The organism is Flavobacterium sp. W22_SRS_FK3 (assembly GCF_052113665.1).
Taxonomy (GTDB): domain Bacteria; phylum Bacteroidota; class Bacteroidia; order Flavobacteriales; family Flavobacteriaceae; genus Flavobacterium.
This window is the reverse complement of record NZ_JBGQOF010000026.1, coordinates 1-46193: the sequence shown is the minus strand read 5'-3', so window position 1 is coordinate 46193 and position 46193 is coordinate 1. Positions and strand designations below refer to the sequence as shown.

Below are 46193 nucleotides of genomic sequence, written 5' to 3'. Positions count from 1 at the left end.
AGAGATGCGGCCACCACTTGTGAGAGTGCTTCAAGATTAACGGTAACCATTAGCGTAACGGATCCTGGTAGCCCAACCACTACCGATAGTACACAAGATTTCTGTATTTCTAATTCGCCAACAGTTGCCAACATTCAGGTGAATGAGTCCAATGTAGTTTGGTATAGTTTGAGTGCAGGCGGTACTGGAATTTCACCGACAACAGCTTTGACAAACGGTATTTATTACGGAGCTATTTTAGATCCGCTAACAGGTTGTCAGAGTAGTGTAAGATTAGCTGTTACCATCACAATTAACAACCCAACGGTAACGCCAACTACAAACTCAGCAGTACAGGATTTTTGCTCAATAAATACACCAAAAGTATCTGATATTCAGGTAAATGAAGCAAATGTAGTTTGGTACAACACCCCAATAGGTGGAACGCCATTAGCAGCAACAACAGCTTTAGTGACTGGATTATATTATGGAGCTATTTCAAGTACAATAGGTTGTGAAAACGCAATGAGATTAGTAGTTACAGTAAATGTAAATACTTCTGGTGTAGTTACTACAACAAGCACAACGCAAACATTTTGTTTGTCAAAAGCTCCAACTGTAGCTGATATTCAGGTAAATGAGTCAAATGTTGTTTGGTACAGTACACCAACCGGTGGAACACCCTTAGCGGCAAATACACCTCTTACTGCCACAATTTATTATGCTACATTGTTAAGTAACACAACAAATGGTTGTGCAAATGCGACACGTTTAGCAATAACGGTAGGTTTTGAAAATGATGCATTGTATCCAATTACTTCAACAAATGATACGCCATGTGTCTTCCAGGGAGTCACATATTCTGTAGCAAATGGAAAATCAAATTATGTTTGGTCAGTTACAAATGGAAATATTACTTCAGGTGGAGGAATAGCTGATGGATCTGTAACAATTTCATGGTCTGATGTTGGTCCGGGAACAGTTAGCGTAACATATGTCAATACATGTGATGAGACAACTACAAAAACATTAAATGTAACAGTTGCAACATGTTCAGACCTTACGATAACCAATACTGTTAGTAATCCTACACCTAATTTTGGTGAAGAAGTAGTCTTTACCATAGCAGTAAATAATGTTGGTCAGGGTACTATTCTTAACATACTTGTTAGTGAATTAATTCCAAGCGGATATGAATTAGTTTCTTCTTCTACAAGCACAGGTGTATATGATCCAGCAACTCAGGTTTGGACAATTCCAACTTTAAATGCCGGAGAAAGTGAAACTCTCGAAATTAGGGTTATTGTATTGCCAAATGGTAATTACATAAATATAGCAACGATCGAAATTTCAACTCCCTTAGATGTTGATCCTACAAATAATTCAGCTTCAGCTTCAGTAGAACCAATTTGTTTAACGGTTTATAATGAGTTTACGCCAAATAACGACGGAGCAAATGATCTTTTCAGAATAGATTGTATTGAATCATATCCGAATAATGAATTAAAAGTTTTTAACAGATATGGCTCATTAGTTTACAGTAAAAAGCATTATGAAAATGATTGGGACGGTACGGCTAATGTATCGGGAACTATAAATAGAGGAGATATGCTGCCAACCGGTACTTATTTTTATGTGATAGACATTGGAGACGGAAAAATTAAAAAAGGATGGTTATCTATAATGAGATAAGCACTATTTAATCGTCAATTAATTAAACTAAATAAGTATCGTTATGAAACTATATATAAAATCATTAGAAGCGTATTTAATCTTAATATGTTCTATTATAACATTTAGTGCAAAAGCACAACAAGATCCGGAGTACACACAATATATGTACAACACTATGGCTGTAAATCCCGCTTATGCAGGTTCTACAGGGGTTTTAGAAGCTACCCTTTTGCATCGTTCGCAATGGGTTGGGATTTCAGGCGCTCCGGAAACTCAATCATTTTCTATTCATGCTCCACTTCGAAACGAAAAAATCGGTTTAGGATTAAGTGTCGTGAATGATAAAATTGGTCCATCGAGCGAATTATATCTTGACGGAAACTTTTCTTATTCTCTGGCATTGGGCTATGAAAAAAGATTAGCTTTTGGTTTAAAAGCCGGAATGCGAATGCTTAATATAGATTGGTCTAAAGGCAGATACTACGACCCTAATGATGTTTTGTTAAATCAAAACATTGACAATCAGATGAAATTAGCTGTTGGAGCAGGGATTTATTATTACACAGATAAATGGTATTTAGGTTTATCAATTCCAAGTTTTATCGAAAACGATTATTATGATGATGTTCAGGAATCTATAAACTACGATCGTTTGCATTATTATTTGATGGGAGGATATGTGTTTGATTTAAATCCGAATTTGAAATTCAAACCTGCATTTTTAGTAAAAGCTGTAAGCGGGGCTCCGCTTACAGCTGATGTTTCGGCAAACTTTATGCTTTATGAAAAATTTGTCATAGGTGGTTCGTATCGTACAGATGATTCAGTAAGCATTTTAGCAGGTTTTCAATTATCAAAAAGCTTTTATCTAGGATATGCTTTTGATTATACGGTAAGCGAATTGAATAAGTATAATGACGGTTCGCACGAATTTATCTTACGTTATCAATTTAATAAAAATCAAAGCAAAATCAAATCCCCTCGATTCTTCTAAAAAATAAACCTTATGAAAAAACTATATATCCTAAGTCTGGTTTTGAGCTTTACGGTTTGTTTTGCTCAGACGAATTTAAAAAAGGCTGATGCGTTGTTCAGAAACTATTCTTATACTGATGCTTCAAAGGCCTACGAAGAAATTTTACAGAACATAAAAAATCCTTCGGCACAAACTTTAAAAAATGCAGCCGATTCTTATTATTTTATTTCCGATTCCCGAAATGCGCTTAAATGGTACAGAAAGTTATATACAGTACAAGGCAATAATTTAACTGATATCTACTATCTGCGTTACATTCAATCGATGAAAGCCGTGATGGATTACGAAGAAGCAAATAGGGTTACAAAAGAATATCTGGATAAAAAAGGAGATAAAAATGAAATAAACAGATACGTTGCTCAAAAAAAGCAAATGGACAGTCTTGCTAAAACAAAATCACTTTACGAAATAAAAGATTTGGATATCAATACAAGTAAATCTGATTTTGGAGCCACATTTTTTCAGGACAAAGTTGTGTTTACTTCGGCTAGAGATACAACAAAATTCAGCGAAAAATTGTATACATGGAACAATCAGCCTTTTCTGAATTTATATGTTTCCGAAAGAAATGCAGCCGATGGAAGTTTATTCAACGAAAGAATGTTTTTACCAAACGTAATGACTAAATATCACGAAGCAACAGCCACTTTTGATGCCAGTGGAAAAACAATTTATTACTCAACAAATATTGTTAAAAAAAACAAATTGGTTATAGACGAAACAAAAACCAATAATTTTCAAATTATTAAAGGTTCTATTGTTGACAACAAATTAGAAAATCCTCAAAAAGTTTTTTTCAACAGTGACGATTATTCTGTGGGACATCCTTCTTTAAGTGAAGACGGGCAATGGCTTTTCTTTGCTTCAGATATGCCGGGAGGATATGGTGAAACGGATTTATATTATGTGAAAATTGCAGCTGATGGCACAATGAGTTCACCTGTAAATTTAGGTCCAAAAATTAATACTCTCGGAAACGATCTTTTTCCATTTTTTCGTAACGGAAAACTTTATTTTTCTTCAGATGGACACTATGGATGGGGAGACTTGGATGTTTATGAAAGTATATTTTTAGAAGATGGAACTTTTTCGGAACCTAAAAATTTAGGAGCCCCCATAAATAGTAACAAAGATGATTTTGCTTTTATAATTGATAAATCGGGTCGTTTTGGTTATTTCTCTTCAAACAGAGAAGGTGGAAAAGGAGATGATGATATCTATTCATTTACAAAAGGAACTCCGGTTTGCAACCAAACCATTTCGGGCATGGCAATAGATCGCAAAACAAGATTACCTCTTACTGACGTTACAATCATGGGATACAACTCTTTTAGTGATGTTCTTGGTGAAACAAAAACGAATTTCGAAGGTAAATATGCTCTGGTTGTTCCATGCGGTAAAACGGTTAAAATGATTGCTGCTAAACCAAATTACAGCAGTGATGATAAAACAGTAGAAACAACAATGGAAAACGAAGGTGAGATTCCGGATGTTAATTTTGAACTTAGCAATTATGATGATTTGGTTGTGAAAAAGAAAGGAGTTGAAAAAGTTGATGTTAAACCCATTTATTTTGATTACGATAAATATGATATAACACCTTTAGCAATTGAAGAATTAACCAAAGTAGTTTTCATCATGCAAAAATTCCCTAACATTCGTATCAAAATTGAGTCACATACTGATTCTCGCGGGAAAGACGCCTATAATCTCAAGCTTTCTGATAACAGGGCAAAATCAACCCGTGATTATATTATTGCACAAAACATTGATCCTTCAAGAATAGAAAGTGCGATTGGTTATGGCGAAAGCCGATTAATAAATAAATGTAAAAATGGGGTAAAATGTACAGAAGAAGAGCATTTGTTAAACAGACGTTCTGATTTTATCATTATTCAAAAATAATAGGTTAGTTAGTTTAGAGTGTTGATTATTAATTTTAAAAGTGCAGAATTTAAAGCCATTTGGAAGTTGGTTTTGTTTTAATTCTTTTTTTAAGGATAATGGACAGAAGAAAATCAAGTTGCATTTTTTTGCAACTTGATTTTTGATTTTTAAAACTTTCGGTTTTTAATATTTTTCAATAAAATAATCCTAATTTTGAGGTTCAGTTTTTCTAAATTATAATCTGCATCATTTTATTATTTTATGAGTATTCAAGAAACAATTCAGGCTTTACGAAACGAACTTAATCAGCATAACTACAATTATTATGTACTTGATAATGCTACAATTTCAGACTATGATTTTGATGTGAAGCTAAAGGAACTTCAGGATTTAGAAAACAAACATCCTGAATTTTTTGATGAGAATTCTCCATCACAGCGAGTTGGAGGAACTGTTACCAAAAACTTTAAAACTATTGCGCATCAATTCCGAATGTATTCTTTAGACAATTCTTATTCTAAAGAAGATCTGTTAGATTGGGAAAATCGAATTCAGAGAGTTCTGGGCAACGTGGATTTAAAATATACATGTGAGTTAAAATATGATGGAGCTTCAATAAGCATTACATATGAAAATGGAAAACTGGTTCAGGCTTTAACACGGGGAGATGGTTTTCAGGGCGATGAGGTTACTAATAACATCAAAACAATCAGATCCATTCCGTTACAATTAAAAGGAAATTATCCTGATAAATTTGATATTAGGGGCGAAATAATTCTGCCTTTGAAAGGTTTCGAAAAAATGAATCAGGAATTAATTGAAATTGGAGAAACGCCATACTCAAATCCTAGAAACACAGCTTCGGGGAGTTTGAAATTACAGGATAGCGGTGAGGTTGCCAAACGGCCTTTAGAATGCCTATTGTATTCGGTTACAAGTAATAACCTCCCTTTTTCTTCGCAAATGGAAGGATTACTCTCAGCTAGAGATTGGGGTTTTAAAGTCCCGGGCGAAGCAAAATTAGTCAATGATATGAACGAAGTTTTCAACTTTATTGATTACTGGGATGTGCATCGTCACAAGTTACCGTATGAAACGGATGGAGTTGTGGTGAAAGTAAATAGTATTCAGCATCAGCAGGAATTAGGATATACTGCAAAATCACCACGTTGGGCAATTGCTTACAAATTTAAATCTGAACAGGTTTCAACCAAGTTAAATTCAATATCCTATCAGGTTGGGCGTACAGGTGCCATAACTCCTGTAGCAAATTTAGTACCCGTACCATTAGCCGGAACTATTGTAAAAAGAGCTTCGTTGCACAATGCAGATCAAATTGAAAAATTAGATATTAGAATTAATGATACTGTTTTTGTTGAAAAAGGAGGTGAAATTATTCCGAAAATTATTGCTGTTGATTTAGAGCAGCGTCCTAAAAATTCAGAAAAAACAGTATATATTACTCATTGTCCGGAATGTCAGACTGAATTGGTTCGTACAGAAGGCGAAGCAAATCATTACTGTCCTAATTTTTATGGTTGTCCGCCACAGATTATTGGGCGAATCCAACATTATATTTCTAGAAAAGCAATGGATATTGAAGGATTAGGAGGTGAAACCGTTGCCTTGCTTTTCAAAAACGGTTTGGTTCATAATTATGCCGATTTGTATGAATTGAAAGTCGAGGATATTTTACACTTGGAAAGAATGGCACAAAAATCAGCCGAAAACTTAGTAAATGGTGTGGAGAAATCAAAAGAAATTCCTTTTGAAAGTGTCTTATTTGCACTCGGAATTCGTTTTGTTGGCGAAACTGTAGCTAAAAAATTAGCCAAACATTACAAAAATATTGAGGCGTTAAGTCAGGCTTCTTTAATGGAATTAATTTTAGTTGATGAGATAGGTGAAAGAATTGCCAGAAGCGTAATTGAATTTTTTGAAAATGAAGAGAATAAAAAAATCATTGAACGCTTAAAAAAATATGGAGTTCAATTTAAAATAGTTGAAAAAATAAATCCGAATGCTACTGAAAAATTCAACGGCAAAACATTTGTTGTTTCAGGTGTTTTTGCTCAATTTTCAAGAGATGATTTAAAAAAAGCCATCGAAGATAATGGAGGAAAAGTAGGGAGTTCTATTTCTGCAAAAACAGATTTCGTAGTGGCTGGAGATAATATGGGGCCTGCAAAATTAGAAAAAGCTACTAAATTAAATATTCCAATACTATCAGAGGAAGATTTTATTATAAAGCTTAATCAAACAGAATAGGGGTTATACCTAAAAAGATAAAAATCAATTATCGCATAATTTATACGATAATTGATTTTCCTTCATTAGTATGTGATTTGTTCTTATCAAAATAAAAATCTATTCTTCCTAAATTTATTCCATAGCATCCAACTTGGTTTACCAATACATTTTCATTGGCTTTGTTTTTTACGATTGTAGGTTTGTCTAGAAAAGTATGTGTGTGCCCGCCAATAATTAAATCGATGTCTTGTGTTAATCCGGCTAGTTTCAAATCACAAATTCTTGTAGCGTCATCTTTGTATTTATAACCCAAATGTGAAAGGCAAATTACTAAGTCGCATTTTTCTTCTTTTTTTAATAATTGAGTCAAATCCTGTGCAATTTCTACAGGATTATTGTAGACAGTTTCCTTATACATTTTTTTATCAACCAATCCGTCCAGTTCTATTCCTAAACCAAAAACGCCAACTTTTATTCCGTTTTTAATAAAGATTTTATAAGGTTTCACAAGACCGTTCATAACTGTATTTTTAAAATCATAATTCGAACAAATGAAATCAAAACTGGCATGTGGCATTTGAGCATATAAGCCCTCAAGACCATTATCAAAATCATGGTTTCCAATTGTAGACGCATCATATTTCATCATGCTCATCAATTTGAATTCAAGTTCTCCACCATAATAATTAAAATAAGGAGTTCCCTGAAAAATATCACCCGCATCTAATAAAAGTACATTTGGATTTTCTTGGCGAATAGTTTCAATAAGTGATGCGCGACGTGATACGCCGCCTTTATTTGGATTGCGAGGATCATCTGCTGGAAAAGGGTCTATATGACTGTGAACATCATTGGTATGCAAAACAGTTAAATGCTTAATTTCATTAGTTTCAAAACTGCTTAATGATAAGCCTAAACTTAATAAAGCAGTACTTGCAGCTGTTTTTTCGATAAATTCTCTTCTTTTCATTGTGTATTTTTTACGAAAAACGTATGTATTTTATTTTCTGATTCAAATTTTATTATTCTTCTTTAATTCGGATATCTTTTGTTATCGGAATTGTATCTACTTCTTTAAAATAATCAATCAGTACATTTCGAAGTTTATAATTTAAATCATATTTCTGAACTGCTTTCAGGAAAAAATTCATGCTATCACCTCCATTTGCCAGATAGTCATTAGTAGCTACATAATAAATAGTATTGTTGTCAAGAGGTTTTCCTTGTATAAGTATATTTTTAGCAGTATTATCTCTTGCAATTGTAAGAGTCATTCCCGACAAAGGATGAGGTTTTTTTTCTTTAATGATATAGGCAGTCATTTCAAGAATCTGATCGCCTTTTAAAGCAAGTACTACCAAATTATTTTCAAAAGGCATAATTTCATAAGCAGTTCTTGTCGTTACATTTCCTTTTGGTAAAATAGCTCTGATTCCACCATGATTTAAGAAACACAAATCAATTTCTTTTTTTTCGCGTGCTTTAAAAACGGGGTTTCCTTTTGCCAGACAAACATCAGCCATTAGATTCCCTATGGTGGTTTGCCATTTTCCGGTGCTTTTGTCTAAGGTTTCCGGACAGTAAGCCAATACGCTGTCTAAATCTTTATTAATATGATCCCGATATGGCTTAATAAAATTATCAATTTCAGGAGTTTGACTGTTTTTTTCAGTAATAGTAAGTTGCTTTCCTTCTATCCTCGTTAAGTTGTAGTTTTTCGGGCTGCATGAAAATATAAAAAAAAGTGTTAAGAATATAACAAAAAGTTTTAAAAATCCGTTATACTTTTTTAGTTTTGCCATCTTAAATGCGACTTAAATAATTAATTTTGTAATCTGGTAAAAGTAGTATGTTTTTAAATTATTTGAAGGATTTTTTTATAAAAAAAACATTAAAAAATAATTTGTTTAATGTAAAAAACGAAGTCTTTACCAGTAATATACAGACGATTGGTTTATTGATCGACGAGAGTAATTTCAGGCATTCAAAAGCAATTATTAAAGAATTGATTTCAAAAGGAATTGATTCTGACAGAATTAAAATCGTTGTATACAGGAATAAATTTAAGAGAAAAAAAACATATTCATTTCCGACTTTTACAAAAAAGCATATAGATTGGAGAGGAAACAGTAAAGTAGATTTTTTGACTGAATTTATTGAAACAGAATTTGATCTTTTGATTAGTTATTATGATGTTCAAAAACCAATTTTGAAACTTATCACTAATAAATCAAAAGCGAAATTTAAAGTTGGATTTGCTTCAATCGATAAAAATATAAATCGCTGGATGATAAATACTTCTTTAGAAAATTATAAACTTTTCGTTTTTGAATTGTTTAAATATTTAAAAAGTATAAAATAAAAATTAGAATATGCAATCATTAATAGGAACAGGTGTTGCACTTGTCACTCCGTTTAAAAAAGATTTTTCAATTGATATCGAAGCATTACATCGAATTGTTAATTTTTCGATTGATGGAGGAGTTGAATATCTTGTTGTTATGGGGACAACTGCAGAAAATGCGACTTTAACACAAGCTGAAAAAGAACTAGTTATTACTACAGTAATTGAAGTTAATAATGGAAGATTACCTTTAGTTCTTGGAGTTGGAGGTAATAATACCATGCAGATTATAGAAGAATTAAAGACAAGGGATTTCTCAGCATTTGAAGCTATTCTTTCTGTTTCTCCTTATTATAACAAACCTACACAAGAAGGGATTTATCAGCATTTTAAAGCTATCGCAGAGGTGTCTCCCGTTCCGGTAATCTTATATAATGTTCCTGGAAGAACGTCAAGTAATATGCTGCCTTCGACGGTTATTCGTCTGGCAAATGAATTTGATAATATTGTGGCAATAAAAGAAGCTGCGGGTGATATGGCTCAGGCTTTGCAATTGATTAAAAATGCACCAAAAGATTTTCTGGTAATTTCTGGAGATGATATGATTGCTTTGCCTATAGTTTTGGCTGGTGGAGCAGGAGTAATATCAGTTATAGGACAAGGTTTTCCAAAAGAATTTTCAGAAATGATTCGTTTGGGCCTGAATCGAAAAGTAAATGAGGCTTTCAAAATACAATATTTTTTATCAGAATGTATTGATATGATTTTTGAGCAAGGTAACCCTGCAGGAATTAAACATGTGTTCGAAGTGCTTGGAATTGCACATAATACGGTGCGTTTACCATTGGTTTCAGTAGATGAATCATTAGCAGAACGCTTAGATAAATTTGTAAAAGCAGCATTAAAATAGAATAATAATAACCGTATTTTATTATACCAAAAAATATTTTGCAGTAGCTAAATTAATAACTAAATTTGCCACCGAAACTTCGGTGTGATTTTGCTTTGGCATAATTGTCTAAGAAATCATAATAAAAGTAAGAAAATGAAAAAAATAGTATCGCTGTTAATTATTGTTGTCCTTTTTTGTTCTTGTAGTGATTACCAAAAAGCATTAAAAAATGAAGATGTGGCAGCAAAATTCGAAATTGCAACAAAAATGTATGATGCTGGAAAATATTCAAAAGCAATCAGACTTTTTGAACAATTAGCGCCAACATACAGAGGGAAGCCTCAGGCAGAAAAACTATTTTATATGTTTTCACAGTCCTATTACAAAACAAAACAATATTATTTGGCAGGATATCAATTTGAAAGTTTTGTTTCAGGTTATCCACGAAGCGAAAAAGTTCAGGAAGCCGCTTTTTTAGGAGCTTATAGTTATTCGAAATTAGCTCCTGTTTATAGTTTAGATCAAACAGATACAGTTAAGGCATTAGATAAATTACAGGCCTTTATTGATAATTATCCAAATTCAGAATATATTGCTCAGGCAAATGAAGCTGTGAGAATGTTGAGCGGAAAGCTTGAGAAAAAAGCGTATGAAAATGCAAAGGGATATAATAATATCTCAGATTATAAGTCGGCATTAGTTGCTTTTGATAATTTTATTGCAGATTTTCCCGGAACACCTTTCAAAGAAGACGCATTGTTTTACAAATACGATTCCGCATATCAATTGGCTATAAATAGTGTTCCTTCTAAAATGGAAGAGCGTTTGAATGTTGCTAAAGTAGCTTACAATAATTTATTGAAGTTTAAAAGTGACACAAAATACAAAGAGAAGGCTGAAGAAATGAATGCGAGAGTTGAAACAGATTTACAAAAATTTACTAAATAAATAAAGTCATGGATTTAAAAAAGACGAATGCTCCTGTAAATACAATAACTTATAATAAAACAGTTATTGAAGAGCCAACAGGAAATGTGTATGAGGCAATTACCATTATGGCTAAAAGAGCAAACCAAATTAATTCTGAAATTAAAAAAGAATTAACTGAAAAACTAGAAGAGTTTGCAACTTACAATGACAGTCTTGAAGAAGTTTTTGAAAATAAAGAGCAAATTGAGGTTTCTAAATTTTACGAAAAATTACCAAAACCACATGCTTTAGCCGTTCAGGAATGGTTAGATGGTAAAACTTACCACCGAGGTTCAAACAAATAATAGTACAATGTCAGTTTTAAACGGAAAAAAAATTTTACTGGGTGTCTCCGGTGGAATTGCAGCGTATAAAACAGCCTCATTAGTACGACTCTTTATAAAAGCAGGTGCACATGTCCAAGTGATAATGACACCTGCTTCTAAGGATTTTGTAACGCCACTTACGTTATCTACGTTATCAAAAAATCCAGTACATTCCACTTTCTTTAATCAGGATGATCAAGATGCAGTTTGGAACAATCATGTTGAATTAGGATTATGGGCTGATTTAATGTTGATTGCACCGGCAACGGCAAATACATTATCTAAGATGGCAACAGGAAACTGTGACAATCTTCTTATTGCAACTTATCTATCGGCCAAATGTCCTGTTTATTTTGCTCCGGCAATGGATTTGGATATGTACAAACATCCTTCTACAATATCAAGTTTTAGTGCTTTAAAACATTTTGGAAACATAATGATTCCAGCAGAAAACGGAGAATTAGCAAGCGGTTTATCAGGTGAAGGCAGAATGGCAGAACCTGAAAATATAATTGCTTTTTTAGAAGCTGATTTAGAAAGTAAATTACCTTTAAAAGGGAAAAAAATTCTAATTACTGCAGGTCCAACATACGAAGCGATAGATCCTGTGCGTTTTATAGGAAATCATTCTTCAGGAAAAATGGGATTTGATATTGCAAATGAAGCAGCTAATTTAGGAGCCTCTGTAATATTAGTTTCCGGACCAACGAATTTAAAAGTTAAAAATTCTTTTATTACAGTTATTGATGTGGTTTCTGCTCAGCAAATGTTTGATGTCTCTCATTTGTATTTTAATGATGTTGATGTAGCAATTGCAGCTGCTGCAGTAGCAGATTACAAACCTAAAATAGTTGCTGCTCAAAAAATTAAAAAAAGTGCTGATGAGTTTTCAATCGAGCTTGAAAAAACAAAAGACATATTGTTGTCGCTAGGGAATATAAAAAAAAATCAATTTTTAATTGGTTTTGCTTTGGAGACTGAAAATGAAATTGAAAATGCGAAGTTAAAAATCCAGAAAAAAAACTTAGATTTGATTGTTTTAAATTCATTACAGGATAAAGGAGCGGGTTTTCAAAAGTCTACAAATAAAGTTACTTTTATAGATAAGGAATTTAAAATTGAACCAATGGATTTAAAATCAAAAGAATCTGTTGCGGTTGATATTTTAAACAAAGTTATAGAACATTTTTATGTGTAAATTAGTTACTTTTTTAACGTTTTTGTTTTTTGGTTTTGCGCAGGCACAACAGTTAAATTGTACAGTTACAATAAATGCAGAGAGATTGCCAAATCCAAATCAGCAGGTTTATAAAACGCTTCAGACATCATTGTCTGAATTTGTAAATAAAACTGACTGGACAGGATCTGTTCTTAAACAAAATGAGCGTATCAATTGTTCAATGTATATCACGCTTTTTTCAAATAATTCGGATCAGTTTTCAGGTACTATACAAATACAATCATCAAGATTAATTTATAATTCAACTTATTCTTCACCGGTTTTTAATTTCAACGATAAGGATTTTAATTTCAGATATACGGAATTTGAGCCTTTATTGTTTAATCCTGCAACTTACGATTCTAATTTAATATCTCTGATATCATTTTATAGTTATATGATTTTAGGAATGGATGCTGATACATTTCAGTTTGCAGGCGGAAATCCTTATTTTGAAACTGCTCAAAATCTGGCAAACATAGCACAACAAGGAGGTTCAAAAGGATGGAGTCAGGCAGATGGAGTACAAAATCGTTATTTTTTGATAAATGATATTGTAGCTCCAACTTATTCGGATCTACGACAAACAAGTTTTTTATACCATTCAGGTTTAGATATAATGAACCAGGATCTCAAAGATGCAAAAGAGAAAATAAAATCTTCTTTAATGCTAATTGGAAAATTGAATTCAGTTAAACCAAATGCTTTTTTGACAAGAGTATTTTTTGATGCCAAATCAGATGAAATAGTATCTGTTTTTTCAGGTGGTCCAAGTATAACTATTACAGATTTAATAGAGAACTTAAATAAAGTTTCTCCATTAAATTCAACAAAATGGTCACAGATTAAATATTAATTTGATTGTTCACCAAATTTATCTACTCCAATAATTTTACTTTTAAAGCTTTATGATTACTTCATTGTCAATTAAAAACTACGCATTAATTGAAAAACTAACCATAGATTTTTCTAAAGGTTTTTCTATAATTACTGGTGAAACCGGTGCAGGTAAATCGATTATTTTGGGAGCTTTAGGATTGGTTTTAGGAAAAAGAGCAGATTTAACATCTCTTAAAAATAAAGAAGAAAAATGCATAATTGAAGCACAATTTGAAATATCTAAATATAATTTAAGACTCTTTTTTGAAGCTAATGATCTGGATTATGAAGATGATACCATTATTAGACGTGAAATCCTTCCTTCTGGGAAATCAAGAGCTTTTATAAATGATAGTCCTGTAAACCTTCAGGAATTGCAGGATTTAAGTTTATTTTTGATTGATATTCATTCGCAACAGCAAACTCAGGAACTTTCAGATGAAGGTGTGCAATTTAAAATAATTGATGCCATTGCTGAAAATTCAGAAATTATTGAAGCTTATCAGCAGCTTCTAAAAACATATAAGTCAGATAAATCAAAATTGAATGCGTTGCTCAAAAAACAAAGCGACGCTGGGAAAGAGCAGGAGTATAATACTTTTTTATTGAATGAACTGGTTGCTGCTAAATTAAAAACAGGAGAGCAGGAGGAATTAGAATCTGATTTTGAAAAGCTAAATAATGTTGAAATTATAAAAGAAGCAATTGATAAATCTTTTGCTATTGCCAATGAAGAACAATTTGGTGTTTTTCATAATCTGAATGAAATTAAAACTTCTTTACAAAAAATAGCTCCTTTTTCAACAGAATATCAAATCCTGTTTGAAAGAGTTACAAGTGTAGCAATTGAATTTGATGATGTTTCAAAAGAATTGCAAAATGCATCTGAGAAATTATTAAATGATCCAACACAATTAGAATTCATTAGTCAAAAATTACAGCTGATTTATAATTTACAGAAAAAACATCAGGTAAGCTCTATTGATGAGTTAATTCAAATTCAGGTTAATCTGGAAAATTCAGTTTTGGAATTAGGTAATATAGAAGAAGAAATTGCTGTTTTGTCAAATTCAATTGAACAAAAGATACACGAATTAAATACTCTTTCAGTTAAAATCCATCAAAATAGGGAAAAAGCAATTCCAGTTTTATCGAATCAATTAATTACGATATTAGAAACTTTAGGGATGCCGAATGTCCGATTTAAAATGGAATTATTGCCTTCAGAGAATTATTTTCAAAACGGCAAAGACGAATTGCAGTTTTTGTTTTCTGCCAATAAAGGAACGGATTTTGGTTTACTGAAAAAAGTTGCTTCAGGTGGAGAAATGTCTAGAATTATGCTGGCTGTCAAAGCAATTTTGGCGCAATATTCTAAATTACCAACTTTAATATTTGATGAAATTGATACTGGAGTTTCCGGAGAGATAGCAATCAGGATGGGCGAGATCATGAAAGAAATGAGTGCCAAAATGCAAATATTTGCGATTACTCATTTACCACAAATTGCAGCTAAAGGTGATTCTCATTTTAAAGTGTTCAAATCTACTGTTGATGATGATACACAATCCGAATTAAAGCTTTTGACTCAGGATGAAAGAGTTATCGAAATTGCTCAAATGTTATCAGGAGCTGTGGTTTCTGATTCGGCTTTAAATCATGCTAAAGCCTTGTTGAACTAAAGAAATGCTTTATATTTGTCATCTCAAAAAGTAAATAAACGTAAATAAGTAAACTGTTTAATGTAATAATGAATAAGCAGTTGATCCGAATCAACGAACAAACAATAAAAATATGATTATAGAACCTAGAATGAGAGGCTTTATTTGCTTGACGGCCCATCCAAAGGGAGCAGAGCAGAATGTTAAAAATCAAATTGAATATATAAAATCAAAAGGCGCTATTGCGGGGCCTAAAAAAGTATTGGTAATTGGTGCATCAACAGGTTTTGGTCTGGCCTCAAGAATTACAAGTGCTTTTGGATCTGATGCAGCTACCATAGGAGTGTTTTTTGAAAAACCGCCGGTAGAAGGAAAAACTGCTTCGCCAGGTTGGTACAACTCTGCTGCTTTTGAAACTGAAGCACATAAAGCAGGATTATATGCAAAAAGTATCAATGGTGATGCTTTTTCAAACGAAATAAAAAGAGAAACTTTAGATTTGATCAAAGCTGATTTAGGTCAGATAGATCTTGTAATTTATAGTTTAGCTTCACCGGTACGTACAAATCCAAACACAGGAGTTTTACACCGCTCTACTTTAAAACCAATCGGACAAACATTTACCAATAAAACAGTTGATTTTCATACAGGAAAAGTGTCTGAAGTATCAATAGCTCCGGCTAATGACGAAGATATTTTAAATACTGTTGCTGTAATGGGAGGTGAAGATTGGGCTATGTGGATCGAGGCTCTTAAAGGCGAAAATTTATTGGCAGATGGTGCTACAACAGTTGCTTATTCATACATTGGGCCATCTTTAACAGAAGCGGTTTATCGTAAAGGTACAATTGGACGTGCAAAAGACGATTTAGAAGCTACTGCATTTACTATTACAGAAAGTCTGAAATCAATAGGAGGAAAGGCTTATGTTTCTGTAAATAAAGCGTTAGTTACGCAAGCAAGTTCCGCTATTCCGGTTATTCCTTTGTATATTTCTCTTTTATATAAAATCATGAAAGAAGAAGGGATTCATGAAGGCTGTATCGAGCAAATTCAACGTTTGTTCCAGGACAGGTTATATAGTGGTTCAGGAGTTCCTGTTGATGAAAAAGGAAGAATCAGAATTGATGATTGGGAAATGCGTGATGATGTTCAGGAGAAAGTAGCTAAATTGTGGATAGAAGCTACTACAGAAAACTTGTCTGAAATTGGAGATTTGGCTGGATATAAAAACGACTTTTTAAATCTTTTCGGATTTGGTTTCAATGGAGTAGATTATGACGCAGAAGCAAATGAAGTAGTTGAAATAGAAAGTATCAACTAAGTAATCAAAGAATTATAAATCAAAACCATCAACTTTGAGTTGATGGTTTTTTTATGAATATAACATATCTTTGCACCAAATTTTAAATTTATAAAATTACCGTTTTAATACTGTATATTCTACTATGGTTTTTTCTCTTATTATCCCCGTGTATAATCGTCCGGATGAGGTAGATGAACTTTTGGAAAGTTTGTCTAAATCTGATTATAATGAAGCTTTTGAAATTGTTCTTGTCGAAGATGGGTCGTCAACTCCTTGTAAGGATGTGGTGATGAAATATCAGGGAAAATTAAATATATCATATTATTTTAAACCGAATTCAGGGCCTGGAGATTCGAGAAATTTTGGTATGCTAAAAGCAGTAGGTAATTATTTTATCATTTTTGATTCAGATTGTATAATTCCTACCAATTATTTAACAGAAGTTAGAAAAGAATTAGATAATAAATATGTTGATTGCTTTGGTGGTCCAGATAAAGCTTTGGATAGTTTTTCGGATATACAGAAAGCAATTAATTTTGCAATGACTTCTTTTCTTACAACAGGTGGGATTCGTGGTGGTTCTGAGAAAATTGGTAAATTTCAACCTAGGAGTTTTAATATGGGAATTTCTAAAAAAGCATTTGAGGTATCTAAAGGTTTTGGAAATATACATCCTGGTGAAGATCCTGATCTATCTATCAGATTATGGAACTTAGGTTTTGACACCAGATTATTTCCTCATGCATTTGTTTACCACAAACGCAGAATTGATTGGGAAAAGTTTTCTGTTCAGGTAAATAAATTTGGTAAAGCCAGGCCAATTCTAAATAGTTGGTACCCAGAATATAATAAATTAACTTTTTTCTTTCCTACATTCTTTATGTTAGGCTTATTATTAGCTTTTTTACTGTTAATTTTCAATTTTGATGTTTTGTTACAAATATATTTTGTATATTTCGTTATAATTTTTCTTACATCAGCCATCAAAAATAAGAGTATTACAATAGGATATCTTTCTGTAATTGCTGTTTGGAAACAATTTTATGGTTATGGAATAGGCTTTTTAGAATCCTTTGTAAAAATTATTCTTTTGAAGAAAAAACCGCAGGAAGCTTTTCCACGTATGTTTTTTAAAATATAAAAGATGACAAAGATTATTGGCTTAACAGGTGGAATTGGAAGCGGAAAGACAACGGTAGCAAATTATTTTAAGGAAATGGGTATTCCTGTTTATATCGCTGATGATGCCGCTAAAGAAATAATGAAGTCAAAATCTATAATCGAAGAAATTAAAGTATTGTTTGGCGAATTTTTATTTGAAAATGGCGTTTTGAACAGAGCAAGATTAGCAGAAATTGTTTTTAATGACCGTAAAAAACTAGATCAATTAAATGCAATTATTCATCCCGCTGTAAAAAAAGATTTTCAATCATGGTTAAAAGAAAATAATGATAATGATTACGTGATTTATGAAGCGGCAATTTTGTTTGAAAGTGGAAGGTACAAAGATTGTGATTTTGTTATTACGGTTACGGCACCGGAAGAAGTGAGAATAGAAAGGGTTTTAAGGCGTGATAAAAACACAAGAGAGCAAGTATTAAGCAGGATGAAAATGCAATGGAAAGATGAAGAACGCATTTCTAAAAGCAATTTTATTATAATTAATAATAATCTTAAAAATACAAAAGAAGAAGTTGTTAAAATTCTTAAAATTTTAAATATAAAACAAAATCAGTCTTAAATGTTAATATTTGGTTAATGTATTATTTAGTATATTGTTAAAATATTAATTTTGTCTCGATGAATAAAATATTTTTTAGAATACTTGTTTTGCTTATGAGTTTATCCTTAATTGGGATAATTCTGGTTCAGGTATATTGGTTCAATTCTTCATTAGAAAATAATGATGAACAATTTAAATACCACGTTACTCAGGTAATCAGCAACGTTTCTGATAAGCTTGAAAAACAAGAAGAGTACAGTTTTTTAGATAAAATAAACCATATAAAAGATAGTACCGGGAAAATACCACCAAAAGAAGATTTATTAGAAATTTTGTTTGTTCAAAGAAACACCAAGACAAACAAAACTATAGTTTACAAGAATAGCATTACTTCTGAAAAATACGATATAAATGGAGCACTATTTAATAAAAAGTTTAATTCGGATGGATTTAAAAGCTTTAGCTCCAAAAGACTAACAGAGATTTATAACAATAATAGTATTATTGATAATTCAGTTTTAAATCAAAGTACAATTCCAGATATAAAAATCGAAAAAGACGGAAACTTAGATATTTTAAATAAAGCTCAATTACAAATTTCATATAAGGATTATGCTTCTGCATTGCCTATAGGTGAGAGAATTACGAAAGAAAAGTTACTCAGCATATTAAAAAAAGAGCTTGCTGAGCATGGAGTTAAAACTAAATTTGAATTTGGAATATACAGTAGTGGCAGTCCTACAAAGATAAAATCAGAAGGTTTTCATTTTGACAAAGACGCTACTTATAATATTCCTGTTTTTGCAGATAATGAAGGAAATAGTAAATATGAGTTGTCAGTTACTTTTCCACAGAAAAAGAAATTTTTATTGTCGCAGCTTGTAAGTATTACGATACTATCTATAATATTCACATTGATTATTATAATTGCTTATACAAGTGCTTTAAATCAACTAATACGTCAAAAGCAAATATCTGAAATTAAAACAGATTTTATAAATAATATGACGCATGAGTTTAAAACTCCGATTGCTACAATAAATTTAGCTCTTGATGCCATTAGAAACCCTAAAATTATTGAGGACAAAGAAAAAGTATTTCGTTATCTTCAAATGATTAGGGATGAAAACAAAAGAATGCATGCGCAGGTTGAAAATGTACTCCGGATTTCAAAATTGGAGAAAAAAGAACTTGATATTAGTAAGGAACCTACTGTAATTCATGATGTAATTGAAGATGCAATTGAGCACGTAAATTTAATTTTAGAGGATAAAAAGGGTTCAATTATAAAACACTTAAATGCTTCAAGAACTACTTCTTTAATAAATGAAGTGCATTTTACAAATGTTTTGGTTAATATATTAGAGAATGCTATAAAATATTCCCCTGATATTCCTGAAATAGAAGTGTTTACAGAGAATATTAAGGATATGATTCTTATAAAAATAAAGGATAATGGTTTAGGAATGAGTAAAGTAGCTCAAAAAAGAGTTTTTGAGAAATTTTACAGAGAACATACCGGAGATTTGCATAATGTAAAAGGACATGGTTTAGGTCTTGCTTATGTAAAAAGAATAGTTGAAGATCACAATGGTCAGGTTTATGTAGAAAGTGAAAAAGGGAAAGGTAGTACCTTCATAATAAAAATACCACTAATAAATTAAAATATGGAAAATATTAATAAAAGAATACTTTTAGTAGAAGATGACCTTAATTTTGGTGCAGTTCTTAAAGATTATTTAATGTTAAATGACTTCGAAGTCACTTTAGCAAAAAATGGTATGGAAGGTTTCGAAAAATTCAAGAAGGATGTTTATGATTTATGCATTCTTGATGTAATGATGCCTTATAAGGATGGTTATACATTAGCAAAAGAAATCAGAGAAAAAAACAGCGAAGTGCCAATTATTTTTTTAACAGCAAAATCGATGAAAGAGGATGTTTTAAAAGGGTACAAAGCTGGTGCTGATGATTATCTGAATAAACCTTTTGATTCTGAGGTTTTATTGATGAAAATTAAAGCTATTATTCAAAGAAAATCATCTGATACAAAAGCAGAGCAGGTTCAATTTGAATTTAATATTGGTAAATTTCATTTGAATTCGAAACTACGATTCTTAACATTTGAAAATGAGGAACCAATAAAATTATCTCCAAAAGAAAATGAGCTACTTAAAATGTTAATTCTCCATGAAAATGATTTGATGCCCAGGGAATTAGCATTAACAAAAATTTGGAGAGATGATAACTACTTTACCTCAAGAAGCATGGATGTTTACATTGCAAAACTTAGAAAGTATCTAAAAGCTGATGAGGATGTTGAAATTTTAAACATACATGGTGAAGGTTTTAGGTTAGTAGTTAAAAGCAAAGCAGTATCTGAATAAATAAAATAAAAAGCTCCGAGTAATCGGAGCTTTTTTTATGAAATGATACGTGTTAAATTTAGGATTTCTAAATTAAATTAATACCTAATGTGATTTCAGTTTTTAATAATTTTGAAATTGGACAGATTTCTTTTGCCTTCTTAGCAATTTCTGCAAATTTTTCGGCAGTTATAGAAGGTACTTTTCCTTTTAGCTCTAAATGGATTAAAGTAATAGTACCGTCTTCAAAAGTTACTGTGGCTTCTGTCGATAAATCATCAGCAACAAATCCATCTTCATTCAATAAGAAGCTTAATTGCATTGTAAAACAGCCTGAATGAGCAGCTGCGATAAGTTCTTCGGGATTAGTTCCTACCCCGTCTGCAAATCTTGTTTTGAAAGATAATTGAGCATTATTTAAAGTTGTACTTTGTGTACTGATATTTCCTGTTCCTTCCATACCGGTTCCTTTCCAGCTGGCATTAGCTTTTCTTGTGAATTTCATTTTTATTGTTATTAGGATTAATAGTTAAATGTTATGTGTTAATTATCAGTTTATAATGTGTTGATCAAATATAATCAATATTTTACAATTTTGTTTTATCAATGTGTTATTGAAAAGTGAAAATCATAAAAAAGGGTATAATGAAAACTTTCATTATACCCTTTTTTAATTTATAAATCTAATATCTTATTCCTTATTTAAATTACGCAATTGTTTCAGTTTATCTTTCCATAATTCAAGGCTTTCCTTATGAATAGCAATATTTTTACGAACTTCAAGAACTATAGAGTTTTCTTTCTTTGCGTTTTTTGTATTAGTGAAAAACTGAATATTGTTCTCTAACTGAAAAATTTCATTTTGAACTTCTTCAATTTTACGCATTAAGAAGATCTTTTCATTGTCTAGTTTACGAGTATCATTGTTTTCAGATAATGTGTCAATACGGTTAGAAAAACGCATCATTTCTGTATCTTTCTTACTCAGGCTTAATTTTTCAAAAAGAGCATCTAAGATTTTATTGAATTTACCTTCTATATGACGTCTTGAAAAAGGAACTTTTCCAAAACCTTTCCAAGTTTCAATATGTAATTTAATTGCATCTAGATCAGTTTTATGGTCTCCTGTAAGCTCAAATGCCCTTAAAGTTTCTAAATAAGCTTTTTTGTTATCGAAAGCAGCCACTTCATCGACATTTTCTTCAGATTTATGCGCTTTTAATTTATCAAAATAGTGGTTGCATGCATCTTTAAATTCTTTCCAGATTTTATCAGAATATTTTTTTGGTACGTGACCGATTTGCTTCCATTCTTCCTGAATTTGCTTCATTATTGGAGTTGTAGTGGTAAAATCTGTACTTTCCTGTAGTTCTTGGGCTTTTGCCACAAGAGCCAATTTTTTGTTTAAATTATCGTTTTGATCTTTTTTAATATCTTTATAGAACGAATTCTTAAAAGAATTAAAGTTTCTAACGGCAGATTTAAACGCAGCCCATGTCTGTTCGTTTACTTCACTCGGCACCTTTCCAGCAGCAAAAAACTCATTTCTAAGTGTTTCAATTTTTTGTATTTGTACAAGCCATTGTGAGTGAGAGCCTACCTTTTCAGTAGCTAAAACTGCAATTTTGGCAATAATTCCTTTTTTAATTTCGAGATTTTGCTGTTCGTTTGCTCTTTGGCTTTCAAATAAAAGTTCTCTTTTGTCATGAATCTTTTTAGTCAATTCGCTAAATTCATTCCAGATTGTATCACGGTGTTCCTTAGAAACAGGGCCGATGTCTTCTTTCCAGATTCTATGCAAATCCTGTAATTCGCGAAATGCCTTGCTAATGTCGGTTTCATTTACCAATTCTTCAACGCGAGATATGATTTTTTGTTTTTGTTCTAAATTGTATTTAAAATCCAGATCTCTCGCTTCGCGGTCTAAATGTAGATAATCATAAAAATTTTCTACATGAAAGTGGTAATTATTCCAAACGTGATTGTATTTGTCTTTCGGAATTGCCCCAGCATTTTTCCATCTTTCTCTTAATTCATTAAAATGTTTAAGAGTATCTTTAATGTTTTCCTGTGGATTTATAAGTTCTTTTAGTTCCTCAACTATAGCAAGTCGGTTTTCTAAATTTGATTTTAAATTGGATTGTAAATGTTTAAAATGAGCATTTCTTTTCTCTCTGAATATATTATAATACTCGTCAAATTTTGTTTTTAATGGAGAATGATATTGAAACTCTTCATTTGGATCCTGGTTTGAAGCGTTAAATTCTTCTTTTTTCTCTTCAATAAGATGATTAAATTGAAGTAAAAATGATTTTTTAATTTCTTCAATATGATCTTTTGCAGACATTACTTTGTCTGTATTTACAAGCTTTTTTAATTCATCGACAAGTGCATCCAACGAAAACGTGTCATAATCCTGCATAGGTATATCATGACGGTCTTTTAATGTTTCGTCTTCGCTTTCTTCAGCATTAGAATTTGTTATGGAATCTAATGCTTCCTGATGGTTTGGTTCTGTGACTTCAATATTTTCTATTTCATCTTCAGGAAGTGAAATTTCATTTTCTATTGGAGTTTCAGAAATTGATGTTTCAATTGCATCATTTAGTGAAGAATCTTTCGAGTCGATTCCTAATTTTCCATCTGCTTCCTGCAGGTTATCATTCTTTTCTTCTAACATTTTTAAATGTGTAAGGTTTTTATTTTAAACATTGCGAAAGATAGTAAAGGTGTTTCTAAATACAAAATAAATCCTTTGTTTATACTGTTTTTGTATTTAAATTCTGATCAACTAAAGTGCGATTTTCAAATTATTGATTTTATTATTTTTAAAGATAATCAGATAATAGCAACAATTCTAAAATTTTTAAATTTAAAGAAAGGTGATTTTTTTTGTTTTAAAAAAAACTGATCTAACGAAAATTTATATCTAAAAAAAGAAGATTAAAACAAAATGAGCATTCCAACTTCTAAGCCAAAATTATACGTTTTATGATTACCAAAAGCAACGCTTGGATGTATATAAGCCATATCATTTTTGGTTATTCTTCTGCCAAATTCTATAAATGCATTATTTGGGAAACTTTTGTTTATTGCATTATATCTGAAAGCCGCATCTAAAGCAAGCCAGTTTTTACCAAGAATGAACATAAAATAATTTTCGTATGTGGTAAGATTTATTTCATTCCTATTATTAGAGCCAGCAAAACTAATTTGGTTTTCTAAAGATGATATCCATAATAGCTTTTCTTCGTTTAAGTATTTTCCATAAAAAAAAGCTGGAGAAAATACCCATTTTCCTGTTCCTATGGCCGGATCAGCTGCCGAATTTGATATTACTCTGGCACGAAAAGCGATTCCTCCATTTTTTTTTAGATAAGGAATATGACTAATTCCAACACTAATATCCCCAACTCCAGTTTTATTCATTGAGGATGTATTTGTAGAGACTAAAGGCAGGTCCACTCTCAAATTCCAGGCTTTATTAGCAATCGGATGTAAAAAACGAAGCTGAGTCGTATTAAAAGATCCGGAATCGGTATCTAAATATTCATTAAAAAGTAAAATTGTCTTTAGGTAGTAGTGGTAACGTGCTTCGGTATAAATATTTTTTTTATGGTCAATAGTATCTTGTGCATGAATTGCAATTGAAGATAAAAAGCTCAACAAGAAAAACAGAAAAATTTTATTCATAACCGACTGTTAATGAGTAGTCTAAGTTACGTAAATTACTTTATAATTTGTTTACAGCCAACTTTTTTATTTGTTCCAGATTTTCCATGCTTTTTCTGCCTGAAAAATAAGCATATCAAGACCATTTTTTATGACAGCACCCTTTTCTTTGGCATTTTTTAAAAATTGAGTCTCGACAGGGTTGTAAATTAAATCATAAGCGATATGCTTGTCCGTAAAAAATTGATACGGAAGATCAGGACAGTCAGCAATATTTGGGCTTGTTCCCACTGGTGTACAGTTGATTATAATTTGGTAATTGTCAAAAGATGTAGCATTAATTAAATGATAATTAATGATGTTTTCTTTAGCTTCTCTTGAAACAAAAGTATAAGGAATATTAAGTTCATCAAGAGCAAAGGCCACACCTTTTGATGCACCGCCAGTACCCAAAATAAGTGCTTTTTTGTGATGTGGTTCTAATAATGGCTTTAATGATTTTTTAAAGCCGTAATAATCTGTATTGTATCCTTTTAATTTTCCTTTTTTTGTAAATTTTATTGTATTTACTGCTCCAATTAAAGCTGCTTTCTTTGAAAGGCTGTCCAAAAAAGGAATTACCTGTTCTTTGTAAGGAATCGTAACATTAAGACCTTTTAAGTCTGGATTATTTTTAATTAATCCTGTAAAATGATTTATTTCAGAGATGTCAAAATTTTCGTAACTGTTTCCTGTAAAAACCTCGTTGTTAAATTTTTCTGTGAAATATCCTTTTGAAAAGGAATAGCTAATATTGCGGCCTAATAAGCCAAAACGTCTTTTTAAGATATCAATCATTATTGTTTCCTATGTTTTTCAATATAGTTTCTTACCATTTTCTTCGTCCAGACTACAGGGAATAAATCTTCAATTAAAATATAATTGTCGAAGTTTAGACGTAAACCATTACTTAAATGAAATTTAGCCTTTGTATTGTCCTGAATCATGAAATATAAACCTGCGAGACGATATTCAACTTCGTTTTCTTCCGGAAAATATTCTGAAGCTTGTAATAAAGTTTGTATCGCACTATCAAATTCTCCTAAAAACTGAAGAATATCTACCCAGAATAACCAAGTGTCTAATGCGTAATCACCAAATTCTACGGCTTTTCTATAACCAAATTCTGCTTCTTCAAAAAAGTTCATTTGTTTATTAATTGTTGCATAACGTTTCCAATATAGGCGATTCTGATTGTCAATTGCTAACGCTTTATTGACAAAAAATAAAGCTTTCTGGAAGTTTTTCTGACGAACGTAAAAATCAGTTATAGCAATCCATCCTTTATCTAAAAGAGGGTCTTCATGTACAGTCTGGTTGAAATATTTTAAAGCTAAGACGGTATTCCCTAATTTTTCGTAACATTTTCCAATACGCAACAATGCATAGGAAGTAGCGTCATCTAATTCGATTGTACGATTGTAACTTTCTATTGCCTCAATATATTTTTTAAGGCGTTCGTAAGCCTTTGCTTTTTCCATGAAAGCACCTAAAAACTCTTCGTCAATCAAGGTTGCATAGTCAAAAGCGCGAATAGCATTTTCATATTCTTTTACGCCGTAATGTAAACGTCCAAGCTGATGCCAGGCAATTTCACTATATGGATTTTTGTTTATATATTCGTTAAGATATGCAATTGCTTCCTGATTTTGATCTAAAAACTCAAAACAATATACAACGTTATATAATGCAGACTGATCTTCTAAATCTTCTTCAAGGCATTTGATGAAGCTGTCTTTTGCCATTTCGAGATTATCCATAAAAAGATATTCCATTCCGATTAAGTTATAAACATCAGCGAAATCGTCTGTGTATTGTAAGGCAATTTTAAGTAATTCTACTGCTTTTTCGTGTTGATCTCTTTTGGAACAGATATTGGCTTTCTGGATGTAAATTTCCTCGTTGTTGGGTTCGATTGCATACAACTCATTTAAAAGTTTCTCGGCGATTTCTAATTTATCGTCGTAAACCAACATCTCTACTTGTACTAATTTTAAGCCTGTAGATTTTGGGTGTTGGTCTAATGCAAGTTTTAAGGCCTTTTTTGCTAAATTAGCCTTGCCTATGTCTAAATAATGAAGAATAATTTCTTCAAATTCTTCAGAATCAAAAAAGAGTACTTTGTTTGTTTTTAACATCGACTCAAATTTGGATAGGGATAGGTTATAATCTTCTTCTTCGTTGCTTAATTGCATACTTTGTTTTTTTGAAATTAGCCTGTTATAAATTTAGGCAACCATATTATTGTTGTAAGGATTAAAAATTAATTGTTTTGAACAATTTAATTAACAATATGGACAGAATTTTTATTCTGTTTTTATTATAATCTTCTGTTATATAAAAGATTATTTGGTTATTATTGTAATTTTTATTTTTTAATTCAGGTTCCTGACCCAGATAGGAACGATATTCTTAAGCTTTTTTCTTTTAAAAGTAAAAGATAAAGTTAATTTATCGCCAGTTCGGATTTGCCTTGTGTACTGAATTAGCTCCAAATTCTTATTTATTTTTTTTCTTCAGGATTTCATCCATAACATTCAGAATTATGGCACAGCCTTCTTTTATTTCTTCTTCAGAAATGGTTAATGGCGGTGTTATTCGTATGGCGCATCCTTCAAACAGCAGCCAGAATAAAATTAGTCCTTTATCTTGACAGTTTAAAATTACCTGATTTGTTATCTCGGAAGTTTCTGTCATTGCGGCAAGCATTAATCCTTTTCCTCTAATTTCTTTTATCAAAGGGTGTACCAAAGTTGATCTGAAGAGTTTTTCTTTGTCTAAAGTTTCCCGCATCAAATTACTTTCAGTTAATTCTTTCAAAGTCGCTAAACAGGCTGACGCAATGACAGGGTGGCCGCCAAACGTAGTAATATGCCCTAATTTTGGATTTTCGGTTAAAAGATCCATTTTTTTAGCAGATGCGGTAAAAGCTCCAACAGGCATTCCGCCACCCATTCCTTTTCCCATTACGACAATATCTGGAACAACATCGTAATTTTGAAATCCGAAAAGTTTTCCTGTACGGCCAAAACCTGGTTGAATTTCATCAAGAATCATCATGGCGCCAACTTCATCACATCGTTTACGGACTTTTTGTAAAAAGTTATCGTAAGGTTGTATAAATCCAGCACCTCCCTGAATCGTTTCTAATAAAATCGCGGCTGTTTTTGTGGTTATTTTTTGTAAATCTTCTTCGTTATTAAAAGTGATAAAATCAACATCAGGGAGTAATGGACGAAAGGCTTGCTTGCGTTCTTCAAATCCCATGACGCTCATGGAACCCATAGTATTTCCGTGATAAGCATTATGGCAGGAAATAAGCTGGCTTCTACCTGTTGTTCGTTTTGCTAATTTAAGTGCACCTTCGATTGCTTCTGTGCCTGAATTAACCAAATAGGTTTTATTTAAAGATTCAGGCAGGAGTGAAGCCAATAATTTGCAATATTCAACAGCAGGACTTTGTGAATATTCACCATAAACCATTACATGTGAATATTTATCTAATTGATCTTTAATAGCCTGATTCACTCCTGGATGTTGATGCCCAAGTGTGCAAGCAGATACACCTGCTACAAAATCTAAATATTTTTTATTATTTGTGTCGTAAATATATGAGCCTATAGCATGTGAAACTTCCATGCCGAGTGGATAAGGAGAAGTTTGTGCCTGATATTTTATAAAATCTGAATTCATTTTTTTTGAGTTTCTGAGCTACTAAGATTCTAAGTCTTTTTGACGTTAAATTGAAAAACAGTGATTGCATTTTTTAAGCTAAAAAGTCGCTAAGATTTATACAAAGCATTATTTTTTTGCTTTTGTGTTAGTCGCACTGGTTTTTGCAGCAGGTTTCTTCTTGTCATAATTTAGTGTTTCCTTTCTGACTTTCATCGGAACATTTGGTTTGGCGTCTTCTGCTTTTCCTTCTTTGATTAATTTGTCATTAAGTTCGTTTTCTTCTGCAGAAAAAATATCATCTTTTGATTTTATTCGTTCATCTCCCCGCCAGACAAAACCTTTTAATTTAAGATCATTTTCTGATAAATCGCCTTCAGGATAAAGATCACCATCAACATTCTTAAAAAAAGTAATAGTTTCAATAGTGTTGTTTTCCAGAATAAGATTGATTTTACTGCTTACACTTTTATTAATTCCGACAAGTTCTTTTGCATCATTTCGGGCATAATATATAACTTCTGTATTTTTTATTACATCAACATCATGGAGTTTTCCATCTTTGAGTTTTCCAAACAAATTGAGGCCTTTAACCTGGTTATATCCGGTTCCTAGTGTATCCTGAGAAATTATAAAAGTGTTGTTGAGCACTTTGAGCGAGTCTAATTTTCGGGTATTATTATCACCAATTAAATGCATGATATCTCCGGTAATCTGACTTTCTCCATTCCATAAAATTGGATTGCCTATTAATTTTGTAAGCGCTGTTTTACTATTTGAATGAAGTGAATCACATTTTCCACTCATATCGATTTTGTAAAAACGAACATTATTAAAGGCCCTGATAATTCTTTCACCTTCTTTTCCGGTAACCATTAATTTTTTACCATGAATGTAAACGGAGTCTTTTTCTACCAGATTTATGGCAACGGCTCTTTTGGTTACAAACATTGAATCTTTTAACTTGTAAATTTCAGCATAATGACCTTTCACTATTCCTCGATTGACAGAATCTGTGATTTTTACGTTTCTAGTGGCGGAGGCGAATTCGGTATTTCGATTATAATACAAACTGTCTCCTTCAATAAGTCTGTCGTCATATTTTATGTAGGATTTTCGGAGAAAATGAGCCAGATTCTTCTTGGTATCATAAAAACCTTTTTCTGTGTAAATGTAATTCGCTTTACTGGTAATTGTGGATGGACCAAATAAATAGGAATGACCGGAATTGCTGTAATAATCTAAGTGATTCGATTTTATAACGTATTTGGGATTGGTAATCGTAACTTCAGTTAAAAACTGAAATTTTTTCTCTGCCACATAATATCTCCCTGATTTACTTACTAATGTATTGTCTTTGTTTACAATTGTGCCCTTAGTGTTGTAAAAAACTTCTTGTACATTCCTGTCAAAATTTATGGTGTCCGTTTGTAAGGTTGCATCGGGAGAGGTCATTACTGCATTTCCGGTAGCGAATGCTTTTTTTACATTACCACTATATTCTGCATATTTACTGTTTAAGAATAAAGTATCACCTTGTACAAGCTGTACGTTTCCGAATGCTTTGATATAATTTTCTTTTTGAAAAAAATATGCTTTATTGCAAGTAAGTATTATGCCGTCATGATTTATTTTTACATTTCCGGTAAGCAAAAGGGCACCGGGAATTTCTACTTCGTTGACATCTGAAAAGTCTGAGTTTTCAACTATTATTTTTTTAGGAGCTTGTGCAATAGCGCTTTGTATACTTGCTAAAAGCAAAAAATATGATATGAAAAAGAGTGATTTCTTCAATTGATTTAATTTTTGTCAAATTTATGAAAAAGGTATCAACCTTAATCGATATTAAGATTTATTTATAATGACAAAAGAGTATTTTTTAAAGCAAAAAAACAAATTGAAATGATTCTTCAGAAATCGTCTTCATAAATATATTGAATTTGAAAGAAGTTTGATTTTTAGAAAAGACTAAATCTTAGCTTTCAGGCTTACAGCATCAATATCACTATGTGAAACATCATAAACTGCTTTTCCATTTTTGATTAAAATCAATTGTGGGGATTCATGATATACATTAAATTTTCGGGCAATTTCATTTGAAACATCACGATGTGCAATCAAATCGAGAAAGTACGCATCAACAGCATGATTCAAGTCAAATTCACGCTCAAATTGTTTCAAAGCCATTCGGCTAATACTGCATCTGGTACTGTGTTTGAAAATCACAACCGGCTTTTCATTCGATATGGCTTCAACTTCCTGCAGTTGTAATATGTTAGTCAATTCTGTCCAGTTTACATTACTTTTTGGAGAATCTGTATTCTCTGAATTTCCGAAGATTGAATTAAAAAAACTCATAATTGACTTGTTTTATGACTTTTTGACTGGTAGAAATAGATAAAAAACTATTTTCAATGTCATTTTGTCTGTAATTTTAGTATGGAATGCATTTTGAAATATATAAGCAAAGTTAAATTATTTAAAGTTAAAATTTAATGCAATAAATTCTAATTTTAATGTTATCGATATTTAAAAAATAAAAATCAATCCAAATCTTAATAAAAACATGAACATAAATAAATTTACAACTAAATCCCAGGAAGCTATACAGCTATCCCAGCAATTGGCACAACGATACGGTCAGCAACAGATCGAAAATGAACACATTTTTAAAGCTATTTTTGAAGTGGATGAAAATGTCGCGCCCTTTATTTTGAAAAAGCTTAATGTTAATGTGCCTTTGTTTTTACAAATATTAGATTCAACTATTCAGAGTTTTCCAAAAGTTTCAGGAGGAGATATTGTGCTTTCAAGAGATGCCAACAAAGCCTTGAATGAAGCTGAGATTTTTGCGCAAAAAATGAACGACGAATATGTTTCTATCGAGCATTTAATTTTAGCCATTTTTGATTCAAAAAGTAAAGCCGCACAAATTTTAAAAGATCAGGGCGTTACGGGAAAAGCTTTAAAAGCCACAATCGAAGAACTTAGAAAAGGAGAAAGAGTTACTTCGGCTTCTGCTGAAGAAAATTATAATTCACTAAATAAATATGCTAAAAATTTAAACGAATTAGCACGAACAGGAAAACTTGATCCTGTTATTGGACGGGATGAAGAAATTCGTCGTGTATTGCAAATTCTTACCCGAAGAACTAAAAACAATCCAATGTTAGTAGGAGAGCCGGGAGTTGGTAAGACCGCTATTGCAGAAGGTTTGGCGCACAGAATTGTTGATGGCGACGTGCCTGAAAATTTAAAAGATAAGATTGTTTTCTCTCTTGATATGGGAGCTTTGATTGCCGGCGCAAAATACAAAGGTGAATTTGAAGAACGTTTAAAATCTGTTGTAAAAGAAGTTACCGCTGCAGAGGGTGATATCGTGCTATTTATTGATGAAATTCACACGCTGGTTGGCGCTGGTGGAGGTGAAGGTGCGATGGATGCAGCGAATATTTTAAAACCCGCTTTGGCTCGTGGTGAATTAAGAGCTATTGGCGCAACGACCTTAGATGAATATCAAAAATATTTCGAAAAGGATAAAGCATTAGAACGCCGTTTTCAGAAGGTTTTAGTGGATGAACCTGATACTGAAAGTGCTATTTCAATTTTACGTGGAATCAAAGAGAAATATGAAACGCATCATAAGGTTCAAATTAAAGATGAAGCGATTATCGCTGCCGTAGAACTTTCGCAAAGATATATTACAAACCGTTTTTTGCCGGATAAAGCGATCGATTTGATGGATGAAGCCGCTTCTAAATTACGTATGGAAATCAATTCAAAACCAGAAGAGTTAGATGTTTTGGATCGTAAAATCATGCAGTTAGAAATCGAAATTGAAGCCATCAAACGTGAGAAAGAAGAGAGTAAGCTGAAAATTTTACGTATGGATTTGGCTAATCTGAAGGAAGACCGTAATGTTATTTACACCAAATGGAAATCGGAAAAAGATGTTGTAGACGGAATTCAGGCTGTAAAACAAGAAATTGAGGATTTTAAATACGAAGCTGAACGTGCTGAACGTGATGGTGATTACGGAAAAGTAGCTGAAATTCGTTACGGAAAAATCAAAGAAGCACAAGAACGTTTGGATGTTTTATTAAAACAATTACAAGATTATCAATCAGGAAATTCTTTAATAAAAGAAGAAGTTACACGTGAGGATATTGCCGAAGTGGTTGCAAAATGGACCGGAATTCCGGTAATGAAAATGCTTCAGACCGAAAGAGAAAAACTGCTTCATCTTGAAGAAGAACTGCACAGAAGAGTAGTAGGTCAGGAGGAAGCCATCGAAGCTGTGAGTGATGCTGTTCGTAGAAGTCGTGCTGGTTTACAGGATATGAAGAAACCTGTTGGTACGTTCTTGTTTTTAGGGACAACCGGAGTGGGTAAAACAGAGTTAGCAAAAGCTCTGGCCGAATATCTTTTTGATGATGAAAATGCTATGACGCGTATAGACATGAGTGAGTATCAGGAACGCCACAGTGTGAGCCGTTTGGTTGGAGCACCTCCTGGATATGTTGGATATGATGAAGGCGGACAATTGACGGAAGCTGTTCGTAGAAAACCATATTCTGTAATATTGTTAGATGAAATTGAAAAAGCGCATCCGGATACCTTCAATATTTTATTACAGGTTTTAGATGAAGGACGTTTGACTGACAACAAAGGACGTTTGGCTGATTTTAAAAATACGATAATCATCATGACTTCTAACATGGGAAGTCAGATTATTCAGGAAAAATTTCACAATCTGAAAGGTGGAATTGAGGCTGCTACAGAAGCAGCAAAAGTGGAAGTTTTAGGATTATTGAAACAAACCGTTCGTCCAGAATTTATAAATCGTATCGACGAGATCGTAATGTTTACACCGTTAACGGTTGATAATATTTCGAGAATTGTGAGTTTACAGCTTAAGAGTGTCAGTAAAATGCTGGCTCTGCAAGGTATTACTATGGATGCAACTCCGGAAGGAATTAAATATCTTTCAGATAAAGGTTATGACCCGGAGTTTGGTGCCAGACCGGTAAAACGAGTAATTCAGAGAGAAGTTTTAAATCAATTGTCAAAAGAAATTCTGGCTGGAAATATTACAACCGATAGTATTATTTTAATTGATGCTTTTGACGGTAAATTGGTTTTTAGAAACCAAACACAACCAGTAGCATAATATTTTTTGATATAGCCCCACCGCAGGGCATCTTTTATGTTTGAAAAACACCAACAGCAATGTTGGTTTTTTTTATAATGACTGTAAATAATGAAACTTTTTATAAAATTCTTATAAATGAATTATTATTTAATATTTACATCTTTATAATAAATTTAAAAACAAAAATTATGAATAATATCTTTAGAGGATTAATCGCAGGTTACGGAGCTAAAAAATTAGGTGGAGGATGTTTTGGTACAATTCTCGTTTTTGTAATTATTTGGCTGCTTTTAGGGCAATGCAGCTAAATTTTTAGAAAAAAATTAAATCAAAAGTATTAGATTCGCATAATTAAAAATTATTCGAATTTAATACTAAATATACATTATAATGGCATCAGGTTTTTTTGTACTATTAGATGATATCGCAGCAATTATGGATGATGTTGCAGTAATGAGTAAGGTCGCAGCAAAGAAAACTGCCGGTATTCTCGGTGATGATTTGGCAGTAAATGCAGAAAAAGCTTCAGGATTTGCTTCTTCCAGAGAACTTCCGGTACTTTGGGCAATTAGTAAAGGTTCCCTTCTTAATAAAATCATCATCCTGCCAATTGCTTTTTTGCTGAGTGCATTTTTACCATTTGCAATTATTATAATTTTAGTTTTGGGAGGTCTTTTTCTGGCTTATGAAGGAGCTGAAAAAATTTACGAGTTTATTTTTCCACATAAGCATGAAGAATCTGAAGGAATATCAGCACTAACGCTTACAGAAGAAGAAATTTTAGAAGTTGAAAAAGGAAAAATAAAGTCAGCAATCCTAACCGATTTTATATTATCGGTAGAAATAGTAATTATGGCTTTAGGAACTGTTATCGGTAATCCAATCATACAACAAATAATCGTAACATCAATAATTGCTGTACTTGCAACGATTGGGGTTTATGGTATTGTTGCTCTTATTGTTCGAATGGATGAAGCAGGATATAAACTTATAAAAGTTAGTAAAAGAGAAAAAAGCATATCAAAATTTATTGGTAATATTTTGGTAAAAGCTCTTCCGTTAGTTATAAAAAGTCTAACTGTAATTGGTACAGTTGCATTATTATTAGTTGCAGGAGGTATTTTTGTACATTATATTCCATTTTTCCATCACTTTGTCCCTAAGATAAACATTCCTTCAATTATAAAAGAATTCGTAGTAGGTTTGGTATTAGGACTTTTAGTTTTAGGACTTGTGAATTTGTTTAAAAAGCTGTTAAAAAAAGTAAGAGCTAAATAAATATATTTTTAAGCATAAAAAAACACCAGCAAATGCTGGTGTTTTTTTATGCTCTTATCTTAAACTCGCTCCAAGCTCAGTTACAAAAGTCTGTTGGAGTTTGGACATGATTTTATCAATCTGCGTATCCGTAAGTGTTTTTGTATTATCCTGAATTGTAAAGCTCAGGGCATAGGATTTTTTGCCTTCAGGAAGTTTATCTCCTTCATAAACATCAAATAAATTGACATCTTTCAAAAGAGATTTTTCTGTTTGTTTGGCCAAATTATAAATGCTCTCGTAAGTTGTATTCTGATCAATTAACAAAGCTAAATCTCTGCGAACTTCAGGGTATTTAGGGATTTCAGAATATTTAATTTTTCCTGTGATTATTTTTAGTACCAAATCCCAGTTAAAATCAGCATAATAAACTTCTTGCTTTATACCAAAATGTTTTAAAATTGATTTTTTTACAACCCCCATTTCAACTAGTGTATCATTGTTGTAGCAGATTGAAGTTCCTTCTGAAAAAATATCAGATTGTACTGGAGCGTTTGCAATTTTGTCAATTCCTAATCGATTTAAAATTCCGGTTACATATCCTTTCAATAAAAAGAAATCAGTAGTTTTTTGTGGATTTGTCCAGCTTTCCTTATTTCTGTTTCCTGAAATTGATAAACTTAAGTGTTTGTGTTCTTCGTAACCATTTAGATATTTATGGTATGTTTTTCCAAATTCAAATAATTTTAAATCTGAATTTCTTCGGTTAATATTGTAGGATATCGCTTCTAAGGCTGAAAACAGTAAAGATTGGCGCATAGTTGATAAATCACTGCTCAACGGATTTAGCATCGTAACATTATGTTCTTCTTTTAAAACAGTAGATAATTTTGCATAAGCTGCTGTCGTTAAAGAATTCGCCATCATCTCGTGAAAACCTTGTGAGTTTAATTGAGAGGCTATTACATTTTGTACTTTATAATCTTCGGTTCTTGGTGAATTAGAAACTGTTGCATTAAATTTTTTAGAGAAATCAATGTTATTGTATCCATAAACTCTTAAAATTTCTTCGATAACATCTATTTCACGCTGCACGTCAACTCGGTATGCCGGAATAGTTAATCCTAATCCGGATTCAGAAACACTATTAACCTTAATGTCTAAAGAAACTAATATTTTTTTGATCGTATCTTTTGGAATTTCCTGCCCGATAATTTTATAAACATGACTGAAATTTAGTAAAACAGAAAAATCTTCTACTTTTTTCGGATACACTTCTACGACATCAGATGTGATTTTTCCTCCTGCCACTTCCTGAATCAAAAGAGCAGCACGCTTCAGGGCATATTCCGTAATAGTTGGATCAATTCCTCTTTCAAATCTAAAAGAAGCATCTGTATTTAATTGATGTCTTTTTGCTGTTTTACGTATGCTAACGGCATCAAAATAGGCACTTTCTAAAAATATAGAAGTAGTCCCTTCCGTAACTCCTGATTTTTTTCCGCCAAAAACCCCGGCAATACAAAGAGGGCCTTTTTCGTCACAAATCATTAAATCTTCTGCATGCAATGTTCTTTCGACATCATCAAGAGTTACAAACTTAGTTCCTTCAGGAAGTGTTTTTACAATTATTTTTCCGTTAATTTTTGTCGCATCAAATGCATGTAAAGGTTGTCCTAATTCGTGTAAAACATAATTGGTGACATCTACAATATTATTTTTAGGAGTTAATCCAATAGCTTTTAAGCGATCTTTTAACCATAGTGGAGATTCTTCTACCGTAATGCCAGAAATTGTTACACCACAATATCTTGGAGCTAAAAGTGGCTCTTCGATATTTACGTCAATTTTCATCGTACGCATGTCGACTCTAAAATTGCTTACCGATGGTGTAATCAACTCTATATTAACGCCGTGCTGCAGCATTCCGGCTCTTAAATCACGTGCTGTACCATAGTGGCTCATGGCGTCAGCGCGATTTGGAGTTAATCCAATTTCGAAAACTTCATCATTAGTTATTTTAAAGACTTCTGAAGCAGGAGTTCCCGGAACTAAAGCTTCATCTAAAATCATAATTCCGTCATGAGCTGTTCCAAGACCTAATTCATCTTCTGCGCAAATCATTCCGTGACTTTCCTGACCACGAATTTTACCTTTTTTAATAGTAAATTCAGCTCCTTCTTTATCATATAAAATTGTTCCTATGGTAGCAACTGGTACTTTTTGTCCGGCCGCAACGTTTGCAGCACCGCAAACAACCTGTATTGGAGATTCTAAACCAATGTTTAAGGTTGTAACTTTTAATCTGTCTGCATCAGGATGTTTTTCGCAAGTCAGCACATGTCCTACCACAACTCCTTCTAAACCGCCTTTTACTGATTGGTATTTTTCCACAACTTCAACTTCCAAACCTAAATCTGTAAGTAATTCAGACGTTTGTTCTGATGTCCAGTCTGTTTTAATGAACTGTTTTAACCAGTTATAAGATATTTTCATGTTAACGCTATTGTTCTTTAAATAAAAATGTAAATATAAGCATTGATTACGGTAGTTGGAAACTATTTTTTTGTTTTCTAAAATTTCCTTTTATCGGAATTATAAAAAATAAAAATCACAAAGTTTTACAACTGAATCACAACGAATTTAGAGTAAAATATGTCTTGGATTTTTAAATTAATTCTTCGACATGTTTTTTAATATTTTCGGATATTTTTTTGATAGGTAAATCGTTTTCATCATCTCCAAAAGGATCTTCGATTTCTTCAGCGATTAATTCTAAACTTGCCAAAACATAAAAGATAAAAACAACCACCGGAACTACGTAATAACCTAAACTTAAAGAATATCCAAAAGGTAAAGTCATGGTGTAGAAAAATATAAATTTCTTTATAAACGCACTGTAAGAGTAGGGAATAGGCGTGTTTTTAATTCGTTCACAGGCACCACAAATATCAGTAAAGGCTACTAATTCTGCATTTAAAATAATGAGTTGATCTCCGGTTATTTTTCTTGCTTCATACAAATCATTAATTTTATGTGACATCATTCTTTTTACCTGATTGGGTTTGTGTTTATGATGATCTAATTCCAAATCTACATCTTCAAAAAGCTGTTTTGCAGTTTCGGAATTGTTTAAATGTTTGTACAAAACAGAAGCGTAGGAAGGTATGAATTTCCTGAAAAATTTCCGGTCATTTTCATCCTTCAAAATAGCAGAAAGTTTTATGGCAAAATTACGACTGTTGTTTACTAAAGCACCCCAGTGTTTTCTGGCTTCCCACCAACGATCGTAGGCTGTATTGGTTCGAAAAACAAGTAATAGAGAAATTACAAAACCTAATATTCCGTGCATAAGCGGAATATTTTTTATATAATGGTTAGCGTCAATTCCTAAATATATTACTTCAAAATAGCCTACGATTCCAGAATAAACTCCGATAGCAACCATGATAGGGAGCAATTTCCTTACAGTATCAGATTTGTGAAAATGAAAGATAAATGTAAACCAGTCTTTTGTATTGTATGAAATCATCTAATGTATTTTCAAACAAAATTAAACTAAAAACTAATATTTCCGGCTAATTCTTTTAAAGCAATTTCAGATAACTTAGCCTGATACTGAGCATTGCTGTAACGTACTTTTGCGTTTACATAATTAAGCTGTGCTGTTCTGAATTCTAATGTTGTAATAGTCCCTATTCTAAATTTATCCAAAGTAATTGAAAGGTTTTGTCTTGCTATTTCTTCATTATCATCTTCCAGGTCAATCAATTCAATATTGGTTAAATACGTTTGAAAAGCTGTGCTTAATTGTGTATTCAGAATCATGTTTTGCTGTTCAATTGCAATTTGAGAATTTTCGATTTGCAATTTTGCTACTTTTTCATTTCGATGCTGATTAAATCCATCGAAGATATTAAGTGTAGCATTAAAACCATAATTTAAACCTCTTGATGAAGCCTCACTTGTAAAACCTAAACTCGACTGACTTTCTGCAAAATTGTACCCAGAGGTTAAATTTACAATAGGATACCGATCTGCCTTTACTTGTTTCAACTGCAATTCGGCAATTCTTTTGTTGATTATCTGGGCTTCTAAAGCAGGATTTTGTTTTTGTGCCAAATCTAATAAATTAGCAAAGATTAATTTATCGTCAACGGTTACCTCATTTGTGACTTTATAATCGATTTTAGGATCCCGTGCTAAATGTTGGTTTAATAAAATTTTAGAGTTGGCATAAGATTCTTTTTGTCTTAATAAAGCAACCTGATCAGAATTTAGATCTACCTGCGCATTCAAAACTTCTAATTTTGAGGCTTTACCAATCGTAAAACGATTTTTTGCAAGCTCTAATCTTTGTTTTGAAATAACAATTGTAGTATCTAGTGCTGATAATTGCTGTTGCTGCTGTACCAAATCATAATAGGTAGAGTTTACCTGACCAATTTTTATTAAAATTGTTTGTTTTAGTTGAGAATCGCCTAGCTTTTGAAGTTCCTTTAACTGATCTAATCGGGCGAACATTTTCATTCCGTCAAAAACTGTCCAGCCAAGGCTTACACCGTAATTTAGACTATTGTTTTTAGCGTTGTCCAGTGAGGTTGAAGTACCATCCTGACGTGTTTGGGATGAGTTTTGAATACTGTTATTATCAGTAACAGAAGCTGTAGCAACAGGTAACATACCGGCATTTCCAATAGTTACATTGGCTTCGTTTATTTTTGAATTGTTTTTGGCAATTTTTATTTCAAAATTATTTTCTAAAGCTATTCTCATAGCCTCTTCAATAGTCAGGATTTCCTGTGCATTGCTTTTTGCTATGCAAAACAAAAATAAAATCAGACTTTTTAATATTGTTTTAGTTTTCATATTATAAATTTTGACTGTGAATTGGATTTTTTAAACTAATTCACAGCTCTTGATATTTATTTCAAAAATTAAGAATCTATATTTTGCTATCTCTTTCATATTCTTCAATATGGTCAAATTCTGGATAATGTTTTCTGGCTTTTGACCACATTAAATAAATAGCCGGAATTACAAAAAGAGTCAAGGCTAAAGAAAAAATGGTTCCACCAACAATTACAACTCCCATTCCGATTCTACTTGTAGAAGCAGCTCCTAGCGACATGGCAATTGGCAAAGCTCCTAATGCGATTGCTAAACTTGTCATTAAAATAGGGCGCAAACGTGCTTCTGAAGCTTCTAAAATGGCCTCTAATTTTGGTTTCCCCTGTTCGCGTAACTGATTCGCAAATTCAACAATCAAGATACCATTTTTAGTTACCAGTCCGATAAGCATTACGGTTCCGATCTGGCTAAAGATATTCCAGGTCTGATTGAATAACCATAAGGAGAACAAAGCTCCGGCAACAGCCATTGGCACAGTTAATATAATAATAAACGGGTCTATAAAACTTTCAAACTGAGCGGCTAAAATCAGGAAAATTAATAATAAAGCCAGTCCAAAAGCAAATGAAGTATTAGAACTGCTTTCAACAAAATCTCTCGATTCGCCACTTAAATCAGTTGTAAAAGTTTCATCTAAAACTTTCGCTTTAATTTTGTCCATTTCTTCAATACCATCGCTGATGCTTTTACCTGGCGCTAAACCTGCAGAAACAGTTGCAGACATATATCTGTTATTGTGATACAATTGTGGGGGATTACTTTGTTCTTCGATCTTTACAACATTATCCATTTGAATTAATTGCCCCGTTTTGCTTTTTACGAAAATAGAAGTCAAATCTAAAGGTTTAGAACGGTCTTCTTGATTAAACTGCCCTACAACCTCATATTGTTTTCCGTTTTTAATGAAATAGCCAAAACGCTGTCCGCTTAAAGAAAGCTGTAAAGTCTGTGCAATATCGATAATAGAAATTCCTAAACTCTCCGCTTTTGCACGATCAATGCTTACGTTGATTTCGGGTTTATTAAATTTTAAATTCACGTCGGTTATCGAAAATACATCACTTTTTCCCACTTCTTCCATGAAAAGAGGAATTTTTTCTCTTAATTTTTCAAAAGTAGTAGCCTGGATAATATATTGAATAGGTAAGCCTCCACGTCTGTTTACCGAAATTGTTGGCTGTTGAATTACAGATGTTTTTGCATCAGGATATTTTTTTGTCCATTTGGTTAGTTTATCAGCAATATCTTTTTGAGAGCGCTCTCTTTCATCCGGAGCGTTTAAAGAAAGACGAATGAATCCGGAATTTGCTGCAGAACCTCCGGAACCTGGTGCCGTAACGACCAAGCTTACTTTTTTTTCCGGAATAGAATCATCAACCAATTTTGATATTTCCTGCATAAAACGACTGGTGTATTCATAAGAAGAACCTTCAGGTGTATTCATTCGCATAACTACAGAACTGCGGTCATCGTAAGGAGCAGTTTCTTTTGGGAGTATAGTGAAAAATAGGTAAATCAATCCAAAACAGGCTATTAAAATGGGAAAACTAAGCCATTTCTTGTCAATAAAACGTTGTAACGATTCGGCATAACCGCTATTTAATTTTTCAAAAAAAGGTTCAGTTTTAATGTAAAATTTAGACTTTTTCTGCTCTCCGCCTTTCATTAAATAAGCATTTAGCATTGGCGTTAAAGTCAGAGATACAAAGGCAGAAATTAATACTGCGGCACCAATAACAACTCCAAATTCCCTAAAGAGCCTACCAACAAAACCTTCTAAGAAAATCACTGGCAGGAATACAGCGGCTAAAGTTACAGAAATCGAAATAACAGCATAGAAAATTTCATTAGAACCTTTTATTGCAGCTTCAATTGGCGACATTCCTTCTTCGACTTTTTTATAGATATTTTCGGTAACTACAATTCCGTCATCGACCACCAGACCGGTTGCTAAAACAATAGCCAGTAAAGTCAATACGTTGATAGAAAAACCAAAAAGCCACATAATGAAAAAAGTAGCAATTAAGGATACCGGAATATCAATCAAAGGACGGAAAGCAATTGCCCAGTCTCTAAAAAATAAATAGATAATGATGATAACTAGTATTATAGAAATCCCAAGAGTTTCTGCAACTTCAAGTACTGATTTTTTTACGAATAGCGTATTATCAAGAGCAATATTTAGTTTTATGTCTTTAGGTAAATCTTTTTTTAAGGCCTCGTATTTTTTATAAAATTCAGATGAAATATCTAAGTAATTGGCTCCGGGCATTGGAACAATAGCTAAACCAATCATAGGAAGTCCCGAAGAAGTTAATCCAGTTTCGATATTTTCAGGCCCTAATTCGGCAGTTCCAACATCACTAAAACGGACAATCTTATCTCCGTCTGTACGGATAATGATATTGTTAAACTCTTCCGGCTTGGATAAGTTTCCAATAGTTTTTACTGTAAGTTCTGTATTCTTACCAGTTAATTTTCCGGATGGTAATTCAACATTTTGAGCATTTAATGCAGTACGGACTTCAGAAACAGTACAGCCATAGGCGGCTAATTTTACAGGATCAATCCACAAACGCATGGCATAACGTTTTTGTCCCCAGATTTGTACAGCACTAACACCGGGAATTGTTTCTAAACGCTGCGAAATTACATTTTCAGCATAATCACTTAATTCTAAAGAACTTCTGGTGTCACTTTGAACTGTCATAGAAATAATAGACTCACTGTCGGCATCAGCTTTAGAAACAACTGGCGCAGCATCTATATCCTGCGGTAAACTTCTAATTGCCTGTGAAACTTTATCACGAACATCATTCGCAGCTTCTTCGAGGTCCTTATCTAAGTTAAATTCTATAGTAATATTACTGCTTCCCTGATTACTTGAGGACGTTATATTTCTAATTCCATCAATAGCATTTACAGCTTTTTCAAGAGGCTCTGTAATTTGTGACTCAATAATATCAGAATTAGCTCCCGTATAATTGGTTCTGATGGAAACCTGAGCAGGATCAATAGAAGGAAATTCACGAACACCCAAAAAAGTATAACCAATGAAACCGAATAAAATGATCAAAAGATTCAGTACAATGGTTAAAACAGGTCTTCTTATGCTTGTAGTTGATAAACTCATTTTTTTGATTTTAGTCTTTAAGATTAGATTGCTAAATTGTAGATTTTATGACTTTAGACTTTAAGACTTATTTTACTTTAACTTTTATCGGAGCCTCGTTTTTCAATGACATTACGCCACTCGTAATTAAGGTGTCACCTGCTTTTAAACCTGATAAAATCAAAATTGAAGCATCGGTTCTTGTAGCTGCATCAACCATAACTTCCTTGGCTTTACCCATATTCGCGATATAAACTTTTTTTCCATCCTGTACAGGTATAATCGCTTCAGAAGGAACAACGATCGCATCTTTTATGATATCTAATGGTAGTTTTACATCTGCAAAAGTTCCCGGAAAAAGTTTTCCGTCAATATTATCTGCTATGGCACGAATTTGTAAAGTACGCGTTGCGACTTCGATTTCCGGTTCAATAGCATATATTTTTGCTTTATAAATTTTGTTTGATCCTGAAACTGAAAAATCAATAACCGAACCTGATTTTACCTGAGAAGCATATTTTTCAGGAATCGAAAATGTGATTTTTAGCTTGCCGGTGTTTACCAATTTTGCCACCAAAATTGTTGGGGTGATATACGTACCCGGAGAAATAGAACGCAAACCAATTTTTCCAGAAAAAGGGGCTTTTACAGAAGTTTTGGCAATTTGAGCTTTAATTAATTGGGTTTGTGCTTTCATTGAGGCGAAATCTGCGTTTGCAACATCAAACTCTTCCTGACTGATAGCCTCTTTTTGTAATAATAATTTAGCCCTTCTTTCGTTTTCACCGGCTAAACCTTCTTTTGTCTGAGCCTGTTTTAATTGTGCTCTTAATTCAATATCATTTACCTTAAAAAGCACCTGGCCCTTGTTTACATAACTGCCTTCAGTAAAATATATACCTTCGACAATGCCTGAAACCTCACTGTGAATTTCTACCTGCTCATTCGCTTCTATAGATCCTGATAGTGATAAATTGTTATCAAAAGTCGAAGTTTGAACAACAATTCCGCTTACAGTTGTTGGCTTATTTTTATCTCCAAATTTTTTAGACTCTTCATTTTTGCTTTTGTTGGACATTACTCTATACGTGATAAATCCACCGAGTACTATAATGATAAGGGCATAAATTAGGTTTTTTACTTTCATAAAAATTAAGGTAAAATGTGATTTAGGTATGAATTAGTGGTTTGCAAATTTAGCTTTTTGAGGGTAAAACAAAAGGGCTTAGTGTTTATTTAACATCTGTATGTACAAATGTTCTTAAATCGATCTTTATTGTTTTTTTAATCTTAACTAACTTAGACTTTATTTTACAAAAAAGGTTTAATTGAAATTTTAAAATAATTTTTAGGAGCTAATCCCGCTATTCGTTGCAATCTTTTTTGCCGAACCCCGGCATAAAAGGATTTTCACTTCTATCGGGGCTAGGACTTTTGAGTAAAAAGATATTTTTAATATCCCGACAGGTTTTTAAATCTATTAGGAGTATTATTAAAAACGTCAGTTTGAGTGTTTTTGCGTTCAAAACGGAACAAAAAATGTATCAGGAACCGTTTCTAATAATTATTTTCTGTTTTTGATAGAATCCCGGTGAAATATTGTGATCAAACAGAATAAAAATTATCATTAAAAACTAATAACACTCAAAGGATTATGATATTTGGTTTGTGTGCAATATTCTTTTCAGGAAACTTCAAAAAAAAATGCAATAAAACATTTCGTCTTATTGCATTTAAATTATTTGATTTTCAAAACTTACTAAGAATTGCTAAATTGAAGATTACTTAGGTTTTTATAAATCCCGTTTTCAAGATTTATTAATTCCTGATGGGTTCCTTCTTCTGTAATTTTTCCGTTATCCAGAACTAAAATTTTATCAGCATTTCTAATCGTCGAAAGACGGTGAGCAATAATAATACTGGTTCTTCCTTCCATTAAAACTTCTAAGGCTTCCTGAACCAATTTTTCGCTTTCACTGTCTAAAGAAGAAGTCGCTTCATCTAAAATCAGGATACTAGGGTTTTTAAGCAATGCTCTTGCAATTGCAATTCTCTGACGCTGTCCACCGGATAGTTTCACACCGCGTTCACCCACCAAAGTTTCAAATTTTTCTGGGAAACCTTCCACAAAATTCAAGGCATTTGCCTGTTTGGCTGCCAGCATTATTTCTTCATCAGAAGCGTCCGGTTTTCCATAGGCGATATTTTCTCTGATAGTTCCTCCAAATAAAATAACATCCTGAGGAACAATGCTCATGTTGCCACGAAGATTTTCTAAATCGTAATCATAAATGTTTTTTTCGTCAACCAGAATTTCACCAGATGTGATGTCATAGAAACGCAATAATAGCGAAGAAATAGTCGATTTTCCGGCACCACTCGGACCTACAATAGCAATCTTTTGGCCAAATTCAGCTTTGAAAGTTACATCTTTCAGAACTTCAACTTCTTTACGGGATGGATAACTAAAGGCCACATTATGAAACGAAACGTTTCCTTTTATTTTTTCTAAAGGAGCTGTCTTAGTATTTGCATTGATTTCTTCTGGAGTTTCTTCTAATAATTCAAAAACACGTTCAGTTGCACCAACCGCTTTTTGAATCTGTGCATACATTTCAGCAATTCCTCCAAAAGAAGCGCCAATAAAAGTGGTGTAAAGTACAAACGAAATCAAATCTCCAACTCCTTCTACTTCGCCTTTTATGGTTAAGGTAATCCCGTACCAAACCACGGCAACGACACATCCGAAAAGGCATAAAATAATAAAGGAAGCAAAATATCCTCTATACTGACCGCCTTTGATGGCGATTTTTACAATTTCTTTAATTTTATTTTTATAGCGCTGAATTTCATACCATTCGTTGGCAAAAGCTTTTACATTACTGATTCCCTGCAAAGTTTCTTCAACAATAACCTGACTTTCGGCTACTTTGTCTTGTGTTTTTTTGCCATATTTACGAATAAATCTTCCAAAAATAACCGCAGCAACAGCTACAATCGGAACAATGGCCAGCATCATCAAAGTTAATTTAGGACTAATGCTTCCTAAAATAATGAAACCTCCAATAATTAATATAAACTGGCGTAAAAACTCAGCAATTGTAGTAGTAAAAGTATCCTGTAATTGCGAAATATCCGCACTGATTCGGCTATTCAATTCACCAACACGTTTTTGGGAGTAAAAAGACATGGGAAGTTTAACCAAATTCTCATACAATGCAAAACGAATATTCGATAAGGAATTTTCAGTAAAATTTACAAAAAGAGAAATTCTGAAAAACGAGAATATGGCCTGCAAAACCAGGATACCCATAAGGGCGATCGCAATTTTATTGGCTTTATCAAGATCTTTATTGGTAACACAATCGACTAACATTCCCATTAATTTAGGAAAGGCGAGGGCAGTGGCGCTGGTTAATAATAAGAAAACCAATCCAAGGAAAAATTTCCATTTATGGTTTTTGGCATATTTAAAGATTCTGAGTGCTTTTTGAAGTGAGTTAGAGTCTAATTTAGCTTTAGGTAAATCATTTTCTTGATATCTTGCCATTTGAATATACAATTAAGGTATGCAAATGTATAACTATAGCCAGTGAATACAAAAGAATAATCAATAATCCCTTTTCAAATATGGTATTTTAACTAATTACTAATAAAACATCAGTATTTATTTCTTTTTAAAGAGCTGAAATGTAGATTGATAAATGATTGTACTGAAAAATATTTGACTTTTTTTTCAAAATATGCTTGTAAATACAAATTCTAGCTGTATATTTGCACACCTTTAAACAAAGGGCGATTAGCTCAGCTGGTTCAGAGCACCTCGTTTACACCGAGGGGGTCGGGGGTTCGAACCCCTCATCGCCC

Annotated in this window: 34 protein-coding genes and 1 tRNA gene; 19 read left to right on the top strand and 16 right to left on the bottom strand. The window is 32.5% G+C overall.

Annotated elements, in window-relative coordinates:
* From ACEN2I_RS17970 to ligA, 4 genes are all read left to right on the top strand, one after another.
* A partial coding sequence (locus ACEN2I_RS17970) for a gliding motility-associated C-terminal domain-containing protein (protein WP_441767481.1) occupies positions 1-1671 on the top strand: 1671 nt, incomplete at its 5' end.
* A gap of 43 nt (positions 1672-1714) precedes the next feature.
* Positions 1715-2647, top strand: coding sequence for a PorP/SprF family type IX secretion system membrane protein (locus ACEN2I_RS17965; RefSeq protein WP_441767480.1), 933 nt, complete (start codon positions 1715-1717; stop codon positions 2645-2647).
* Positions 2648-2659: 12 nt separating this feature from the next.
* Positions 2660-4594, top strand: coding sequence for an OmpA family protein (locus tag ACEN2I_RS17960; protein WP_441767479.1), 1935 nt, complete (start codon positions 2660-2662; stop codon positions 4592-4594).
* Positions 4595-4837: 243 nt separating this feature from the next.
* Positions 4838-6844, top strand: a complete 2007-nt coding sequence (ligA, locus tag ACEN2I_RS17955) for an NAD-dependent DNA ligase LigA (protein WP_441767478.1) — start codon at positions 4838-4840, stop codon at positions 6842-6844.
* Between the two features lie 40 nt (positions 6845-6884).
* Here the strand turns inward: ligA and ACEN2I_RS17950 are convergent, their stop codons facing one another.
* On the bottom strand, positions 6885-7796 hold the full coding sequence (locus tag ACEN2I_RS17950) for a bifunctional metallophosphatase/5'-nucleotidase (protein ID WP_441767477.1): 912 nt from the start codon (positions 7794-7796) through the stop codon (positions 6885-6887).
* 52 nt (positions 7797-7848) lie between these two features.
* Positions 7849-8628: a 5'-nucleotidase C-terminal domain-containing protein gene (locus ACEN2I_RS17945; protein ID WP_441767476.1), complete on the bottom strand. Its 780-nt coding sequence runs from the start codon at positions 8626-8628 to the stop codon at positions 7849-7851.
* Between the two features lie 47 nt (positions 8629-8675).
* Here ACEN2I_RS17945 and ACEN2I_RS17940 point away from each other — a divergent pair, with 47 nt between their 5' ends.
* The 12 genes from ACEN2I_RS17940 (at position 8676) to ACEN2I_RS17885 (ending at position 20532) form a co-directional block, all read left to right on the top strand.
* Positions 8676-9188, top strand: coding sequence for a DUF6913 domain-containing protein (locus ACEN2I_RS17940; RefSeq protein ID WP_441767475.1), 513 nt, complete (start codon positions 8676-8678; stop codon positions 9186-9188).
* Positions 9189-9198: 10 nt separating this feature from the next.
* On the top strand, positions 9199-10080 hold the full coding sequence (gene dapA, locus ACEN2I_RS17935) for a 4-hydroxy-tetrahydrodipicolinate synthase (protein WP_441767474.1): 882 nt from the start codon (positions 9199-9201) through the stop codon (positions 10078-10080).
* A 135-nt stretch (positions 10081-10215) separates the two neighbouring features.
* A complete protein-coding gene (locus ACEN2I_RS17930; protein ID WP_441767473.1) occupies positions 10216-11010 on the top strand; it encodes an outer membrane protein assembly factor BamD in 795 nt (264 codons plus the stop codon).
* Positions 11011-11018: 8 nt separating this feature from the next.
* The gene (locus ACEN2I_RS17925; protein ID WP_007807938.1) at positions 11019-11336 is read left to right on the top strand and encodes a DNA-directed RNA polymerase subunit omega; all 318 of its coding nucleotides are present in this window, start codon (positions 11019-11021) and stop codon (positions 11334-11336) included.
* Positions 11337-11343: 7 nt separating this feature from the next.
* The gene (gene coaBC, locus ACEN2I_RS17920) at positions 11344-12555 is read left to right on the top strand and encodes a bifunctional phosphopantothenoylcysteine decarboxylase/phosphopantothenate--cysteine ligase CoaBC (RefSeq protein ID WP_441767472.1); all 1212 of its coding nucleotides are present in this window, start codon (positions 11344-11346) and stop codon (positions 12553-12555) included.
* Complete coding sequence (locus ACEN2I_RS17915; protein ID WP_441767471.1) at positions 12548-13432, top strand: DUF4835 family protein; 885 nt, start codon at positions 12548-12550, stop codon at positions 13430-13432. Before coaBC ends, ACEN2I_RS17915 begins: the two co-directional genes overlap by 8 nt.
* A gap of 52 nt (positions 13433-13484) precedes the next feature.
* Complete coding sequence (gene recN / locus ACEN2I_RS17910; RefSeq protein ID WP_441767470.1) at positions 13485-15137, top strand: DNA repair protein RecN; 1653 nt, start codon at positions 13485-13487, stop codon at positions 15135-15137.
* Positions 15138-15249: 112 nt separating this feature from the next.
* Entirely contained in the window at positions 15250-16440 is a 1191-nt protein-coding gene (gene fabV / locus ACEN2I_RS17905) for an enoyl-ACP reductase FabV (protein WP_441767469.1), read from the top strand.
* A 124-nt stretch (positions 16441-16564) separates the two neighbouring features.
* Positions 16565-17563 carry a glycosyltransferase gene (locus ACEN2I_RS17900; protein ID WP_441767468.1) on the top strand — a complete coding sequence of 333 codons (999 nt, stop codon included), beginning with the start codon at positions 16565-16567 and terminating at the stop codon, positions 17561-17563.
* 3 nt (positions 17564-17566) lie between these two features.
* Complete coding sequence (gene coaE, locus ACEN2I_RS17895; protein WP_441767467.1) at positions 17567-18163, top strand: dephospho-CoA kinase; 597 nt, start codon at positions 17567-17569, stop codon at positions 18161-18163.
* A gap of 59 nt (positions 18164-18222) precedes the next feature.
* A complete protein-coding gene (locus ACEN2I_RS17890; RefSeq protein WP_441767466.1) occupies positions 18223-19809 on the top strand; it encodes a sensor histidine kinase in 1587 nt (528 codons plus the stop codon).
* A gap of 3 nt (positions 19810-19812) precedes the next feature.
* Positions 19813-20532: a response regulator transcription factor gene (locus tag ACEN2I_RS17885; protein WP_441767465.1), complete on the top strand. Its 720-nt coding sequence runs from the start codon at positions 19813-19815 to the stop codon at positions 20530-20532.
* Between the two features lie 67 nt (positions 20533-20599).
* On the opposite strand, the gene ACEN2I_RS17880 is transcribed toward ACEN2I_RS17885, so the two are convergent.
* The 8 genes from ACEN2I_RS17880 to ytxJ all read right to left on the bottom strand — a co-directional run bounded on the left by ACEN2I_RS17880 (position 20600) and on the right by ytxJ (position 30252).
* Positions 20600-21016: an OsmC family protein gene (locus ACEN2I_RS17880; RefSeq protein ID WP_441767464.1), complete on the bottom strand. Its 417-nt coding sequence runs from the start codon at positions 21014-21016 to the stop codon at positions 20600-20602.
* A 186-nt stretch (positions 21017-21202) separates the two neighbouring features.
* Entirely contained in the window at positions 21203-23191 is a 1989-nt protein-coding gene (locus ACEN2I_RS17875; RefSeq protein ID WP_441767463.1) for a DUF349 domain-containing protein, read from the bottom strand.
* 263 nt (positions 23192-23454) lie between these two features.
* Positions 23455-24204, bottom strand: a complete 750-nt coding sequence (locus tag ACEN2I_RS17870) for a lipid A phosphoethanolamine transferase (RefSeq protein ID WP_441767462.1) — start codon at positions 24202-24204, stop codon at positions 23455-23457.
* Positions 24205-24270: 66 nt separating this feature from the next.
* Entirely contained in the window at positions 24271-25020 is a 750-nt protein-coding gene (locus tag ACEN2I_RS17865) for a shikimate dehydrogenase family protein (RefSeq protein WP_441767461.1), read from the bottom strand.
* On the bottom strand, positions 25020-26417 hold the full coding sequence (locus ACEN2I_RS17860) for a tetratricopeptide repeat protein (RefSeq protein ID WP_441767460.1): 1398 nt from the start codon (positions 26415-26417) through the stop codon (positions 25020-25022). Before ACEN2I_RS17860 ends, ACEN2I_RS17865 begins: the two co-directional genes overlap by 1 nt.
* 304 nt (positions 26418-26721) lie before the next feature.
* Positions 26722-27915: an aspartate aminotransferase family protein gene (locus ACEN2I_RS17855; RefSeq protein WP_441767459.1), complete on the bottom strand. Its 1194-nt coding sequence runs from the start codon at positions 27913-27915 to the stop codon at positions 26722-26724.
* Positions 27916-28023: 108 nt separating this feature from the next.
* Entirely contained in the window at positions 28024-29688 is a 1665-nt protein-coding gene (locus tag ACEN2I_RS17850; RefSeq protein WP_441767458.1) for an OstA-like protein, read from the bottom strand.
* 174 nt (positions 29689-29862) lie between these two features.
* A complete protein-coding gene (gene ytxJ, locus ACEN2I_RS17845) occupies positions 29863-30252 on the bottom strand; it encodes a bacillithiol system redox-active protein YtxJ (RefSeq protein ID WP_441767457.1) in 390 nt (129 codons plus the stop codon).
* 208 nt (positions 30253-30460) lie between these two features.
* On the opposite strand from ytxJ, the gene clpB reads away from it, so the two are divergent.
* Together clpB and ACEN2I_RS17835 are read left to right on the top strand one after the other, a co-directional pair.
* The gene (clpB, locus tag ACEN2I_RS17840; protein WP_441767456.1) at positions 30461-33064 is read left to right on the top strand and encodes an ATP-dependent chaperone ClpB; all 2604 of its coding nucleotides are present in this window, start codon (positions 30461-30463) and stop codon (positions 33062-33064) included.
* Positions 33065-33436: 372 nt separating this feature from the next.
* The gene (locus ACEN2I_RS17835; protein WP_441767455.1) at positions 33437-34324 is read left to right on the top strand and encodes a DUF808 domain-containing protein; all 888 of its coding nucleotides are present in this window, start codon (positions 33437-33439) and stop codon (positions 34322-34324) included.
* Positions 34325-34378: 54 nt separating this feature from the next.
* On the opposite strand, the gene pheT is transcribed toward ACEN2I_RS17835, so the two are convergent.
* From pheT to ACEN2I_RS17805, 6 genes are all read right to left on the bottom strand, one after another.
* Complete coding sequence (gene pheT / locus ACEN2I_RS17830; RefSeq protein ID WP_441767454.1) at positions 34379-36799, bottom strand: phenylalanine--tRNA ligase subunit beta; 2421 nt, start codon at positions 36797-36799, stop codon at positions 34379-34381.
* A 172-nt stretch (positions 36800-36971) separates the two neighbouring features.
* Positions 36972-37835, bottom strand: a complete 864-nt coding sequence (locus ACEN2I_RS17825; protein ID WP_441767453.1) for a bestrophin family protein — start codon at positions 37833-37835, stop codon at positions 36972-36974.
* 26 nt (positions 37836-37861) lie between these two features.
* On the bottom strand, positions 37862-39172 hold the full coding sequence (locus ACEN2I_RS17820; RefSeq protein ID WP_441767452.1) for a TolC family protein: 1311 nt from the start codon (positions 39170-39172) through the stop codon (positions 37862-37864).
* Between the two features lie 76 nt (positions 39173-39248).
* Positions 39249-42347: an efflux RND transporter permease subunit gene (locus ACEN2I_RS17815; protein WP_441767451.1), complete on the bottom strand. Its 3099-nt coding sequence runs from the start codon at positions 42345-42347 to the stop codon at positions 39249-39251.
* Between the two features lie 67 nt (positions 42348-42414).
* The gene (locus ACEN2I_RS17810; RefSeq protein ID WP_441767450.1) at positions 42415-43473 is read right to left on the bottom strand and encodes an efflux RND transporter periplasmic adaptor subunit; all 1059 of its coding nucleotides are present in this window, start codon (positions 43471-43473) and stop codon (positions 42415-42417) included.
* 612 nt (positions 43474-44085) lie between these two features.
* Complete coding sequence (locus ACEN2I_RS17805) at positions 44086-45876, bottom strand: ABC transporter ATP-binding protein (RefSeq protein ID WP_441767449.1); 1791 nt, start codon at positions 45874-45876, stop codon at positions 44086-44088.
* 243 nt (positions 45877-46119) lie between these two features.
* Between ACEN2I_RS17805 and ACEN2I_RS17800 the strand changes: the two genes are divergently transcribed.
* Positions 46120-46193, top strand: a tRNA-Val gene (locus tag ACEN2I_RS17800).

What these genes read in the sequence shown, in the direction of transcription:
- ACEN2I_RS17860 (WP_441767460.1), bottom strand. Translation starts at nt 26,417, where the DNA reads ATGCAATTAAGCAACGAAGAAGAAGATTATAACCTATCCCTATCCAAA.
- dapA (WP_441767474.1), top strand. Translation starts at nt 9,199, where the DNA reads ATGCAATCATTAATAGGAACAGGTGTTGCACTTGTCACTCCGTTTAAA.
- ACEN2I_RS17855 (WP_441767459.1), bottom strand. Translation starts at nt 27,915, where the DNA reads ATGAATTCAGATTTTATAAAATATCAGGCACAAACTTCTCCTTATCCA.
- ACEN2I_RS17880 (WP_441767464.1), bottom strand. Translation starts at nt 21,016, where the DNA reads ATGAAATTCACAAGAAAAGCTAATGCCAGCTGGAAAGGAACCGGTATG.
- ACEN2I_RS17875 (WP_441767463.1), bottom strand. Translation starts at nt 23,191, where the DNA reads ATGTTAGAAGAAAAGAATGATAACCTGCAGGAAGCAGATGGAAAATTA.
- ACEN2I_RS17950 (WP_441767477.1), bottom strand. Translation starts at nt 7,796, where the DNA reads ATGAAAAGAAGAGAATTTATCGAAAAAACAGCTGCAAGTACTGCTTTA.
- ACEN2I_RS17945 (WP_441767476.1), bottom strand. Translation starts at nt 8,628, where the DNA reads ATGGCAAAACTAAAAAAGTATAACGGATTTTTAAAACTTTTTGTTATA.
- ACEN2I_RS17885 (WP_441767465.1), top strand. Translation starts at nt 19,813, where the DNA reads ATGGAAAATATTAATAAAAGAATACTTTTAGTAGAAGATGACCTTAAT.
- ligA (WP_441767478.1), top strand. Translation starts at nt 4,838, where the DNA reads ATGAGTATTCAAGAAACAATTCAGGCTTTACGAAACGAACTTAATCAG.
- clpB (WP_441767456.1), top strand. Translation starts at nt 30,461, where the DNA reads ATGAACATAAATAAATTTACAACTAAATCCCAGGAAGCTATACAGCTA.
- ACEN2I_RS17825 (WP_441767453.1), bottom strand. Translation starts at nt 37,835, where the DNA reads ATGATTTCATACAATACAAAAGACTGGTTTACATTTATCTTTCATTTT.
- ACEN2I_RS17915 (WP_441767471.1), top strand. Translation starts at nt 12,548, where the DNA reads ATGTGTAAATTAGTTACTTTTTTAACGTTTTTGTTTTTTGGTTTTGCG.
- recN (WP_441767470.1), top strand. Translation starts at nt 13,485, where the DNA reads ATGATTACTTCATTGTCAATTAAAAACTACGCATTAATTGAAAAACTA.
- ACEN2I_RS17870 (WP_441767462.1), bottom strand. Translation starts at nt 24,204, where the DNA reads ATGAATAAAATTTTTCTGTTTTTCTTGTTGAGCTTTTTATCTTCAATT.
- ACEN2I_RS17900 (WP_441767468.1), top strand. Translation starts at nt 16,565, where the DNA reads ATGGTTTTTTCTCTTATTATCCCCGTGTATAATCGTCCGGATGAGGTA.
- ACEN2I_RS17960 (WP_441767479.1), top strand. Translation starts at nt 2,660, where the DNA reads ATGAAAAAACTATATATCCTAAGTCTGGTTTTGAGCTTTACGGTTTGT.
- ACEN2I_RS17815 (WP_441767451.1), bottom strand. Translation starts at nt 42,347, where the DNA reads ATGAGTTTATCAACTACAAGCATAAGAAGACCTGTTTTAACCATTGTA.
- fabV (WP_441767469.1), top strand. Translation starts at nt 15,250, where the DNA reads ATGATTATAGAACCTAGAATGAGAGGCTTTATTTGCTTGACGGCCCAT.
- ytxJ (WP_441767457.1), bottom strand. Translation starts at nt 30,252, where the DNA reads ATGAGTTTTTTTAATTCAATCTTCGGAAATTCAGAGAATACAGATTCT.
- ACEN2I_RS17940 (WP_441767475.1), top strand. Translation starts at nt 8,676, where the DNA reads ATGTTTTTAAATTATTTGAAGGATTTTTTTATAAAAAAAACATTAAAA.
- ACEN2I_RS17965 (WP_441767480.1), top strand. Translation starts at nt 1,715, where the DNA reads ATGAAACTATATATAAAATCATTAGAAGCGTATTTAATCTTAATATGT.
- coaE (WP_441767467.1), top strand. Translation starts at nt 17,567, where the DNA reads ATGACAAAGATTATTGGCTTAACAGGTGGAATTGGAAGCGGAAAGACA.
- coaBC (WP_441767472.1), top strand. Translation starts at nt 11,344, where the DNA reads ATGTCAGTTTTAAACGGAAAAAAAATTTTACTGGGTGTCTCCGGTGGA.
- ACEN2I_RS17805 (WP_441767449.1), bottom strand. Translation starts at nt 45,876, where the DNA reads ATGGCAAGATATCAAGAAAATGATTTACCTAAAGCTAAATTAGACTCT.
- ACEN2I_RS17835 (WP_441767455.1), top strand. Translation starts at nt 33,437, where the DNA reads ATGGCATCAGGTTTTTTTGTACTATTAGATGATATCGCAGCAATTATG.
- ACEN2I_RS17890 (WP_441767466.1), top strand. Translation starts at nt 18,223, where the DNA reads ATGAATAAAATATTTTTTAGAATACTTGTTTTGCTTATGAGTTTATCC.
- pheT (WP_441767454.1), bottom strand. Translation starts at nt 36,799, where the DNA reads ATGAAAATATCTTATAACTGGTTAAAACAGTTCATTAAAACAGACTGG.
- ACEN2I_RS17930 (WP_441767473.1), top strand. Translation starts at nt 10,216, where the DNA reads ATGAAAAAAATAGTATCGCTGTTAATTATTGTTGTCCTTTTTTGTTCT.
- ACEN2I_RS17925 (WP_007807938.1), top strand. Translation starts at nt 11,019, where the DNA reads ATGGATTTAAAAAAGACGAATGCTCCTGTAAATACAATAACTTATAAT.
- ACEN2I_RS17865 (WP_441767461.1), bottom strand. Translation starts at nt 25,020, where the DNA reads ATGATTGATATCTTAAAAAGACGTTTTGGCTTATTAGGCCGCAATATT.
- ACEN2I_RS17810 (WP_441767450.1), bottom strand. Translation starts at nt 43,473, where the DNA reads ATGAAAGTAAAAAACCTAATTTATGCCCTTATCATTATAGTACTCGGT.
- ACEN2I_RS17820 (WP_441767452.1), bottom strand. Translation starts at nt 39,172, where the DNA reads ATGAAAACTAAAACAATATTAAAAAGTCTGATTTTATTTTTGTTTTGC.